The 57,671-nt window shown below is 44.6% G+C and carries 58 protein-coding genes (1 of these 58 running past the window's edge); 25 read left to right on the top strand and 33 right to left on the bottom strand.

Annotated features, from left to right (window positions below):
* The 13 genes from lpxA to rpsB form a co-directional block, all read right to left on the bottom strand.
* A protein-coding gene (gene lpxA / locus R7Q09_RS19965) for an acyl-ACP--UDP-N-acetylglucosamine O-acyltransferase (protein WP_005380357.1) crosses the window boundary here: on the bottom strand, positions 1–585 show its 5' portion. 204 nt of this gene lie to the left of the window's left edge; only the first 585 of its 789 coding nucleotides appear in the window; it begins with the start codon at positions 583–585; the stop codon falls past the left edge of the window.
* A 1-nt stretch (position 586) separates the two neighbouring features.
* Complete coding sequence (fabZ, locus tag R7Q09_RS19960) at positions 587–1,039, bottom strand: 3-hydroxyacyl-ACP dehydratase FabZ (protein ID WP_005380349.1); 453 nt, start codon at positions 1,037–1,039, stop codon at positions 587–589.
* Positions 1,040–1,271: 232 nt separating this feature from the next.
* On the bottom strand, positions 1,272–2,303 hold the full coding sequence (gene lpxD, locus R7Q09_RS19955; RefSeq protein ID WP_054577588.1) for a UDP-3-O-(3-hydroxymyristoyl)glucosamine N-acyltransferase: 1,032 nt from the start codon (positions 2,301–2,303) through the stop codon (positions 1,272–1,274).
* A gap of 6 nt (positions 2,304–2,309) precedes the next feature.
* Positions 2,310–2,819 (bottom strand): OmpH family outer membrane protein, encoded by a 510-nt coding sequence (locus R7Q09_RS19950; protein WP_005391804.1) that lies wholly within the window; start codon positions 2,817–2,819, stop codon positions 2,310–2,312.
* A 13-nt stretch (positions 2,820–2,832) separates the two neighbouring features.
* The gene (gene bamA / locus R7Q09_RS19945) at positions 2,833–5,247 is read right to left on the bottom strand and encodes an outer membrane protein assembly factor BamA (protein ID WP_005380335.1); all 2,415 of its coding nucleotides are present in this window, start codon (positions 5,245–5,247) and stop codon (positions 2,833–2,835) included.
* 44 nt (positions 5,248–5,291) lie between these two features.
* A complete protein-coding gene (rseP, locus tag R7Q09_RS19940; RefSeq protein ID WP_017820751.1) occupies positions 5,292–6,650 on the bottom strand; it encodes a sigma E protease regulator RseP in 1,359 nt (452 codons plus the stop codon).
* Positions 6,650–7,855, bottom strand: a complete 1,206-nt coding sequence (gene ispC / locus R7Q09_RS19935) for a 1-deoxy-D-xylulose-5-phosphate reductoisomerase (RefSeq protein WP_213906536.1) — start codon at positions 7,853–7,855, stop codon at positions 6,650–6,652. Before ispC ends, rseP begins: the two co-directional genes overlap by 1 nt.
* Positions 7,856–7,905: 50 nt before the next feature.
* On the bottom strand, positions 7,906–8,748 hold the full coding sequence (locus R7Q09_RS19930) for a phosphatidate cytidylyltransferase (protein WP_005385351.1): 843 nt from the start codon (positions 8,746–8,748) through the stop codon (positions 7,906–7,908).
* Between the two features lie 12 nt (positions 8,749–8,760).
* Entirely contained in the window at positions 8,761–9,516 is a 756-nt protein-coding gene (locus R7Q09_RS19925) for an isoprenyl transferase (RefSeq protein ID WP_318071102.1), read from the bottom strand.
* Positions 9,517–9,612: 96 nt separating this feature from the next.
* A complete protein-coding gene (gene frr, locus R7Q09_RS19920; protein WP_005380330.1) occupies positions 9,613–10,170 on the bottom strand; it encodes a ribosome recycling factor in 558 nt (185 codons plus the stop codon).
* 100 nt (positions 10,171–10,270) lie between these two features.
* On the bottom strand, positions 10,271–10,996 hold the full coding sequence (gene pyrH, locus R7Q09_RS19915) for a UMP kinase (RefSeq protein WP_005380329.1): 726 nt from the start codon (positions 10,994–10,996) through the stop codon (positions 10,271–10,273).
* Between the two features lie 147 nt (positions 10,997–11,143).
* Positions 11,144–11,989, bottom strand: a complete 846-nt coding sequence (gene tsf / locus R7Q09_RS19910; protein ID WP_005380328.1) for a translation elongation factor Ts — start codon at positions 11,987–11,989, stop codon at positions 11,144–11,146.
* Between the two features lie 132 nt (positions 11,990–12,121).
* Positions 12,122–12,850, bottom strand: a complete 729-nt coding sequence (gene rpsB / locus R7Q09_RS19905) for a 30S ribosomal protein S2 (protein WP_005380327.1) — start codon at positions 12,848–12,850, stop codon at positions 12,122–12,124.
* Between the two features lie 384 nt (positions 12,851–13,234).
* On the opposite strand from rpsB, the gene map reads away from it, so the two are divergent.
* The 3 genes from map (at position 13,235) to R7Q09_RS19890 (ending at position 17,372) form a co-directional block, all read left to right on the top strand.
* Positions 13,235–14,113, top strand: a complete 879-nt coding sequence (gene map, locus R7Q09_RS19900) for a type I methionyl aminopeptidase (protein WP_005380326.1) — start codon at positions 13,235–13,237, stop codon at positions 14,111–14,113.
* Between the two features lie 108 nt (positions 14,114–14,221).
* On the top strand, positions 14,222–16,846 hold the full coding sequence (gene glnD / locus R7Q09_RS19895; protein WP_017636037.1) for a bifunctional uridylyltransferase/uridylyl-removing protein GlnD: 2,625 nt from the start codon (positions 14,222–14,224) through the stop codon (positions 16,844–16,846).
* Positions 16,847–16,988: 142 nt separating this feature from the next.
* Complete coding sequence (locus tag R7Q09_RS19890; RefSeq protein WP_005380322.1) at positions 16,989–17,372, top strand: DUF3461 family protein; 384 nt, start codon at positions 16,989–16,991, stop codon at positions 17,370–17,372.
* A gap of 67 nt (positions 17,373–17,439) precedes the next feature.
* Here the strand turns inward: R7Q09_RS19890 and truC are convergent, their stop codons facing one another.
* Both truC and R7Q09_RS19880 read right to left on the bottom strand, forming a co-directional pair.
* Positions 17,440–18,222 (bottom strand): tRNA pseudouridine(65) synthase TruC, encoded by a 783-nt coding sequence (truC, locus tag R7Q09_RS19885; RefSeq protein ID WP_033905516.1) that lies wholly within the window; start codon positions 18,220–18,222, stop codon positions 17,440–17,442.
* A gap of 4 nt (positions 18,223–18,226) precedes the next feature.
* Positions 18,227–18,541, bottom strand: coding sequence for a YqcC family protein (locus tag R7Q09_RS19880; RefSeq protein WP_137282312.1), 315 nt, complete (start codon positions 18,539–18,541; stop codon positions 18,227–18,229).
* 76 nt (positions 18,542–18,617) lie between these two features.
* Between R7Q09_RS19880 and R7Q09_RS19875 the strand changes: the two genes are divergently transcribed.
* Positions 18,618–19,655, top strand: a complete 1,038-nt coding sequence (locus tag R7Q09_RS19875; RefSeq protein ID WP_318071104.1) for a DUF3549 family protein — start codon at positions 18,618–18,620, stop codon at positions 19,653–19,655.
* Between the two features lie 13 nt (positions 19,656–19,668).
* Positions 19,669–19,968: a DUF3301 domain-containing protein gene (locus R7Q09_RS19870; RefSeq protein WP_005380315.1), complete on the top strand. Its 300-nt coding sequence runs from the start codon at positions 19,669–19,671 to the stop codon at positions 19,966–19,968.
* On the opposite strand, the gene R7Q09_RS19865 is transcribed toward R7Q09_RS19870, so the two are convergent.
* Complete coding sequence (locus R7Q09_RS19865) at positions 19,928–20,413, bottom strand: GNAT family N-acetyltransferase (protein WP_005380314.1); 486 nt, start codon at positions 20,411–20,413, stop codon at positions 19,928–19,930. The genes R7Q09_RS19870 and R7Q09_RS19865 overlap by 41 nt on opposite strands.
* 932 nt (positions 20,414–21,345) lie before the next feature.
* Between R7Q09_RS19865 and R7Q09_RS19860 the strand changes: the two genes are divergently transcribed.
* The 8 genes from R7Q09_RS19860 (at position 21,346) to R7Q09_RS19825 (ending at position 28,510) form a co-directional block, all read left to right on the top strand.
* On the top strand, positions 21,346–21,639 hold the full coding sequence (locus tag R7Q09_RS19860; protein ID WP_005391777.1) for a hypothetical protein: 294 nt from the start codon (positions 21,346–21,348) through the stop codon (positions 21,637–21,639).
* The gene (locus tag R7Q09_RS19855; protein ID WP_005380310.1) at positions 21,636–22,085 is read left to right on the top strand and encodes a YaiI/YqxD family protein; all 450 of its coding nucleotides are present in this window, start codon (positions 21,636–21,638) and stop codon (positions 22,083–22,085) included. Before R7Q09_RS19860 ends, R7Q09_RS19855 begins: the two co-directional genes overlap by 4 nt.
* 194 nt (positions 22,086–22,279) lie before the next feature.
* Positions 22,280–23,269: a ketoacyl-ACP synthase III gene (locus tag R7Q09_RS19850; RefSeq protein WP_017636033.1), complete on the top strand. Its 990-nt coding sequence runs from the start codon at positions 22,280–22,282 to the stop codon at positions 23,267–23,269.
* Positions 23,266–24,252 (top strand): NAD-dependent epimerase/dehydratase family protein, encoded by a 987-nt coding sequence (locus tag R7Q09_RS19845; RefSeq protein ID WP_005380308.1) that lies wholly within the window; start codon positions 23,266–23,268, stop codon positions 24,250–24,252. Before R7Q09_RS19850 ends, R7Q09_RS19845 begins: the two co-directional genes overlap by 4 nt.
* On the top strand, positions 24,221–25,084 hold the full coding sequence (locus R7Q09_RS19840; protein ID WP_033905523.1) for an MBL fold metallo-hydrolase: 864 nt from the start codon (positions 24,221–24,223) through the stop codon (positions 25,082–25,084). The genes R7Q09_RS19845 and R7Q09_RS19840 overlap by 32 nt, the downstream gene beginning before the upstream one ends.
* Positions 25,072–26,340 (top strand): F390 synthetase-related protein, encoded by a 1,269-nt coding sequence (locus R7Q09_RS19835; RefSeq protein ID WP_411913109.1) that lies wholly within the window; start codon positions 25,072–25,074, stop codon positions 26,338–26,340. Before R7Q09_RS19840 ends, R7Q09_RS19835 begins: the two co-directional genes overlap by 13 nt.
* A complete protein-coding gene (locus R7Q09_RS19830; protein ID WP_318071106.1) occupies positions 26,328–27,437 on the top strand; it encodes an ATP-grasp domain-containing protein in 1,110 nt (369 codons plus the stop codon). The genes R7Q09_RS19835 and R7Q09_RS19830 overlap by 13 nt, the downstream gene beginning before the upstream one ends.
* Complete coding sequence (locus tag R7Q09_RS19825; RefSeq protein ID WP_258624897.1) at positions 27,437–28,510, top strand: hypothetical protein; 1,074 nt, start codon at positions 27,437–27,439, stop codon at positions 28,508–28,510. Before R7Q09_RS19830 ends, R7Q09_RS19825 begins: the two co-directional genes overlap by 1 nt.
* A 106-nt stretch (positions 28,511–28,616) precedes the next feature.
* Here R7Q09_RS19825 and R7Q09_RS19820 read toward each other — a convergent pair whose 3' ends face one another.
* From R7Q09_RS19820 to R7Q09_RS19810, 3 genes are all read right to left on the bottom strand, one after another.
* Positions 28,617–30,203, bottom strand: a complete 1,587-nt coding sequence (locus tag R7Q09_RS19820) for an AbgT family transporter (RefSeq protein ID WP_005380301.1) — start codon at positions 30,201–30,203, stop codon at positions 28,617–28,619.
* A gap of 229 nt (positions 30,204–30,432) precedes the next feature.
* The gene (ykgO, locus tag R7Q09_RS19815) at positions 30,433–30,558 is read right to left on the bottom strand and encodes a type B 50S ribosomal protein L36 (protein WP_005380299.1); all 126 of its coding nucleotides are present in this window, start codon (positions 30,556–30,558) and stop codon (positions 30,433–30,435) included.
* Positions 30,559–30,561: 3 nt separating this feature from the next.
* Positions 30,562–30,822: a type B 50S ribosomal protein L31 gene (locus R7Q09_RS19810; RefSeq protein WP_005380295.1), complete on the bottom strand. Its 261-nt coding sequence runs from the start codon at positions 30,820–30,822 to the stop codon at positions 30,562–30,564.
* Between the two features lie 123 nt (positions 30,823–30,945).
* Between R7Q09_RS19810 and tsaA the strand changes: the two genes are divergently transcribed.
* The 5 genes from tsaA (at position 30,946) to R7Q09_RS19785 (ending at position 34,824) form a co-directional block, all read left to right on the top strand.
* A complete protein-coding gene (gene tsaA / locus R7Q09_RS19805; protein WP_005380294.1) occupies positions 30,946–31,641 on the top strand; it encodes a tRNA (N6-threonylcarbamoyladenosine(37)-N6)-methyltransferase TrmO in 696 nt (231 codons plus the stop codon).
* Positions 31,642–31,752: 111 nt separating this feature from the next.
* Positions 31,753–33,468: a proline--tRNA ligase gene (locus tag R7Q09_RS19800; protein WP_213964426.1), complete on the top strand. Its 1,716-nt coding sequence runs from the start codon at positions 31,753–31,755 to the stop codon at positions 33,466–33,468.
* 178 nt (positions 33,469–33,646) lie between these two features.
* Positions 33,647–34,315 (top strand): tellurite resistance TerB family protein, encoded by a 669-nt coding sequence (locus R7Q09_RS19795; RefSeq protein WP_017820764.1) that lies wholly within the window; start codon positions 33,647–33,649, stop codon positions 34,313–34,315.
* Between the two features lie 111 nt (positions 34,316–34,426).
* On the top strand, positions 34,427–34,636 hold the full coding sequence (locus R7Q09_RS19790; protein ID WP_033905529.1) for a YaeP family protein: 210 nt from the start codon (positions 34,427–34,429) through the stop codon (positions 34,634–34,636).
* Complete coding sequence (locus tag R7Q09_RS19785) at positions 34,633–34,824, top strand: DUF4250 domain-containing protein (RefSeq protein WP_033905530.1); 192 nt, start codon at positions 34,633–34,635, stop codon at positions 34,822–34,824. The genes R7Q09_RS19790 and R7Q09_RS19785 overlap by 4 nt, the downstream gene beginning before the upstream one ends.
* A gap of 104 nt (positions 34,825–34,928) precedes the next feature.
* Here the strand turns inward: R7Q09_RS19785 and R7Q09_RS19780 are convergent, their stop codons facing one another.
* Positions 34,929–36,293 (bottom strand): sodium-dependent transporter, encoded by a 1,365-nt coding sequence (locus tag R7Q09_RS19780; RefSeq protein ID WP_213964425.1) that lies wholly within the window; start codon positions 36,291–36,293, stop codon positions 34,929–34,931.
* Between the two features lie 378 nt (positions 36,294–36,671).
* On the opposite strand from R7Q09_RS19780, the gene R7Q09_RS19775 reads away from it, so the two are divergent.
* Positions 36,672–39,218 (top strand): Ig-like domain-containing protein, encoded by a 2,547-nt coding sequence (locus tag R7Q09_RS19775; protein WP_318071107.1) that lies wholly within the window; start codon positions 36,672–36,674, stop codon positions 39,216–39,218.
* A 136-nt stretch (positions 39,219–39,354) separates the two neighbouring features.
* Here the strand turns inward: R7Q09_RS19775 and R7Q09_RS19770 are convergent, their stop codons facing one another.
* Both R7Q09_RS19770 and R7Q09_RS19765 read right to left on the bottom strand, forming a co-directional pair.
* Positions 39,355–40,098: a YggN family protein gene (locus R7Q09_RS19770; protein WP_017820767.1), complete on the bottom strand. Its 744-nt coding sequence runs from the start codon at positions 40,096–40,098 to the stop codon at positions 39,355–39,357.
* A gap of 61 nt (positions 40,099–40,159) precedes the next feature.
* Positions 40,160–40,639 (bottom strand): GreA/GreB family elongation factor, encoded by a 480-nt coding sequence (locus R7Q09_RS19765; protein WP_017820768.1) that lies wholly within the window; start codon positions 40,637–40,639, stop codon positions 40,160–40,162.
* Positions 40,640–40,715: 76 nt separating this feature from the next.
* Here R7Q09_RS19765 and R7Q09_RS19760 point away from each other — a divergent pair, with 76 nt between their 5' ends.
* Positions 40,716–42,641: an ATP-dependent DNA helicase RecQ gene (locus R7Q09_RS19760; RefSeq protein WP_256913658.1), complete on the top strand. Its 1,926-nt coding sequence runs from the start codon at positions 40,716–40,718 to the stop codon at positions 42,639–42,641.
* Here the strand turns inward: R7Q09_RS19760 and dinB are convergent.
* Together dinB and R7Q09_RS19750 are read right to left on the bottom strand one after the other, a co-directional pair.
* A complete protein-coding gene (dinB, locus tag R7Q09_RS19755; RefSeq protein ID WP_025998728.1) occupies positions 42,638–43,702 on the bottom strand; it encodes a DNA polymerase IV in 1,065 nt (354 codons plus the stop codon). The genes R7Q09_RS19760 and dinB overlap by 4 nt on opposite strands.
* Before the next feature lie 76 nt (positions 43,703–43,778).
* Positions 43,779–44,012, bottom strand: a complete 234-nt coding sequence (locus tag R7Q09_RS19750) for a DUF2789 domain-containing protein (RefSeq protein ID WP_005380277.1) — start codon at positions 44,010–44,012, stop codon at positions 43,779–43,781.
* A gap of 187 nt (positions 44,013–44,199) precedes the next feature.
* On the opposite strand from R7Q09_RS19750, the gene R7Q09_RS19745 reads away from it, so the two are divergent.
* Positions 44,200–45,417 (top strand): response regulator, encoded by a 1,218-nt coding sequence (locus tag R7Q09_RS19745; RefSeq protein ID WP_226083485.1) that lies wholly within the window; start codon positions 44,200–44,202, stop codon positions 45,415–45,417.
* Positions 45,418–45,575: 158 nt separating this feature from the next.
* Here the strand turns inward: R7Q09_RS19745 and nqrM are convergent, their stop codons facing one another.
* From nqrM to bolA, 9 genes are all read right to left on the bottom strand, one after another.
* Positions 45,576–45,809: a (Na+)-NQR maturation NqrM gene (nqrM, locus tag R7Q09_RS19740; RefSeq protein ID WP_005380273.1), complete on the bottom strand. Its 234-nt coding sequence runs from the start codon at positions 45,807–45,809 to the stop codon at positions 45,576–45,578.
* Between the two features lie 22 nt (positions 45,810–45,831).
* On the bottom strand, positions 45,832–46,836 hold the full coding sequence (locus R7Q09_RS19735; protein ID WP_005380272.1) for an FAD:protein FMN transferase: 1,005 nt from the start codon (positions 46,834–46,836) through the stop codon (positions 45,832–45,834).
* 155 nt (positions 46,837–46,991) lie between these two features.
* Positions 46,992–48,215 carry an NADH:ubiquinone reductase (Na(+)-transporting) subunit F gene (nqrF, locus tag R7Q09_RS19730; protein ID WP_005380271.1) on the bottom strand — a complete coding sequence of 408 codons (1,224 nt, stop codon included), beginning with the start codon at positions 48,213–48,215 and terminating at the stop codon, positions 46,992–46,994.
* A gap of 33 nt (positions 48,216–48,248) precedes the next feature.
* On the bottom strand, positions 48,249–48,845 hold the full coding sequence (gene nqrE / locus R7Q09_RS19725; protein WP_005380270.1) for an NADH:ubiquinone reductase (Na(+)-transporting) subunit E: 597 nt from the start codon (positions 48,843–48,845) through the stop codon (positions 48,249–48,251).
* A 7-nt stretch (positions 48,846–48,852) separates the two neighbouring features.
* Positions 48,853–49,485: an NADH:ubiquinone reductase (Na(+)-transporting) subunit D gene (locus R7Q09_RS19720; protein ID WP_005380269.1), complete on the bottom strand. Its 633-nt coding sequence runs from the start codon at positions 49,483–49,485 to the stop codon at positions 48,853–48,855.
* Positions 49,485–50,255, bottom strand: coding sequence for a Na(+)-translocating NADH-quinone reductase subunit C (locus R7Q09_RS19715; RefSeq protein WP_005380267.1), 771 nt, complete (start codon positions 50,253–50,255; stop codon positions 49,485–49,487). The genes R7Q09_RS19720 and R7Q09_RS19715 overlap by 1 nt, the downstream gene beginning before the upstream one ends.
* The gene (locus R7Q09_RS19710; protein WP_005380265.1) at positions 50,245–51,489 is read right to left on the bottom strand and encodes an NADH:ubiquinone reductase (Na(+)-transporting) subunit B; all 1,245 of its coding nucleotides are present in this window, start codon (positions 51,487–51,489) and stop codon (positions 50,245–50,247) included. The genes R7Q09_RS19715 and R7Q09_RS19710 overlap by 11 nt, the downstream gene beginning before the upstream one ends.
* A gap of 5 nt (positions 51,490–51,494) precedes the next feature.
* Positions 51,495–52,835, bottom strand: coding sequence for a Na(+)-translocating NADH-quinone reductase subunit A (locus tag R7Q09_RS19705; protein WP_005380264.1), 1,341 nt, complete (start codon positions 52,833–52,835; stop codon positions 51,495–51,497).
* Between the two features lie 473 nt (positions 52,836–53,308).
* Complete coding sequence (gene bolA / locus R7Q09_RS19700; RefSeq protein WP_005380262.1) at positions 53,309–53,617, bottom strand: transcriptional regulator BolA; 309 nt, start codon at positions 53,615–53,617, stop codon at positions 53,309–53,311.
* A 243-nt stretch (positions 53,618–53,860) separates the two neighbouring features.
* On the opposite strand from bolA, the gene R7Q09_RS19695 reads away from it, so the two are divergent.
* The 4 genes from R7Q09_RS19695 to R7Q09_RS19680 all read left to right on the top strand — a co-directional run bounded on the left by R7Q09_RS19695 (position 53,861) and on the right by R7Q09_RS19680 (position 57,586).
* Complete coding sequence (locus R7Q09_RS19695; RefSeq protein WP_005385302.1) at positions 53,861–55,015, top strand: methyltransferase; 1,155 nt, start codon at positions 53,861–53,863, stop codon at positions 55,013–55,015.
* Between the two features lie 32 nt (positions 55,016–55,047).
* On the top strand, positions 55,048–55,617 hold the full coding sequence (locus R7Q09_RS19690; RefSeq protein ID WP_005380259.1) for a YajG family lipoprotein: 570 nt from the start codon (positions 55,048–55,050) through the stop codon (positions 55,615–55,617).
* Positions 55,617–56,162 (top strand): peptidylprolyl isomerase, encoded by a 546-nt coding sequence (locus R7Q09_RS19685; RefSeq protein ID WP_005380258.1) that lies wholly within the window; start codon positions 55,617–55,619, stop codon positions 56,160–56,162. The genes R7Q09_RS19690 and R7Q09_RS19685 overlap by 1 nt, the downstream gene beginning before the upstream one ends.
* A 71-nt stretch (positions 56,163–56,233) precedes the next feature.
* Entirely contained in the window at positions 56,234–57,586 is a 1,353-nt protein-coding gene (locus R7Q09_RS19680) for an AmpG family muropeptide MFS transporter (RefSeq protein WP_005380257.1), read from the top strand.
* Positions 57,587–57,671: the final 85 nt, after the last annotated feature.

Below are 57,671 nucleotides of genomic sequence, written 5' to 3'. Positions count from 1 at the left end.
GAATGGAGTAGCGTGGTTACCTTGCGCGAGTACATAAGCTGGGACATCTTGCACCACAGCTGAACAGCCGCCAATGTAAGCGTAAGCGCCCACTGTACAAAACGGATGAATCGCAGACAGTGCCATCACACCGGCATAATCATCAACAGTAACGTGACCACCAAGAATCGAGTTATTACCGATATGAGTGTGGTTACCAATAACAACATCATGCGCAACGTGTGCATTCACACACAATAAGTTGTCATCACCAATGATCGTGGTTGCTTTGTCCTGCACTGTGCCGCGGTGAACTTGGACCGCTTCACGAATGACGTTACGGTCACCGATAACCACAGTTGTGTCTTCACCACCGTATTTTTTGTCTTGGTTTTCTTCGCCGATGACAGCATGTGGGAAAATACGGTTATCTTTGCCAATAGTCGTGTGACCTTTGATCACAACGTGAGACATCACTTCTGTGCCTTCACCAATTTCAACCGTAGAGGTGATGTACGTAAAAGGACCTACTGTTACGTTAGCACCAATTTTGGCGCCCTCTTCTACCACCGCTGCCGGGTGGATTTTAGCGGTTTCATGAATCATATTAAAACTCTCGACGAGCACACTTCAGTTCTGCAGAACATACCACTTCGCCGTCAACTTTTGCTACACCGCTAAATGCAGCAATGCCGCGACGTTCTTTCAGAAATTCTACCTCAATAACCAATTGGTCGCCCGGAACCACTGGTTTACGGAATTTCGCGCCGTCTACGCTTGCAAAGTAGTACAGTTCATTTTCTGTTGGTGCACCAAATGATTTAAATGCAAGTAAGCCTGTTGCCTGAGCCATTGCTTCTAAAATCAAAACACCTGGGAATACTGGTAGTTGAGGAAAGTGACCTGTGAACTGAGGTTCGTTAACCGACACGTTTTTAATCGCGTGAAGGTACTTCTCTTCTTGGAAGTCTATCACTCGGTCGATCAATAAGAATGGGTAGCGATGAGGTAGTAGCTCTTGAATTTCAGAGATGTTCATCGTTTTCTTTTCAGTAGTCAAAGTCGTCTTCCTATATCAATTTTTTGCCGCCAAGATGGCAAACGTGGCAACAGGTCGTAAAGCCGAATCGCTTTGCAATATACTAGCAAAATACGCACCATCTTGGAGTTAAATCTACTTAGAGCGCGTCATTATAGAAGAAAAAGACCCGCATTTCGCGAGTCTTCGTACAGAATATGGAACTAGATCCTGTTAGCTTTCACGTTAAATACAGAGCGAAAGATAACTTGTTCTAAATTTCTTCTTTCTGTTCCAGCTGTTTTTCAACCGCTTTCAGGCGCTTATTCATCTCATCAATACGGTGAACTCGAGTTGCAGTTTTACGCCACTCTCTGTTCGTTTGTAGTGGAATACCTGATGAGTAAAGGCCTTTTTCTTCGATACTGCGCATTACCATGCCCATACCTGTAATCGCCACACCATCTGCGATAGTGATATGGCCATTCAGAACAGACGCGCCGCCAATCTGGCAGTACTTACCAATTTTTGTACTGCCCGCGACAATAGTACCACCAGGCATCACGGTACCATATCCGATCTGCACGTTGTGCGCGATTTGAAGTTGGTTATCCAGAATGACATTGTCTTCAATGATAGTATCTTCGAGTGCACCGCGGTCAATCGTAGTACAAGCACCAATCTCAACGCGGTTACCGATACGCACTGAACCAAGCTGAGGGATTTTGATCCACTCGCCTTTGTCATTCGCATAACCGAAGCCATCAGAGCCAATGACGGTACCCGATTGAACGAGACAGTCATCACCCAATGACACTTCATGGTAGATAGTGACATTAGCCCAAAGCTTGGTGTTATTCCCTAGCTTGGCGTTCTTACCGATAAAACAACCAGCACCAACACTTACGTTGTCGCCGAGTTCCACGCCTGTTTCAATCACAGCATTAGCGCCGATTGTAACGTTCTCACCCATTTTAACGTCAGCGGCAATCACAGCACTTGGTGCAATATCGTCTGCCGGTTTTGGTGTGGTATCCATCGCTTGGACCACACGAGCAAATGCGACATAAGGGTCTGAAACCACTAGCGCATTTCCAACGCATTGATCTTTATGCTCAGCCTTTACCATAACAACGGTAGCTTGGCACTCAGAAAGGTGTTTTGCGTATTTTGGGTTAGACAAGAAGGTTACGTCACCTTCTCGTGCTTTATCCATTGGGGCAACACGGCTTACAACGAGAGACTCGTCACCAAACAGCTCACCCCCGGTAATTGTCGCCAATTCGGCTAATGTCAATGTCTTCATAACTTCTTATTTTAGAGCTTTAATTACGTCTTCAGAGATATTGTATTCTGGCTTGCCGTACTGCAAAGCAGAGATATCAATCACAAGATCGTAACCATTTTTGTCTGCGACTTTCTTAACTGCATCTTGAATCGTTTTGAAAAGCTTCGCTTTTTCTTCAGCTTCACGACGCGCACTTGCTTTTTCAAGTGCTTGTGCTTTCACTTTGTACTCGCTGTCTAGCTTCGCGATATCGATACGTAGCTTTTCAACTTCGTCTTGACCCAAAAGCTCGCCGTCACGTTGTAGCTTCTCAATCTTTGTTTTAGCTTGTGCTTGGATTGACTTCAGTTCATCAGCTTTGCTTTTGAAGTCTTTCTGCATTTTTTGTAGTACAACTTCACGTTGAGGAAGAGCTTGAAAAACTTGAGCTGTATTTACGTAAGCAATTTTCTGTGCAGCTTCTGCCGCATTTGCAAACATTGAAGAGCTCAGTACAAGAAGGCCAATCCCAGCCGCTTTGATCATTTTATTCAAAATATTTTCCTCTTTAGAAAGTTCTACCGATAGTGAATGTGAAGAACTCTTCATCATCGCCATCAAATTTCTTAATTGGTTTCGCTAGTGAGAATACTAGTGGCCCCATTGGAGACATCCACTGCAACGCCGCACCGTAAGAAGAGCGGTAGTTGGTTGGATCTGAGTAATCGTAGTAGTAGTTAGCACCCGAAATGTTGCTATTTTCTCGATAATCAAACTCGGTATCCCAAACACTTGCCATATCAAAGAAGATACTGGTACGAATTTGGTTTTGTACTTCCTCTGATGCGAACGGCGTTGGAACGATCAACTCAATACTTGCTAATGCGACTGCGTTACCACCCACTGAATCATCTGTCGCAATATCTGTACCATTGTTAGAGCCGGATGTATCGCGGTAAACCGCTTTAGGGCCAACAGAGTTTGAGCCAAAGCCACGAAGCGATGTAAAGCCACCGGCGTAGTAGTTTTCGTAGAATGGGAACAAGTTATCGTTACCATCCGTTTGACCGTAACCATTACCGTAACCTAAGCGGCCACGGAACAAGAGGGTAAACTCGTGCTTTTTAGTCAATGGCACATACTGGCGAACATCGTACTGCATTTTGAAGTATTGAACGTCAGAGCCAGGTACGGTCATTTTATAGAATGCACGCTGATGGTTACCTGCCGTAGGGAAATAGCCACGGTTTAAGTTATTACGTGTCCAAGAGATATTGAAGTCGAAGTCGTTCGTATTCAATGCCCCACTTGAATCTATATTATCTTTTTGCGCTTCTAAGAACTGCTCTACCTGCAAGTAAGGCGATAAGTTACCGATCTTGTTGTGCGTATAACCGACACCGAATTCAAAACGGTTCAACTCGTCGAATGGGAAGCCCCACGTTAAGCTCGCGCCATAGCTTTCGTTGGTATAGTCAACGATATTGGCTTCTTTAGCTTCAAATTCGTTATAGAAAACCTTACCACCTAAGCTTACACCGTCTAAGTTCCAGTACGGATCACGGTAATCAAGACTGATGTTTTTCTGGTAGTCATTCATCATCGCGTTGATACCAACACGGTTACCGCTACCAATAAAGTTATCTTGTTGCAGGCCAACCTGGAAGCTCACACCCGATTCTGTACCGTAGCCAACACCGAAGTTAACGCTACCAGAGTTCGCTTCTTTGACAGAGTAAACTAGGTCAACTTGATCATCACTACCAGGAACTCGAACCGTCTGTACTTCAACATTTTCAAAGTAGCCCAAACGATTTAGACGAGTTTTACCCGTTTCAATCGATTTCGAGTTCAACCAACTGCCTTCCATCTGACGCATTTCACGACGAAGGACTTCATCTTTGGTTGAGTTATTACCCGTGAAGCGAATATCACGAACATAAATTCGGTTACCCGGGTCTACGTTAACGACCAAAGAAACTTCTTGATTCTCGTCGTCAAACTCTGGAATGGTATTCACTTGAGGATAAGCATAGCCGGACTCACCAAGCACACGCTTAATTCCTTCTTCCATTGAAGTAACCAACGAGCCGTTGTATGTCTCATTGTCTTCAAATGGCACAAGTCTTTCGAACGTCGCTTCCTCGCCAATCAAATCGCCACGGAACTTCACGTCCTTAACGGTGTAAACCTCGCCCTCTTCTAGACCAAGAGTAATGTATACCCCTTTCTTGTCAGGAGAGATTGCAACTTGTGTCGAATCAACGTTAAATTTTAAGTAACCACGATCCAGGTAGAATGATTTGAGTGCTTCAATATCACCTGCAAGGACTTGCTTTTGATACTTTTCATCAGAAAGGAAATTCCACCACGGCACATCAACATTTAAGTTAAAGCGCGAAAGCAGCTCTTCATCACTGAACACTTCATTACCGATAAAGTTGATTTGCTGAATTTTTGCCGACACACCTTCAGTAAAGACAAACTTAAGGTCAGAACGATTACGTGGTAGTGGAGTAACCACCGCTTTTACTGTTGCGTTGTATTTACCTACGCTGTAGTAAAAGTCTTCTAAGCCTTTTTCAATGTTGCTTAGCGTGGTGCGGTCAAGCGCTTCACCTTCACGAACGCCAGACGCGTTCAGGTTTTCTTGTAGCTGCTCGTCCTTGATTGCTTTGTTACCTGAAAAAGAGATGCTTGCAATGGTAGGACGTTCTTTGACTTGAACCATCAGAACACCACCGTCACGCAACACTTTCACATCTTCAAAGTTACCAGATGCATACAGGGCGCGGATAATTTCTGCAACATCGCCTTGGCCAATGGTATCACCGACACGTACAGGCATTTTCAACAATGCAGCACCCAGTGCTACACGCTGCAATCCATCGATTTCAATATCTTGAACTACGAAGTTCTCTGCTCCATTTGCAGATACACTGGTCGCCAGTAAACTTGCAAATAGAATTCGCTTAATCGCCATACTTGTTCTAATTATTCCTTGCTACTGCTTTTGTCTCTGAACTATCACAGACGAGTAAAATCATTAAATAGCGCTAACGCCATGAGCGAGAAGATGATCGCACCACCAATTCTAAAGCCCATTTCCTGCACTTTCTCAGGAACAGGACGTCGAATGACTGCTTCAATTGCAAAAAACAACAAATGACCGCCATCCAACATTGGTAAAGGAACGAGATTAATAATACCTAGGTTAACACTAATTAGAGCGAGAAAACCTAAAAAGTAGACCAAACCATAATCTGCTGTCGCGCCTGCGCCTTTGGCTATTGATATTGGTCCACTCAGATTATTCAGACCAACGTCTCCAACAATAAGCTTCTTAAGCATGCTGATTGTCAAACCAATGACTTGGCCAGTTTTGTCTACTGCTTTACCTATTGACTCGAATACACCAAACTGAAGATCGAAGCGATAACTTTCTGGCCATTCTGCGACTTTAGGTGCAATACCTGCAAAACCAACGACTTCTTTGTTAGCTAGCTCACGGCTACCGGGCGTCAGCGTCAATGTTTGCTCATAACCCTGACGTAACACTGTCAATTCAAGCGGTGTATCAGGATTAGAACGAACCGCTTCAACCACTTGCTTCCATTCGGTTACGCGTTGTTGACCAATTGCGACAACCTCATCACCTGGAAGCACACCAGCTTTTTCCGCCGCTCCACCTTGCGAGACCTGCTCGATAACTCGATACACCTCCGGTGTATACGGAGTAAAACCTAACGACTGCATCGCTGACTGAGTTTCTGGGTCGAACTTCCACTCACGTAAATCGAGCGTTTTCGTTACTTCTGAACCAACTTCATTCGCTGACGTTAGTGTTACCGTCATCAAATCATCGCCAATATGAGAAATCAATCCCATATTTACTGATTCCCAATCCGGAGTTTTGATACCAGATATCGATTTAAGTTCCATTCCAGATTCAATTCCAGCTTCCGCAACAATCGAATTGGGCGTAACTTCACCAATTACAGGCTTAACAGCCGGGATACCAATTAGAAATACCAGCCAATAGGCAAAAATTGCGAAAAGAAAATTAAAGATGGGGCCAGCCGCAACAATAGAGGTTCGCTTCCATAACGGCTTCTTATCAAACGCTAGGTGCTTCTCATGTTCTGGCACCTCATCGACACGGCTATCAACCATTTTCACATAGCCGCCGAGAGGGATCATTGAGATGCTGTACTCCGTTCCGTCTTTGCCTACTTTACTCCAAATAGACTTGCCGAAACCGATTGAAAACTTTTCAACTTTAACGCCGCAACGGCGAGCAACCCAAAAATGCCCAAATTCGTGCACGGCAACAAGAATGCCCAGTGCGACGATAAAAGAAATGAGATTCCACAATATACCAGTCATCAGCTACGCTCGCGTATGGTTTCTAGGGCAATAGTTCGTGCCATTCTATCTAGCTCGAGCAAGCTTTCCAAGCTATTCGCATTCTCAGCTTTGCAGCTTGCGTTGATTTTACTCAACACAGACTCATTGATGCGAGCAATATCGGTAAAACCTAGTCTGTTATTTAAAAATGCATCAACAGCGACTTCATTAGCTGCATTCAATGCTGTTGTTGCGTGTTGACCTTCATAACAGGCATCAATTGCGAGTTTTAAACATGGGTAACGAGCAAAATCAGGCTGCAAAAACGTCAGCTCACCAACTTTCGTGAAGTCTAGCGGCTTAACCCCAGCTTCCACTCTTGACGGGTATGACATGGTGAGCGCAATTGGCGTCGCCATATCCGCTTCTCCCATTTGTGCCAAGACCGAACCATCACGATACTGAACCATAGAATGAATTACCGATTGAGGATGAATAACCACCTTCAGTTGTTCGCGAGCAGCATTAAATAGCCACTTAGCTTCGATATACTCAAGGCCTTTGTTCATCATCGTGGCAGAATCAACAGAAATTTTTGGCCCCATCGACCAGTTTGGATGAGCAATCGCCTGCGCGGGTGTCACCTGCTCCAGTTCTGCGATGTCAGTGTAACGGAAAGGACCACCAGATCCAGTCAACAAAATATGAGAAATGCCATGTTCTTGTAAATTGCAACGACCTAGATTGGTTTGTACTTGCTGTGGTAAACATTGGAAAATGGCGTTGTGTTCACTGTCGACGGGAAGTAGCTCTGCGCCAAATTCTTCTACAGCATCAATAAATAGCTGGCCTGACATTACAAGTGCTTCTTTATTTGCCAACAAGACTCGCTTACCTGCTTTCACGGCAGCCATAGTAGGCAATAAGCCGGCTGCTCCTACAATAGCAGCCATTACACTGTCGACCTCGTCCAGCGAAGCAATATGGCATAGCGCATCAACACCACCTAGCACTTCGGTACTTGGTGAAACCGAGTGTAGCTCAGCTTGAAGTTGAGATGCCGCAGCTTTATCTGCCATGACCGCATACTTAGGTTGCCACTGACGACATAGACCGATCATCTTTTCAACGTTAGTGCTTGCCGCTAAGGCAACGACAGAAAACAGATCTGGGTTTTGTTCGACCACTTTAAGCGTGCTTGCACCAATTGATCCAGTAGCACCAAGAATCGTTAACTTTTGCATGTTGTAAGACCGTTAGAAAGCTCAGGAGCGACGACGCCGCTCCTGATAAATTAGAATACGTAGTAAAGAAGAGCAAAAACTGGGAATGCTGCGGTTAGGCTGTCGATACGATCTAGCACACCACCGTGCCCTGGGATAATGTTACTGCTGTCTTTAATGCCTGAGACACGTTTGAACATACTTTCAACCAGATCACCAAGCACTGAAATAACGACAGTCACTAGCGTAATCAGCACCATATGGACAGGGCTAGTGAACTGGATGTCGAACCAATCAGCAAATGCCCACGCTACGATTAATGCCGTGATAATGCCGCCAATTAGCCCTTCAATAGTTTTATTGGGGCTTACATGAGGAGCCATCTTACGTTTGCCTAAGCTTTTGCCTGCAAAGTAGGCGCCGCTATCTGCAGCCCATACCAAGAAACAAACGTACAACACAAGCTTTGCGCCGTGGTATGGATCTACAGTGATGTCATACGCTCTGAGAATAATCACACTCCAAAGGAATGGGATTAATGTCAGAAAACCAAATACATGACGTAAAACAAAATTACTTTGCCAAGATTTCGTCGTTTTGGGGTAAGTAATCGCCATTAAGCTAGCAATAATCCACCAAACAAAACCAATACCCAAGACGACATAATGAGGTGTCGTTAAGTGATTGAGGCTATATGCATCAGGCGAGATGTATAGAAAACTAAGTCCGGTAATAATGATTGCCGGCACAAGGGCAGCAATGCGAGAGTTGCTTCCTGTAAACTGAGTCCACTCCCAAAAACCTAATAGCGTTATTGCAGTTAAAGCGGCAATAAAGCCCATTAGCGGTAATTTAAAAATGCCTAAAATAACCAGGGGAGCTAAAATTAGTGCTGTTATTATTCTCTGTTTCAAACTAACTAGTCCTTATTGAGCTGCCATCAATGCCTTTATTTGTTCACCTGTACAGCCAAAACGACGTTCTCGGTTGATAAACCAAGTCACAGCTTCTACCAAACTGTCTTCATCGAATTCTGGCCAGTACTCTGGTGTAAAGTACATTTCTGCATAAGCCATTTGCCACAACATAAAGTTGCTGATGCGGCACTCTCCACTGGTGCGAATTAAAAGATCCACTTCCGGTAGGTCTGCCATGGTCAAATGCTCAGTGATTAGCTGCTCATTGATATCCTCTACACGAATTTCACCGTTACGTGCTTTTAGCGCTAACGTTTTAGCAGCTTCTGTGATGTCCCATTTACCGCCATAGTTGGCTGCAATGTTGAGCACCATACCCGTGTTATCTGCCGTTAGGTTTTCTGCTTCTACAATTTTCTTTTGTAGACGCTCACTAAATCGACTGGTATCACCGATCACGCGCAACCGTAAGTTATTTTTGTGTAGTTTTTTTACTTCACTAGACAGGACCGTGATAAACAGTTCCATCAAAAGACCCACTTCTTCCTCCGGACGACGCCAGTTTTCACTACTAAAAGCAAACAGCGTCATGGCTCTAATGCCTAGTTTTGAAGCAGTAGCCACGGTCTTACGAACGGCACTAACGCCTTTTTTATGACCAAATACGCGAGGTTTTCCTTTGGACTTAGCCCAACGGCCATTACCGTCCATAATGATGGCAATATGCTTAGGAAGGGAATCAGAGAAGGCTTGAGAATTTTGCATAGGGAGTTAATTGAGTTCCATCAGTTGGATAGACTAACATAAAAAAACGCTGAGCTGTGAGCACAGCGTTTTCCAACAGTGATGTGTGTGGGAGTATTAAACTTCCATCAACTCTTTTTCTTTTGCAGCAAGAACTTCATCGATCTTCTTAACTGCAACGTCAGTTAGCTTTTGAATTTCGTCTTGTGCTTTACGGTCTTCATCTTCAGAGATTTCTTTATCTTTTAGAAGCGCTTTAAGATCGTTGTTTGCGTCACGACGGATGTTACGAACAGCAACACGACCACCTTCAGCTTCACCACGAACGATCTTAACTAGGTCTTTACGACGCTCTTCCGTTAGCGGTGGAAGTGGAACGCGGATGATAGTGCCAGCTGACATAGGGTTTAGACCAAGGTCAGACGTCATGATCGCTTTTTCTACTTTCGGCGTCAGCTCTTTATCAAAAACCGTGATTGCAAGTGTACGCGCATCTTCAGCAATAACGTTTGCTACTTGGTTTAGAGGTGTTGCTGCACCGTAGTATTCTACAGAAATACCAGATAGTAGGCTTGGGTGTGCACGACCTGTACGAATTTTAGAAAGGTTGTTCTTAAGCGCTTCAACGCTTTTATCCATGCGCTCTTGCGCGTCTTTTTTGATTTCGTTAATCACAGTTTCACCTTAAAAATGTCATCTTTCCTGAAGAAAGCCTAAAACGGTTGAGCAAAGCAAGCACCACCCTAACGCTTTGGAGTGGCACCTTAAGCCAAGCTTATTCGTTGATGAGCGTGCCTTCTGCTTCGCCCATAACCACGCGACGTAGTGCGCCTGGCTTGTTCATATTAAATACGCGGATTGGCATTTTGTGGTCACGAGCTAGCGTAAACGCCGCCAAGTCCATAACTTTCAGCTCTTTATCCAGAACTTCTGCATAAGATAGCTTATCATACAGCTCTGCGTCTGGGTTTGCTACAGGGTCAGCAGTAAATACACCATCAACTTTCGTCGCTTTTAGTACAACATCCGCTTCAATTTCGATACCACGTAAACAAGCAGCAGAATCCGTTGTAAAGAACGGGTTACCAGTACCAGCAGAGAAGATGACAACTCGGCCTTGGCGAAGCTCACGGATCGCATCAGCCCAATTATAGTCGTCACATACGCCTTTTAGAGGGATTGCAGACATAACGCGCGCATTTACGTATGCACGGTGAAGAGCATCACGCATCGCTAGGCCATTCATTACTGTAGCAAGCATACCCATGTGGTCACCAACTACGCGGTTCATACCAGCTTCAGCTAGGCCTGCACCACGGAACAAGTTACCGCCACCGATAACTACACCAACCTGAACACCCAGTTCAACCAGTTCTTTAACTTCTTGTGCCATACGATCAAGGACCGCAGGATCAATACCAAAACCGTCTTCACCTTGAAGAGCTTCACCACTCAGTTTTAATAGAATACGTTGATACGCTGGTTTAGGGTTCGTAGTCATGGAGTTTACCTTCCAAAGAGAGTTGTTGATTAACAGTCATGAATAGACACAACTTCAGTTATGGCTATTCATCACGGCTAATCGTTCACTGCTCATAAAAAGACCGTAGCCTTGGCTACGGTCTAATCTTTATACAGTCTCTAAGGATTAACCTTTTTGAGCTGCTGCAACTTCTTCAGCGAAGCTCATTTCTTCTTTCTTCTCGATACCTTCACCTACTTCTAGGCGAACGAACGTAGAAACTGAAGCGCCTTTTTCTTTCAGCATTTCGCCTACAGTTTTCTTAGGCTCCATGATGAAAGCTTGACCTGTTAGAGAGATCTCGCCAGTGAATTTCTTCATGCGGCCAACAACCATCTTCTCAGCGATTTCAGCAGGCTTGCCTTCGTTCATTGCGATTTCAACTTGAACCGCTTTCTCTTTTTCTACTACGTCAGCTGGTACGTCTTCTGGGTTAACGAACTCTGGCTTAGAAGCAGCAACGTGCATTGCAACGTGCTTAAGAGTTTCTGCGTCGCCTTCACCAGCAACAACAACACCGATTTTCTCACCGTGACGGTAAGAAGCGATTGCAGTGCCTTGAACGTATTCTACGCGACGGATAGTGATGTTTTCACCAATTTTAGCTACTAGAGCTACACGTGCGTCTTCGAATTGTGCTTGTAGTTCTTCAACAGAAGCTTTTGAAGCTAGAGCTGCAGCTGCAACTTCTTCTGCGAATGCAGTGAAGTTACCGTCTTTAGCAACGAAGTCAGTTTGGCAGTTAACTTCAAGAAGAACAGCAACGCCGTTTTCTTCTTTGATGATGATTGCGCCTTCAGCTGCAACGTTACCAGCTTTCTTAGCTGCTTTCGCTGCGCCAGATTTACGCATGTTTTCAATTGCTAGTTCGATGTCAGCGTTTGCTTCTACAAGCGCTTTCTTACATTCCATCATGCCAGCGCCAGTACGCTCGCGAAGTTCTTTAACTAGAGCAGCAGTTACAGTTGCCATTCTGTCTTCCTCGTTTGATTCGAAATAAGGTAAAAAACAGGGGCCTAACATTGTCGGCCCCCATTGCTAACTATAACTTAGTTTATGCTACACAAAGGTTTCACATAGACCAAGTGTGACACAGAGCCGCTATTATTCAGCTTCTACGAAACCGTCTTTTTCAGCAACTGCAGCTACGTCTTTGTTACGACCTTCAGATACTGCTGAAGCAGCAGCGTTCAGGTATAGCTGTACAGCGCGGATCGCGTCGTCGTTACCTGGGATTACGTAGTCAACGCCGTCTGGGTTAGAGTTAGTATCTACCACAGCGTATACTGGAATACCTAGGTTGTTAGCTTCTTTAATTGCAATGTGTTCGTGATCAGCGTCGATTACGAATAGAGCGTCTGGTAGGCCGCCCATGTCTTTGATACCACCAAGAGATTTCTCTAGCTTCTCCATTTCGCGAGTACGCATTAGAGCTTCTTTCTTAGTTAGTTTGTCAAAAGTACCGTCTTGAGATTGAGTCTCTAGTTCTTTTAGACGCTTGATAGACTGACGAACTGTTTTGTAGTTTGTAAGCATACCGCCTAACCAGCGGTTGTTTACGTAAAACTGGTTGCTTGCGATTGCAGCTTCTTTAACAGCTTCAGATGCAGCGCGCTTAGTACCTACGAATAGAACCTTACCTTTTTTCTCGCCAACTTTAGCTAGTTCAGCTAGAGCGTCGTTGAACATTGGTACAGTTTTTTCTAGGTTGATGATATGAACTTTGTTACGAGCGCCAAAGATGAATGGCTTCATTTTTGGGTTCCAGTAACGAGTCTGGTGACCGAAGTGAACACCAGCTTTTAGCATATCGCGCATTGATACAGTTGCCATTTTAAAATCCTCTATGGGGTTAGGCCTCCACATTCCCCATAACTCCGACCAAGCTTCTGCTCAGCACCCCGGAATATGTGACGGAATGTGTGTGATTTAAAGATAAAAGGTTATTCGGATGAAGCTTGCTTCGCCGCTTAACTTTGCTAAACGAAGAGAACAGTCCTCTATTCCGGCGCGCTTTATACCATATTTTAGCTCACTGTGGCTAGTAAAAATTATTTCTTCACCGAGCCACTTTCTCCTATTTATAAGCAAAACTTAAAACATATGATCGAATTAAGAATGATGCATATTCCTATCTAACTTGGGTTAACGCCCCGATGTCTGATAGAATGCGGCCATTCGCACGTTTACGTGCTTAGGAATAAGTAGAGAAAGCCAATGTCAATCAAGATTAAAACTGCTGAAGAAATAGAACGCATGCGCATTGCGGGCAAGCTAGCCGCAGAGATTCTAGAAATGATCGAACCACACATCAAAGTTGGTGTGACGACAGAAGAGTTAAACAAAATCTGTCATGAGTACGCTCTAGAAAAAGGTGCATACTCTGCTCCGCTTGATTACCATGGTTTCCCTAAGTCGATCTGTACTTCAATCAACCATATCGTATGCCACGGTATTCCAGCGGAAAAAGACGAAATCGGTAGTAACGGCCAAATGAAGCCGGCGGTACTAAAAGATGGTGACATCTTAAACGTTGATATTACCGTAATCGTTCCAAATGATGAGAATGCCGATCTGAGCGTGCGTCCTCAGGGGTACCATGGTGACACTTCTAAGATGTTCCTAGTCGGTGATGTTTCGCCTGCAAACAAACGTCTGTGCATGGTAGCTCAAGAAGCACTGTATGTTGGTATGCGTACCGTTAAGCCAGGTTCAACGGTTGGTGACATCGGTACAGCTATCGAGAAGTACATCAAAGAGAACAACAAGAACAATCCTCGCAACAAGTTTTCTATTGTGAAAGACTTCTGTGGTCACGGTATCGGCGATGAGTTCCATGAAGAACCACAAGTGGTTCATTACAAGAACAAAGACCGCCGCGTATTAAAAGAAGGCATGTGCTTTACTATTGAGCCGATGATTAACGCTGGTAAATTTGGTTGCTCTGTTGATGCACAAGATGACTGGACTGTTTACACGGGCGACGGCAAGAACTCTGCGCAATGGGAACATACCATTGTAGTAACAAAAGAAGGTTGTGAAGTACTGACGCTTCGTAGCGACGATACGATTCCTCGCCTAATGAAAAACGCGTAAAGCTGACGACCACTCGTTGTTTACTATATCCCTGCTTCGGCGGGGATATTTTTTATCTGCCGCAAATTTGTTAGATTGTTATTAGATTAGCTTGCACGGATGGCAAATATGACACTTCAGTCCCCTCTTACCTTTTCCGATGAACAAATCAATATCGGTGAACTCAAACAAGAATTAGAGAAGTTTAGCTCTAATCAAAACCAAGAGTTTCTCAATCATCATCCGGTAACAAGCTTGGTTTTAGCCAGAGCTGAATATATGGATCTGCTTCTCAATCGTTTGTGGCAACATTTTGGTTTCAAGGATATTTACAACATTTCCCTAGTTGCCGTTGGTGGCTACGGACGAGGCGAGCTGCATCCGCTCTCCGATATCGATATTTTGATTCTGTCGAACAATAAACTGCCAACCGCGTTAGAAGCAAAAATCAGCGAATTCATTACGCTGTTGTGGGATTTAAAACTCGAGGTCGGACACGCTGTTCGCACCGTTACTGAATGTGCTGAAATTGGTAAAGCCGATCTAACGGTCGCGACAAACCTGCAAGAAGCGCGACTGCTGTGTGGAAGCGAGGACACCTTTCAGGCACTGAAGAAAGTCGTGTTATCAGACTCCTTCTGGCCAAGTGAGACGTTTTACCGCGCTAAAATTCAAGAGCAGCGCGAACGCCATGCGCGTTACCACGACACGACCTACAACTTAGAACCGGACATTAAATCAACCCCTGGCGGGCTGCGCGATATTCATACATTAAGCTGGGTCGCTCGACGTCACTTTGGTGCGACTTCATTGTTAGAAATGAGCCGATACGGATTTTTAACTGACGCAGAATACCGAGAATTGGTTGAATGTCAGGACTTCCTTTGGCGAGTACGTTTCGCTCTGCACATGGAGCTTCGCCGCTATGACAACCGCTTGACCTTTGCTCATCAAGCACAAGTTGCGGAAAATCTAGGCTACGTCGGAGAAGGCAACCGAGGCGTAGAAATGATGATGAAAGAGTTCTACCGCACGCTTCGTCGTGTGGCAGAGCTCAATAAAATGCTACTCAAACTCTTTGACCAAGCGATCATTAATGGTGGGGCGACAGAAAGTGCCGAGATTCTCGATACGGACTTTCAACGTCGCGGTTCTTTAATTGAAGCGCGGAAACCCGCATTGTTCCAAGCTCGCCCAGAAACTATTCTGGATATGTTCTTACATATTGCTAACGACTCAACTATTGAAGGGGTGAGCCCACCAACGCTGCGTCAACTGCGCACCGCTCGCCGTCGGCTCAACAAGTTTTTGCACACCATTCCTGCTGCGCGTGAAAAGTTCATGGCGTTATGTCGTCACCCTAATGCTCTGCACAAAGCATTCAGTCTCATGCACCGATTAGGGGTTATGGCGGCCTATTTGCCGCAATGGAGTCAGATTGTTGGTCAAATGCAGTTTGACTTATTCCATGCCTACACAGTTGATGAACACAGTATTCGCTTACTTAAACACATCAACACTTTTAGTGACCCAGAAAATCATGCGAAGCACCCAATTTGCTGTGACGTCTACCCACGGATGCAAAAGAAAGAGCTGCTGATTATTGCCGCTATTTTCCACGATATCGGGAAAGGTCGTGGCGGCGATCACTCAATTATCGGTGAAGGAGAAGCGTACGACTTCTGCATTGAGCATGGTTTATCGAAGCCCGAAGCGAAACTTGTCGCTTGGTTGGTAAGACATCATCTATTAATGTCTGTCACCGCACAGCGCCGAGATATTTATGATCCTGATGTCATTACCGAGTTTGCCAAAAAAGTCAGAGACGAAGAATCTCTCGATTATCTTGTATGCCTGACAGTTGCAGATATTTGTGCAACCAACCCAGAACTTTGGAATGCTTGGAAACGAACTTTACTTGCGGAGCTGTATTACTCCACACAACGTGCTTTACGCAGAGGGCTAGAGAACCCTGTCGATGTGCGTGAGCGAATTCGCCACAATCAACAAATGGCCTCCGCAATGCTGCGCAAAGAGGGGTTTGCCGCGCGCGAAATTGAAGTATTGTGGCAACGCTTCAAAGCTGACTACTTCCTTCGTCATACCCATACGCAAATCGCGTGGCACTGCGAACACTTACTTCGCATGGAAGATCCGACTAAGCCTTTGGTGTTGATCAGTAAAAAAGCCACTCGTGGCGGCACTGAGGTGTTTGTATATACGAAAGACCAGCCTGCTTTATTTGCGACAGTCGTGGCGGAGTTAGATAGGCGTAATTTTAATGTACACGACGCGCAAATCATGACCAGCAAAGATGGGCACGTGATTGATACCTTTATGGTACTCGATCAACATGGCGAAGCGATCGATGAGTCTCGTCACGCCGCGGTGATTAAACACCTCACTCATGTACTGGAGGCAGGCCGACCAACCAAGATTAAAACGCGCCGTACTCCGAACAAACTTCAGCACTTTAACGTGAAAACCAAAGTCGACTTCTTACCAACCAAAGGTAAAAAACACACTTTAATGGAGTTTGTCGCGCTAGACACACCAGGGCTGTTGGCCAAAGTAGGCCGTACGTTTGCTGATTTAAATATCAACCTTCATGGTGCAAAAATCACCACCATTGGTGAGCGAGCAGAAGACTTGTTTATTTTAACCAGTGATGCAGGGGGAAGATTAAGTGAAGAACAACAGGATGAGCTAAGAGAGAGATTGATCGAAAAGTTATCTGATGAGGTCGCAGCTTAGATCAAACCTGCCAATCTTTTCGGTTCAGGGTGAGAGCGATCTTGCCCACAAGTTAAGCATTTTGGCTAAATATCAGCTATCTAGCTCATACATAGGCTGCTACAGTTATATCAATATCAATTCGATGTAATAGAGGTAGCCTATGTATCCCCACCTCACTGGTTTGGGTATTCACGACCCTAAGCAGATTGAACGTTATTCCCTACGCCAAGAAGCACACAAAGACGTACTCAAGATCTATTTCCACAAGCAAAAAGGCGAACTATTCGCTAAAAGCGTTAAATTCAAATACCCACGCCAAATCAAAAATGTTCTTGTTGATAGTGGCAGTCACAAATATAAAGAAGTAACGGAAATCAACCGTAACCTCACATTAGTCATTGATGAACTGAATAAAATCACTAAGCCAACGAAACAACCTGAGGTTGATGTAAAAGAGAAAATTCTTTCAGACCTTCGTCATTTAGAAAAAGTCGTTTCGAGCAAGATCGCAGAGATCGAAGCGGATCTTGAAAAACTAAAGTAAAACGTTAAGTCTTAAATATTAAAAAGGGTTAGCATTGATGCTAACCCTTTTTATTTGTACTCAATCATTATCTAGATCTAACTGCGCCGATTATCGGTTCATCCCACTCAAATCGAGTAAACAATTGCTGCCAAGTTTCATCAAGATTGGCCGTCATGACAATCTCTTGATCGGTAAATGGATGGACAAACCGTAACTCTGAAGCATGCAGTAGCAAACGATGAGAATCAAACTCTGTGCGATACAGCTTGTTGTGCTTTCCATCCCCGTGCGTTGTATCACCCACGATCGGATGGCGTAGATGTGCCATATGACGACGAAGTTGGTGCTTACGCCCCGTTTTAGGTTTCATCTCAACTAAGCAATAACGCGTTGTAGGAAATTTACCCGTCGAATAGGGAACCTCCACTTTAGCCAACGGCTTATATTCCGTCACCGCTTCTTGCGCTTCTTTTTCTTGTGAAGCGAACTTATCAGCAATCTTGTCTAACTCCACTTTGAGTGCGTAATCCAAAACGCCCTCTTCCTCAATCCAACCGCGTACTATCGCGTGGTATGTCTTTTCCATTTTATGTTCAGCAAACATCGGCATGACTTGTGATGCGACTTCACTCGACAACGCAAACACGAGCACACCAGATGTTGGACGATCCAGACGATGCAATGGGAACACATGCTGACCAATTTGGTCGCGCAAAGTTTGCATGACAAACTGAGTTTCGTGTTTATCTAACCAACTGCGATGCACTAACATGCCTGCAGGCTTGTTGACCGCTACAAAATATTCATCCTGATAAACGATCTCCAGCTCAACTGGTTCTGAAGATCGCGTTAGTTCTTGTTCTAGCATTCGTTTACTTACACAGTTCGTCAATGGTTCGGATTGTAACGAGCAGCTCGGCGAACTGCGGTTCCTGCTTCCACGCTTCTGAAAAATAGGGCTCGAGAGAAAACCCTCTTGGCAGTGGTTGGTTATTTTTCACTAGTGCGTGCATTCTGGCTATAAAAATCCACTGCAACCACTCATGAGGGTGCAACGTATCAATCGCAAATGGCTCCGCACTTTGTAAGGCTTGCTCTGAAGGCATAGTGTGTTGCCACAACTTATGTTCTTTAAGCTGCGTTTCAAGTTGGTGAAGTAAGTCGACCAATTGAGTATTTGTTACCATTAATTCTATCTCGAACCTTGAATTAGCCGAGAATGATACCATTTCTTGTGAAAAGAACGTTAGGACGTCGTATTTAATGGAAAACATTCAAACCCTCACTCAACTGTTGAACAACAGCCACTGTGATTATCAAATCTTCGATCTTGGTCGTCGTATCAAAACCATCGCTAAGAAAGAGTTTGCCGATGTAGAAAAAGGTCAAGCACCGTACCCATTCCCAATGCAGCGTAGAGCACACCTTGCCATCGCTTATTGGAATGAACAAAAGCAACCTTGGATTTGGTTTCTTAAGTTTGAATTGGACGAGCGCGGTTTGTTAAAGCAAGCGGATATCGGCAATTTCATTAAATACGTAGTGGAGGCTATGGGAACACGCCTCAATGATGATATCACTGAAGAGCAACAGCAAAAGCTGTCTAACAACCCATACACTTTCAAACCTTCCGAAGATAAAATGGCCGTGTTTCATAGCCAGGTCCGCGCAAACCTCAATCTTCCTACCAGCCAATATTACGAGCATACCCAGCATTACTTCTCTGGAGGTTTAGGCTGGGATAATTGGCAAACTGTAGGTCTGCAAGGTATCACAGACATAGCCGCTCGCCTGAACAAAGAACAAAACGGAGTAATGATACGCAAAGCGTTGAACCATCTACCAAATGAGCCACTTTATGCACTATTAGGTGCGCTTGAGCATGTAGAGCTTCAAGAGCGTTTAGCAGAACGTATCGCGGAAAAGGCACAGCAAGAAATCGCAAGTAGCGAACCTGATCTCTTCCTACTTTCAGCACTTATCCGAGCCCTTGCCGGTGCACCAACAGAAGTCGCCTCTCCAGTATTAGATGCGATATTGCATAGCCCTCGTTTAAGCCATCAGGAGGTATTGATTGGTGTGGCGGGTCGCGCTTGGCACTTACTCGTCAATGAAAAGGTAGCAGAACAGTTTTTGCTGCGTTTAGCTCAAACCGGTAATCAAGCCCTATTTAATCAGTTATTTGCCGATTTAGTGATGCTGCCAGAGTTAAGGATGGTGTTATTGCCTTTACTGCATTCAAATCCATCAGAGGAACTAGCAAATGCGCTAGTAAGCTTACAACAAACAACAAAAAGCTAAGAAAGGTTCAGGAATGATTGGTGATCTTTTAGCAATTTTAGGGCTCTGCTTTTTCTGTTACCTGTTTTGGCAACAGCGTCGCCAAGCCGAACTCGCAAAAGCGGCCATCACGCGTAAATGTGAGCAATTGGATCTCCAATTAATCAGCATCGCCTTTGGTGCCCATAAACTAAAAACGCCAGACGGAGTCTGGCGTTGGCATACGGTGTATCAATTTGAGTTTTCATCTCTTGGTGACGATTGCTACCAAGGAGAGTTAACCATGGTCGGTTTCAGGCCGCAGAACTTTCACCTACCACCGCATCGCTTGTAAATTCCATTTCAAAGTAAGGACCATATATATCCTTACTTTCTTTTGTTTCAACAAATCCCAGCTTTTTCAGTACTGCCATAGAAGCTTGATGATTGCTATTCACGTTAGCTTTCACCTTATTCAAGCCCAATTCACGGCACGCTTTGGGGAAAAATGCTTTTAGTGCTTCTGTTGCTAACCCTTTACCCCAATATGATTTATCAAAAATAAACCCTAATTCAGGTTCGGAATCGAGATTAGCAATGAACACGTGCCCCATATAGTCACGACTGGTGCTCTCTAGCACTGCCATACTATAAATGTTCTCATCATCCAGTATTTTCTCAAACATCTGTTTGGCAGACGCAACTGTATACGGACCATTCAATTCAGCACGGTTTTTCGCACAGCAATTCAGCATGACGAATTCTAGTTGCAACGACTCATTGTAGGGTAGAAGAAGCATTCTTCTGGTTACTATGGCCACATCTGTTCCTTGATTACAACAAACTTAATCTATCCGCAGATCACAAACTCGATGAGCTGAACATGCTCAATGATTGCGGGCATAACACCTTGTAGAGAAGCCGAAAGTTAAACCAACTGGTTGGAAAGGATATTGATCTGAGTTGTTTTTTATTAAGTGTTATTAGGAATTTATATATTTTGTGATATTGATATCCCCAAGTAACATCGAGATGCTTAATTCAATGAGAACACTGGATATCGTTTTTATATAAGAAAGACCCCGACACATAAGTATCGGGGTCATGGTCTTACTCGCAGCAGTCCGGCTACTAAAAGTGCTCCATGCATCATCCATAATAGTGGCTGATTCCGTCAGCTTATTCCTTACGTCGCCGTCCTAGCGGTGTCCTTATCATCCTGACTGCTAACATTCCTCGTTAGCACACGTCACTTGTTCCTTGAGCGGTGTCCCTTGCATCTTCCTGATGCTGTCCATAGCCTCAATCCTAGAGGGGTCCATTGTCTATCCTTAGTCATCAACATCCTATTGATGATCGTATCCTTACAATGTCCTACGCTCCATGCTTGATTAATCATCCTGACCAACCAAATCGTCTTCCTGACGATAACCAAATCCTTGGTGCTTTCCTGTTCCATGTCTGCTTCCTGCTGACAACTCTCAATTTACGCCTTTTCCAAAAATAGACAATCTATCTAAGATAAATATTTGGCTCTCACATTGGTTAACAAGTTGTTAAATCATTATTTATCAGAAACTTAAGCTCTTCAGCTTCTCTTTTTCCGCTTACGAAATCGTTTTCTCTCACAACCTATGTAAGAGATCTCTCACACTACACTCTCCAAAATGCCATTCGCCAAATTAGCGCACTCAACGTATGATGATAGATATATCGTTGTTAAGGATTAAAAATGTTAACTCAAGACGTTACTAAAGAATTAGAAGCGGCAATGGAACAGTTGCAACAACAAGGAAAAGAGCCAACCGTAGCGTTAGTGAAAGCACGCTTGAAAACGCCAGTTCCAATGCCAGCATTAATCACCGCAATAAAAAGTTGGAAGAGTGCTCAACGCGTACCCAAGGTTGAAATCGCAGCACAACACCACACCGATAATGATCGTCTTGAAGCCCTAGAGCGCACCGTAAAAATGCTAGCCATTCGTATTGAAGAGTTAGAAGCGAAACTCAGTGAGAAATCATCATGAAGTTATGGGTAGATGCAGACGCGTGTCCGAAAGTTATTCGCGAAACCATTGTGCGTGCCGCCGAGCGTACAGGGATTGAATGTACGTTTGTCGCTAACCACGTTGTCCCTGTGCCGAAAAGAGACAACATCCACTCGCTGCAAGTCCCTGCGGGATTTGACATCGCAGACAACGAAATCGTCAAGCGTGTGGAAGCCAACGATTTGGTGATCACGTCAGATATTCCGCTTGCAGATGAGGTTATCTCTAAAGGCGCTCAAGCCCTCAGTTCTCGTGGCGAGCTCTATACAAAAGACACCATCAAAGCTCGCCTAAATATCCGCGACTTTATGGAAACCATGCGTTCAAGCGGAATTCAGACTGGTGGGCCCGCCGCGCTTTCTCAAACCGATCGACGCGAATTTGCAAACCATTTGGATCGTATTTTGGCGAAATTTAAGAAGTAACCCTCACTCTATTCAAATTGAGCCAGCAAATCAAAGCCTGGCTCATTCCTGAAAATTCATTCTCAGCATTGCACCCAAAGCGTGCTCTTACTCCCATTTGTTTTGTTCTGTTTGTTTTTCATCTCGCTCGCCATAGCTTCAATATGCAACGTGGTTTATTTTGAACGACGTTTTTAATAAGTGTATAGAGAATAATGGGCTTTAACATCGTTTCCAGTGGAAGCTACCTGCCAACGAATCAATGGTCTGATCGAGAGATGGATCGCTTCCTAAAATTAGCGCCAGGGACCTGCCGAAATAAATTCGACGTTGAATATCGTCATGTAGCCAATACAAAAGAGACCGCTATTTACATGGCAATGCAGGCAATAGAGCAGTGCTTAGGAAACACACATACCTTAAGCTCCGTTGATCTTCTTATCTACGCTAGCGGCACACACCACCAGTCTCTACCCTACGACGCCTCAGCGGTTCTCGCCGCGTTAGACGCTCCAACATGGCTAGAAAGCTTTGATTTGAACAGCACCTGTTTATCCTTTCTCTCTGCGCTTGATCTTGCTCAGAGTCTATTCTTAGCAAAACGGTACCGTCGGATTCTTATTGTCACCAGCGAACTCGCCACTGGCATCACACTGAATCGAAATTTTACGCTCAAACCAGAAGTTGCAACCTTATTCGCGGACGGTGCCGCCGCATTTTTGCTCGAAGAACACGACGATGATGGATTGCTCACCAGTCACTTTGAAACGCATCATACCGGGTATTCATTTTGTCAAATTAAGGGCGGAGGTAGTCATATCAACCCGCATACCTCCGAGCATCAAGCCTATTTAAAAAGTTGCCAGTTTGAAATGGAGGGCAAAGCACTCTTTAAACATGTGCGTAAAGCCTTACCAGCGTTTCTAAAAAAAGGGTTTGACGCCTCTCCGGTAACACTCGGCGATATTGATTATTTTCTTCCTCATCAAGCCAGCGCGCATGGATTAAAAAAACTGCCTTCACTCACCGGGCTACCAACAGAGAAAACCGTTAATCACTTTTCGACTTTGGGAAACCAAGTCGCCGCCTCACTCCCAATTAACTTACACTGGCTGCGTAATCAGCCAGAAACCGCAGGAAAACATGTGTTATTAGCTGGCACCGCCGCAGGGTTGTCGCTAGGGATGGGAGTGCTAAAACTATGAAGATATTGGTCACTGGTGGCAGCGGGATGTTGGGTAGCGCAATTCTGAGAATGTTTCACCAGCAGCATGAACTGCATTTTATAGCACGAAATACAGTCATCGCTAAACAACTCGCCGAGCAATTCGATGTTATCCCCCATATAGTCGATTTAAGAGACCACTCAGCAGTTCATGCGGTATGCCAAGGTATGGATGCAGTCATCCATTGTGCCGCTCTCTCAAGCCCATGGGGAAAGTGGCAGGCGTTTTATCAAGCCAATGTAGATGCCACCAAAAACCTCGTCAATGCGGCTAATACGCATCAAATCTCGCGTTTTATCCATATTTCGTCCACCAGCGTCTACTTTGACCATCAAGACCGTTGGAATATTCGAGAAACCGACGCCATAGCTTCATACTGGTGTAATGATTACGCACACACAAAATATCTATCAGAAATTGAAGCCGTAAAAGGTCGAAGTAAAGCGATCATTTTAAGACCGCGTGGCATTTTTGGACCCAATGATCGCGCGATTATCCCAAGAGTGCTTAAGGCGATAAAAAACAACACTCTGCTTCTGCCATCGGGTAGAAATCCTGTGGTTGATCTGACCTATGTCGACAACGTTGCCCATGCAGCGATGCTCGCTTGCACTCAGGCAGACCGACTTCAGCATGGTGATGTGTTCAACATTTCCAACAACGAACCAATGCCAATTGAGACTGTTCTGCAAGCTTTATGTGAGGGGTTAAACCTAAAAGTAACGTTACAATCATTACCATACGGTGTGGTATCACCATTATTAAAGCTCAGTGAGCAAATACGAAGGCACTTACCACATCAGCCAGAACCAAGGCTCACCTCATACAGCGCAGGATTGTTTAACTATCATCAAACTCTGGATATCAGCAAGGCGAAACAAACACTGAATTACCAACCGCTTTTTTCAATTCAAGAAGGAATACAGCAGTATGCAAACTGGTCTAAAAATAAAAATCTTTGAGGCTGGACACTGCGTACACCCAGGCTTTGTTGTCAAACCAGGTTCTGGTATCAAGCCTAGAGCATTTCCGGCAGCCGTTGCGTTAATTCAGCACCCAACGCAAGGCAACATCCTGTTCGACACGGGATATCACGAGCATTTTTTTAGCGCGACTCGTCCCTTCCCTGAACGTTTTTATGCTTGGACAACACCTTGTCGCTATAAAAAAGAACACGGAATTGTTGCGCAGTTAGCAAAAGAAAGTCTCAAACCTCATGATATTGAACACTTAGTGCTCTCCCACTTCCATGCTGATCACATTGCTGCCGTGTCTGAGTTTTCCCACTCTCAATTGCATTGCCAACAAAAAGGGGTAGATGCAATTACTAAAAGTGGTCGAATTGGAGGCGTAAGAAAAGGATACCTAAAAGCTCTACTTCCTCCACAGCTTGAACCTAACTTATTCATTCATAGTGATTTTTCTGTACCAATCAGCCAAATTCTTCCTCAGTGCCAAGGTGTTAATTTGCTCTGTAAAGACATGTTCGACGACGGATTCATTTATATGGTTAGCTTGCCAGGCCATGCAGCTGGCCAAGTGGGCTTGCTGGTTAAAAGAGACCAAGGTTGGCTATTCTTACTCGCCGATGCATGCTGGTTAATCGAGAGCTTGAGTGAAAATATCGATCAGCATTGGCTGGCGAACATGCTTTGCGATGACACAAATGCCTATAAAAACACCCTCTCCGAATTGAGAAGTTGCTACCAACAAACCCACCACTTTGTTCGCTTCGTGCCTTCACATTGTCAGGAAACTATCCGGCAGCTAATCAAAGAAGGGTGGATGAAGTGATAACGCTTATCTCAGAATTCTGGCGAACCCGCTACCGCCCTTTCGGTTCAAGGGAACAAGTCGAAGCGTGGCAGCAACAACATTTAACGCAGCACCTGGATTGGGTATGCTGTCATTCACCGTATTACCGCTCACTTCAAGGTGCAGCACTCAGTGATTTCCCTATCATGAATAAGCAAACCATGATGGAGAACCTCTCGGAGTTGAATACGAAAGGCTTAGATGCTGAACAGCTAATGCAACAAGCACTCGAAGCAGAACAGTCACGCAACTTCGCCGCTTCGAAAGTTGGCGATGTTACTGTTGGGCTTTCTTCGGGCACATCAGGCATGCGCGGGTTGTTTCTTGCTGACAAACAGGAAACGCGACTGTGGGCTGGCAATATATTGGCTCGCCTGTTGCCCAACCTATGGCAAAAGCACCGAATTGCGCTAGCCTTGCGCGCCAACAGCCCACTGTATAAATCCGTCGCGAAAGGGCCTGTAACATTTTTTTATGCCGATTTAACCAAACCTTACCAAGAATGGATAAAAGAGCTAGATGAGTTCCAACCCACGCTTTTGGTTGGTAGTGCGCAAGCTCTTCAGCTCTGCGCCCAGTTCAGCGGTCAATTTGGTCAACCCGCAATTCAACCACAGCGGATCATTTCTGGGGCAGAGGTTCTAACCGAGAGTGACCGTCACTTTATTTCTCAACGGTTCGACAGCGAACTCCATGAAGTCTATCAATGTACTGAAGGTTTTCTTGCATGTACTGATCAGCATGGACAAATGCGCTGGAATCAGGATGTTATTTACATCGAAAAACATTGGCTGAATACCGAACGTACTCATTACAGCCCAATTATCACCGATTTTCGTCGTAAAACTCAGCCCATTATTCGTTATCAGCTCGACGATATTATTGAGAATAAACAGGATAATGGCGTATTTGAACCTCTTGGCGCGATTGCCGGACGATGTGGTGATCGCCTCACGCTAAACGCAAACCACGTCCCAGTGACGGTGTTACCAGATCTCATCTACCGCGCTATAACACTATCTGCCAAAGGTCGCGTGGATTACCGAATCACCCAAACAGGGTCACAAGCCATTCAAATTGAAGCGGATGTTCACCACCATCGGGTTATACACCAAGCCTTGATAAAGTTGTTTGACCAATTGCGGCTTGATCCTGTCAGATTTAGTTACCGCCCTGCGCCTATTTGGACGCCAATGAATAAACAACGACGTGTGGTGAACATATGCGGGTCTTAATCACCGGAGCCCGAGCACCAGTTGCACTAGAGTGGGCAACCATGTGTATGCATCATGGGCATGAAGTAATTCTCACCGATTCGCTAAAAAAGCCTCTGGGATCGTTTTTGCGAGGTATCGAGTCTTATATACCCACCGCTTCACCTCGATTTACGTTTCCCACCTATCAACAGCAGATCCTAAAAATCATTACTCAGATGCGTATTGATATAGTGATACCCACTTGTGAAGAAGTGTATTACTTGGCTCATGTTGCCAAACAATGCCCAGAAGTAGATTTTTTTCTGCCCAATGTGGGACTACTCAATGCCCTGCACAACAAGTTGACCGTCTTTGAACAGCTTCAAGGTTTGCCAGAAATCACACTTCCAAAAACTCGTTTGGTCGCTGATAAAAGTGAGATTGAAATTAATAAGAGAACCGTTCTAAAGCCCGTTTACTCTCGGTTTGGCGGGCAAGTCATAAGAGATGTGACGACTCAGTCTATTTCTGCCGCCACGATATCGCCCCTTTTCCCTTGGGTTCAGCAACAAAAAATCCATGGGACTCCAGTGTGTAACTATGCCATTTTTGAACATGGTGACCTTAAAGCACACCAAGCTTATGTGCCGAAATACTGTGTAAACGGCTCGGCCGCCAGTGCTTTTCAGCCGATCTCGTGCGAACGACTAGATAGATTTATCGCAGCTTTTGGTAAACGTCATACTTATCATGGGCAAGTGTCGTTTGACTTCATCAAATCACAAGATGAACTCTACGTGATTGAATGTAACCCAAGAGCCACCAGTGGTTTGCACCTACTCTCGTCTCGATGCAACCAACTGCTTCCTAATATGGAGTTTACCAGTCCTTCCAAGCAGCGATTGCATCATTTAGGTCCAATAACACTCATCGCGGAAGGTGGATTATCCCTGTTCAAGGCTCGAACTTGGCAAGATTGGTGGTCTGGAGTGAATGTGATGCAACAGCATAACTTACCGGCCGGGAGCCAAATCCGGAGTATGTTTGAATTACTCCGGTTAGCTAGGCAGAACAAGACGAAGTGGAGCGACGCTTCTACCGTTGATATTGAGTGGAATGGAGAGGCATTGAACTAATGACGCTTTCCTCTCAAGAATGGCATAAAACTTTTTTCACTCTTATGCAGTCGAATCCCATTGATGAATGCACAGCAAGCTTTGGTTGCTACTATATCGATGATGTTGCCATTCCCTACTCCGTAACACCAAAAATACCAAACAACTGTTATGCAGTCTCCCCTATGACACTGCTTAGTGGCTACGCCGAAGAAGAGCTTCACAAAGTCAAAAATGTGGCTGTTCGATGGGTATGTAAGTTACTTATTAATATGACTAAACCAATCTTATCACTGGCTGGATTGGATCAAGTCCAAACGCTCAACAATCAGTGCTTGTCCACCAATATGTATAGCGAACAATGGGCAGCCTTAAATCTCGATGAACTGCGTCGCGTCGCACTCGATCAATACCCCACCTTTCCCTTGGTGCTTCGCTCCCTCAACCAGCGTCAGCATTTACACTTAATTCAGCGATTGAAGCAGCCAAAATGGCAAAGCTTGGTAACACGACAAGTGTATTTACTTGATGATTGGCAAGCGTTCAGCTTCAACCGAGATTTAACGAAAGACTTCAAACTGCTTAATGATAAAGATTGGCAGTTTAGGCCACTGACCACTGATGAAGAATTTCAGCGTGCCAAAGAGTTATATGACATGCTTTACCTTGATAAATACAGCATCAATAACATCCAGTTTTCAAGCCAATATTTAAAACAGGCGAGCCAGAACAAATTAGTACATTTAGTGGGACTGTTTTATCAAGAAGAGATGCTGGCTACGTTAGGCATTGTAGAAATTGATAATGATATGACTTGCCCAATTTTTGGCTACGATACCAATAAGCCACAACGCCTCGCATTGTATCGTCGAATATCAGCCTATACCATCCACCATGCCATGATATACCAGCGTCGCTTTAATATGAGCTCAGGCGCTCCGGCTTTTAAACGCAACAGAAAAGCCCGGCCAGAAATTGAATTTAGCTATGTGTATATTGCGCACTTACCTTGGTACAAACGCATAATTTGGAAAAGCTTGTGCTGGCTCACTCAGCATTTTTATCGCCCTTTGTTGATACGTTTTCAGCTATAAACCGACATCTATAATCAGGTAAGCCTGCGTACACAGTCTCAATCGATAAAAAAGCCTGCGACGTTCGCAGGCTTTTTATAATGGAGCTGTGTGAGGTAACCGTTTTCTACGGTGTGTAGTATGTTGCTGCGCCAGGGCCTACTGGTAAACCAAATACGAATACCCATAGGTAGAAGAGCACACTCCAACCTACAATGAAGCAGATTGAGTAAGGTAGCATGGTCGCGATCAGCGTACCGATACCTAAGTTCTTCATGTAACGAGTCGCTACGGCAAGAATCAAACCAAAGTAGCTCATCATTGGAGTAATGATGTTTGTCGTCGAGTCACCAATTCGGTAAGCAGCCTGAATCGTTTCCGGTGCATAACCAACAAGCATCAACATAGGAACAAAAATCGGAGCCGTTACTGCCCACTGTGCCGATGCCGAACCAATCATTAGGTTGATAAAGCCACACATCAGGATGAAGGCAAAGAACAACATTGGACCAGTTAAGCCAATTTCTTGCAGGAAGCTAGCGCCAGCAACCGCGAATACCTGACCGAAGTTAGTCCATTTAAAGAAAGCAACGAACTGAGCCGCAAAGAAAACTAATACAATGTACATGCCCATAGAAGACATAGATTTCGCCATTGCATCAATTACATCGCGATCCGTCTTCATCGTGCCAACAACTTTACCAAACACAAAGCCTGGAATAGCAAAGAACACAAAGATGAATGCCACGATACTTTTCAGGAATGGTGAACCTGCAATTGTACCTGCATCAGAACGTAGAATGCCGTCTTCTGGAACAACCGTCCAAGCAAGCAGCGCTGAAACAACCAGTACAGCAACACCTGCTAGTTTTAGGCCTTTCTTCTCAATGTCTGTTAAGCCACCCATTTTGTCGTTCGACAAATCTTCTGAGGCTTCTTCTTCACTGTATTTGCCAAGCTTTGGCTCAACAATTTTTTCAGTAACAAACGCACCTGTGATTGCAATGAAGAATGTCGACACAAACATGAAGTACCAGTTAACTTCTGGACCAACAGTGTAAGTTGGGTCAATCATTTGCGCCGCCGTTTCAGTAATGCCTGACAACAGCGGGTCAACCGTACCAATAAGTAGGTTTGCTGAGTAACCACCAGATACACCAGCGAACGCCGCAGCAAGACCGGCAAGTGGATGACGACCTAAAGAATGGAACAGCATTGCAGCCAGTGGAATAAGTACCACATAGCCAAGCTCTGATGCCGTATTTGAAATGATACCCGCGAAAACGACCGTCACTGTTACCATGCGTTGAGATGCACCCATGACTAAGCCACGCATTGCTGCAGATAGCAAGCCTGAGTATTCAGCAATAGCAACACCCAACATCGCAACCAATACCGTACCCAAAGGTGCAAAGCCGACAAAGTTTTTCACTAGATTGGTAACGATTAGTTCAAGGCCATCAGCGTTAAGCAAGCTAACGACATGAATCATGCCATCCGCGGCACGACCTTTTGCACCCTCAGGACGAGGATCAACTACGGAAACTTCGAAGTATCCTGCAATACCCGACATCACCAGAATGGCTAAACAGAAAATGGCAAATAGTGTGATCGGGTGGGGTAATAAGTTCCCCAAATATTCGACAGTATCCAAAAAGCGCGTAAACAGCGGCTTCTTAGGCGAGTTTTGTTTAATTGAATCAGATGAACTCATCTGTTCCCTCCTTGTTTTTATTCCTATGCAAATGTGACAAAAATGTCAAAAAGCGTGCGAAGGGTACTTGAGTAGAAGGTCAAATAAAAGCCCTAAATGTTACAAACTGTGACGAACAGAGGCATTTATAACCAACATTGAATAAAAATGTAGATATTTCATCCATGTAAGATAATTAACTCAACATTATCAATTAAACAAAACCATAAGTTAGATATATGCAGGCTGATTACTTTTGCACAGCTTTGAATCTCGGGTTCGTTTTACAAATGACATAAAGACGCCCTCTCCGTTTTACAATCTGACAATCCGGATGACGACTTTTTGCACTTTTTAATGATTTTACTACCTTCATGATTTATTCCTTTTCGCTCTTAAATTGACCAAAACGACGGTTGAAGTTCGCAATGCGACCTTCGGTTTGTACAACGCGCTGTTTACCGGTGTAGTACGGGTGAGAAGCTGACGACACATCTAACGTAAAGTAAGGGTAAGTTTTGCCATCTTTCCATTCGATGGTTCTCTCCGTTTTCAACGTAGAACCAACGACAAAGTACTTATCTACACTGGTGTCGTGGAACACCACAGGACGATATTCAGGGTGGATTCCTGGTTTCATAATACTTTTCCTTTTAATTAAATTGTTATGTTATAACATTTTAATTAATAATCATTATCAACAAGAAAAGCAAGAGAAATTTGTGATACTTTTCATCTCAATGAATTCTTAAAGATGTCCACCATGTATTCCATCGAACCCATCGGCGTCATTGAGACACCGTACAAAGAAAAGTTTGCAGTTCCGCGCCAACCACGCTTAGTACCAGAGGCTAAAGCACGCGTAAAACTGTTAGGTGCAGCAAATAGCCCTGAAGCAGTGCGTGGGCTAGAACAGTTCTCTCACGTTTGGTTGTTGTTTCTATTTGATCAGAATCTGGAAGCTGGTTGGAAACCAACTGTACGTCCGCCACGATTAGGCGGCAATGAACGAATTGGTGTCTTTGCCTCGCGCTCGACTTTCCGTCCAAACGGAATCGGAATGTCAGCCGTTGAAGTGAAAGGAGTCACTAAGCAAGGCGATCAAATCTATCTTGATTTAGGCAGTGTAGATCTCGTGGATGGGACACCGATTGTGGATATTAAGCCTTATATTCCCTATTCGGATTCTATTTCGGAAGCACAAGGCGGATACGCAGACCAAGAACCAGAAAAGTCACAAGTCACCTTTTCTGCTCAAGCATTAGCAACGATAGAAAATCGATCCGATACTGACTATGTAAGATCAGTCATTGAACAAGTTCTGGCACAAGATCCTCGCCCTGCATATAAGAAAAACAAGCCGGACGACAAAGAATATGCGGTAAATTTGTTCGACTTGAACGTAAAGTTCACAGCAACAAGCAACTTAATAACGGTTACCGCTATTGAAAGCTTTTGACAAACGCAATTGGCTGATATTATAGACGGCTAACAAATTTCCCTTTAGGGAACTCCCATACTCCTGCTTATTCAAGCTTGAGTATCTAACTTAAATAAACGGATAAATTTAATGCGTACCAGTAATTATCTTCTTTCTACTCTGAAGGAGACTCCAAACGACGCAGAAGTAGTGAGCCACCAGCTCATGCTACGTGCAGGTATGATCCGTAAGCTGGCTTCAGGTTTATACACCTGGCTACCTACTGGTCTACGTGTACTGCGTAAAGTCGAAAACATCGTTCGTCAAGAAATCGACAATGCAGGCGCAGTCGAAACTTTGATGCCCGTTGTTCAGCCGTTTGAACTATGGGAAGAGACAGGCCGCAGCGAAAAGATGGGCCCTGAGCTACTTCGCTTTACTGACCGTCATGTTCGTCCGTTTGTACTTAGCCCAACCGCTGAAGAAGTGATCACTAGCCTTGTTCGCAATGAAGTGAGCTCTTACAAACAGCTTCCGCTAAACCTGTACCAAATCCAAACCAAATTCCGTGACGAACGTCGTCCACGCTTCGGTGTAATGCGTTCACGTGAATTCTCAATGATGGATGCGTACAGCTTTGACATTGATAAAGACGGCCTACAAAAGTCATACGACGCAATGCACGATGCTTACTGTAAAGCATTCGATCGCATGGGTCTGGATTACCGTCCTGTACTTGCAGATAGCGGTGCTATCGGTGGTAGCGGCTCTCAAGAGTTCCACGTACTGGCTGAAAGCGGCGAGGATATCATCGCATTTTCTAGCGAGTCAGATTACGCGGCAAACATTGAAAAAGCAGAAGCACTAGCTCCAGCCTCTGAGGCTGCGGCACCAACACAAGAAATGACGTTGGTTGATACGCCAAACGCGAAAACAATCGCTGAATTGGTTGAGCAGTTCGAACTACCAATTGAAAAAACAGTGAAAACACTGTTTGTGAAAGCATCTGACGAAGTTGATGCGCCAATCATCGCGCTTATTATTCGTGGTGATCATGAACTGAACGAAGTGAAAGCAGAAAACCTTCCTCAGGTTGCAGCTCCACTGGAAATGGCATCTGAAGAAGAAATTCGTGCGCTTATCGGTGCAGGCCCAGGTTCACTTGGCCCTGTTGGCCTTAAACTGCCGTTCATTGTTGACCGCAGCGTTGCGGTAATGAGCGACTTCGGTGCGGGCGCGAACATCGATGGTAAACACTACTTCGGTATTAACTGGAGTCGTGATGTAGAGCTTGGCCAAGTTGAAGACCTACGTAACGTTGTGGAAGGTGACCCAAGCCCATGTGGCAAGGGCATTATCCAGCTTAAGCGTGGTATCGAAGTTGGCCATATCTTCCAACTAGGTAACGCTTACTCCGCAGCGATGAACTGTGGTGTACTGGGTCCTGATGGTAAGAACGTCATCCTAGAAATGGGTTGTTACGGTATCGGTATCACTCGCGTAGTAGCGGCTGCTATTGAACAAAACCACGACAAATACGGCATCATCTGGCCAGATGCAATCGCACCATTCCAGGTAGCGATCGTTCCAATGAACATGCACAAGTCAGAAGAAGTGAAAGAAGCCGCTGAGAAATTGTACGCTGAGCTAACGGCAATGGGCATCGAAGTGCTATTTGACGACCGAAAAGAACGCCCAGGCGTAATGTTCTCTGACATGGAGCTTATTGGTGTACCGCATACCATTATTATCGGTGACCGCTCAATGAAAGAAGGCAACTTCGAATACAAGAACCGTGCTACTGGTGAGAAAACAGCAGTCGCAATGACTGACATTGTTGAGCACGTAAAAGCTCAACTAAAGTAAGCACTCGACGAGTTCGCATTTGAAGTAGTTTCAAATAGTTAAAAAGGGTTGGCTTCGGTCAGCCCTTTTTATTACAGCTCAACGCCCTCCCTCGACCTTTTTCGAACTATTCACTTTGTTAATCTTTGGTTCAGCTTCTTGCTATTAAACTGATTTCATCATCTAAAGGAGGTCAGTTATGGATTTAAAAAGTCTTCTAAACCAAGCACTCAAATCAGACTTACTTAAGCAAGGTGCAGATGCATTGGGCAAACAAACCAACAACATCAAATCCTCATCAAATTCAAGTAGCCTAAAAACGCTAGGAGCAGGTGCTGTAGGCGGAGGCCTCATCGGTATGCTGATGGGCTCAAAGAAAAGTAAAAAAATGACTAAAAAAGTAGGGTCAAGCGCATTAAAAGTCGGTGGCGCAGCTGCGCTTGGAGCCTTGGCCTACAAAGTGTATAACGACTGGCAAGCCAAGCAATCCGGTCAAGGTGTTCAAGAAACCTTTGACCCCGATGACAGTAAACACAGTGTCTTAATTTTAAAAGCAATGATTGGAGCTGCAAAAGCTGATGGTCACGTTGATGAAGAGGAAATGGCTCGCATTGAACAAGCTCTCGCGGATATGGGCGCAGATGAGCACGTTCGTCACCTCGTTCAGCAAGAGTTAAACAAACCGCTTGATCCTGCTGAAATTGCTAATCAGGCGACCTCTCCTCAACAAGCGTCAGAAATTTACCTGGCGTCTTTGATCGTCGCTGATGAACAAAACTTTATGGAAAAAGCGTATCTGCAAGAACTAGCAAAACAACTTCAACTTTCACCAGAAGTCACCCAGCAGTTAGAAGCACAAATGCAGTGATTAAATCTCGCTCAAGCAAACCTTCAACTTGAGCCAAAACAACTCTGTACTTTGAGTTTCAAATCCGCTGTGTGTATATTGAGATAAGTTATCATTTAGTGGAAAGAAAACATGCAAGTATACGGCTGTTGTGAACTGGTTCGTGAGCTTTATGCTCAGATTGGTAGTGGCGATCAAGCTTATATTCCCCAAGCAATTTCATGTGCAGTTAAAGCACTGAACGATGTTGCAGCGGATGAGTCCCTGCCTAAAGAAGTGCGTGAAAAAGCGGCATTTGCTGCGGCAAACCTACTGATTTCAGATTTTGAGGATAAGTCATGAATCTAACGAACTTTGAATCCATGGATCCTGTCATGCTGATGAGCATTGTGAATATGAAGCTACGCGACGACTTCGGTGGTGACTTAGATAAACTGGTAGCTTTCTTCGATATCGAACGCACAGCACTGGAGACAAAACTGGCTTCTGCTGGTTTTGACTTTCTTCCAGAAGCAGGACAATTCCGTTAATCAACACCATTCTTGGCGGATAACCGAAACGAGAATAACCAATATGAAAAAGGGCTTGATGAGTTACCATCAAGCCCTTTTCTTTTATTCGATAGGCGTCTCGGTTAGCCAAATGAAGCCCAGATGACTGTCGCCACAAGAATTGGGCATACAAACTTCACATACGCAGGCCATAACTTACCAAACCAACCTTGCGTAAACTCCGGGCAACCTTGCTCAAGCTCTTTGATTTTTGAGTTGCGATTCCATACCCAACCACCAAATAAGCAGAATAAGAGCGCAGCGGTTGGTTGTAGATACTGAGTAGCAACCGTCGCGACCATACCAAACAGAGCGCCAAAGTTATAAACAATCATCACACTGAACAAGGCAATGAGACCACCTAAAACCCAGCTCGTTGCGCTACGCTTGGTGTTGAAACGCTCACTCACTAAAGCCACTGGACACTCTAACATTGAAATGGAGGACGTTAGCGCCGCAATCGTCAGCAATAAGAAGAACACAATAGAGAACAATTGACCAAGCAAACCTAAGCTATCAAACATCAATGGCAATACCGTAAACACTAACGTATCAGAGCTTAATAGAGAGCCATCTTCTGCATAGATCTGAACGCCCTTTTGCATAGCCACAAACATCGCTGGCATCACCACTAATCCTGCAATGAAAGCAACGGCAGTATCTACCATGGTCACGTTCATCGCCATCTTTGGTAGGTTCTCTTTCTTACTCAAGTAAGAGCCATAAATCAGCATTGAACAGCCACCGATCGTAAGCGAGAAGAAGCCCTGTCCCATTGCAGCAAGAATCAACTTGCGGTCCCATACCTTTTCAAAATCCGGCACTAGGTAATGTTTCAGACCTTCCATCGCACCGTTTTGCGTCATGATGTAAGCAAATAGTAGAGCAAACAGAACAAACAATGCTGGCATCAAACGTGTGGACCACTTTTCAATACCTTGTTTTACGCCACCTTGTACGATGAGAATCGTCAGTACATAAAAAGTAATGGTTCCGAACAAGTTACGTTCAACACTAAAGCCCTTTAGCCATTGAGTTGCAGCTTCTAACCCCATTAGATCTGTGATTGCACCCAGTAAAAAGCAGATCAACCAACCACCAACAATTGAATAAAACGCTAAGACAGCGCTTGGTACGCTTAAACCAATCCAACCCACAATGCCGCCGAGTTTTTTACCGGTAGGGTTATCTGTGATTGCACGCATACTGTCTACAGGGTTGGCTTGACCATGGCGACCAATCGCCATTTCAACCACCAGCATCGGAAATGCGACGATAAGAATCATCACCAAATAAACTAATAGGAAAGCACCGCCACCATTACTGGCTGCTTGAGTTGGGAAGCCCCAAATATTGCCAAGGCCAACTGCGGCACCTGCGGCAGCTAAGATGAACCCGAGACGAGAGCCAAAATGCTCGCGAGGCTGAGAAGAGGTTTGCTGTGTCATACTACTCACACAAAAATATCATTGAACTAGCTAACTAGTACACTATAGCAATATTCACTATTCAACAAGAGTACCTCGGTTAAATCCTCGACAGTTGAAATAATTTATAGTCATTCAGCTTGTAAATTTTAACGTACATCTCATATTCATCGCTCAAAAGCCTCGTGACTGTTGCTCGTTTTACGTGGCTGAATTTTACCAATCCTTCTGCCGTGAAGTGAGCCGAAAAATAATGAGCTCTGGTGTAAGGGACGAACTGTTCCTCGTGATACTGTGTCGAAAAGCAGAATATTGTGCTTCGCTTTTTCCCCCTAATGTCTATTTATCAGCTAGTTATTACTCTGTTCTCATTTATACCCATGATTCAAGGAGAGGAAAATGAAGGTCACCCTACTTCACGGAGCGATGGTTGTAGCACTCAGCGCCAGCTACCAAGCTCAAGCCTATAACTGTCAAAGTCTACCCGACTGGGACAGCACTGCGACTTATACATCGGGCGCTTTAGTAAAAACGCAAGGAGCCGCTTATGAGGCTGCATATTGGACGCAAGGCAATGATCCCGTGACCAACTCAGGATCTTGGGAAGCATGGAAAGCGTTAGGGCAATGTGATGGTGGAAGCAACAATTTATCACCAACGGTGTCGTTCTCCTCTCCAATAAACAACGCACAAATTCCCGAAGGCAGTGCGATCACTTTGTTAGCCAACGCGGCAGACGAAGATGGCCAAATCACACAAGTTGAGTTTGTCGCAAGCAACCAAACGGTTGCTGTGGTAACTCAAGCACCATTCGAAGCTTCTTGGACAGCTATTGAAGGGATCTCGCAATTGACCGCAATTGCGACCGATAATGAGGGAGCTGTTAGCACCACGACGATTTCTATCCAAGTTCAACCACAAGTCGAATTACCACCACCAAGCATTTCATTGACCAGCCCAGTAGGCACAGAAGTGCTTAATGCAGGTGATAGCCTAACCGTAGCCGCTCAAGCTGACGATATTGATGGTGTGGTCACACAAGTTGAGTTCTTCGTAAACAATCAATCTGTCGCCATTGATACTAGTGCACCTTACGAATATCAATGGACCGCGAGTTCAGGTACATACTCGTTCAAAGCACAAGCGACTGATGATACAAACCTCGCAACGATGAGCCAAGAAGTAGCGCTGGTTATTAGTAATTCAGAAACCGGAACGGGCGGATGTGCAGATGCAGTACCTTATGTGGCAGGCACAAGTTATCAAGCTGGCGACCTGGTTTCTCACTTCAACCAAAAATATCGTTGTGATGTTGCTGGTTGGTGCTCCTCGGATGCGACATGGGCTTACGAGCCTGGTGAAGGGCTATACTGGCAAGATGCTTGGAGTGGCCTAGGTGCTTGTTCGACACCACCGCAAGTTACCATTACGGCACCAACGGATGGACAAGTCGTGCTCGCTGGCAGCAATAACGAAATCACGGCAAACGCAAGCGATGCTGATGGCACAGTCACACAAGTTGAGTTTTTTGCGAACAACACCAGCTTAGGGGTCACCACTCAAGCGCCATATTCCGTTACTTGGAACGCCACACTTATTGGCGCTAACCAGCTTAAAGCTGTCGCAACCGATAATGATAACAACACGTCAGAGTCCCTGGTTGGTGTGGAAGTCAGCGATAAAGATTTGGTCGTCTCTCTGACTTCACCAAGCAGCGGTCAGACCGCCGGATTAGGCAAAAGCCTCGCATTAAGCGCCGATGCAACGTCTTTAACTTCAGGCATTAAACACGTTGATTTCATGATCAACGGCTCTATTGTTGCAACCGATACCACGGCACCTTACACAGCCAACTGGACACCAACTGCACTTGGTAATTTTACAGTTAGCGCCCAAGCTGTGGATTTGTCAGGAAGCAATGCATTGTCTGACGCCGCAGCAATAACGGTGGTTGAGCAAATAGATAAACGCCATAAACTCATCGGTTACTGGCACAATTTTGTAAATGGAGCGGGCTGTCCAATTCGTCTAGCGGATATGGCAGATGCTTGGGATGTGATTGATATTGCCTTTGCTGAAAATGATCGCAACAGTGATGGCACCGTGCACTTTAATCTATATTCAGGCGATATTTACAGCGATTGTCCAGCACTCGATCCAACACAATTCAAGCAGGACATGGCAGCGCTTCAAGCTAAAGGTAAGAAGTTTGTTCTCTCTCTTGGCGGCGCAGAAGGCACGATTACGCTGAATACCGACCAAGATGAAGCCAACTTTGTCTCTAGCCTAACAGGTCTTATCGCTGAGTGGGGCTTTGATGGTCTAGATGTGGATTTAGAGAGTGGTTCTAACTTAGTTCATGGCTCGCAAATTCAAGCTCGCCTTGGTCGTGCTTTGCTTCAAATAGAGCAAAACATGGGTGGCGATATGTACCTAACCATGGCGCCTGAGCACCCTTATGTTCAAGGCGGCTATGTGGCTTACAGCGGTATTTGGGGAGCTTACATTCCTGTGATAAACGAGACACGCAGCACGCTCGACTTGCTTCACGTCCAGTTATATAACAACGGCGGTTTGCCAAACCCATACCTGCCAGGCAGTGCACCAGAAGGCTCTGTGGATATGATGGTAGCGCAATCTAAAATGCTTATCGAAGGTTTTGAGTTGGCCGACGGCACTCAATTTGCACCATTGCGCGATGATCAAGTCGCAATCGGTTTACCTTCAGGTCCTAGCTCGGCAAATTCAGGGCAGGCTCCAACACAGAATATTATCAACGCACTAGATTGTTTAACCAAAGGCACTTCATGTGGCACCGTTAAACCAGCGTACCATTACCCGAATTATGCAGGGGTAATGACATGGTCTATCAACTGGGATCAGCATGATGGCTTTAACTTCTCAAAACCTGTCGGCGATAAACTCACCGAGATGAATACGCAATAAGCTATCAAAGAACAAGCGAGTAAAACGCAAATATCGTCTTGTTTCCATTACTTATTCAAGTATGTAAAAACGAAAAGAGAGCACAATCGTGCTCTCTTTCTTTATCTCATTGAGTTTTTTACTTTTTAATGAGTAATTAAATCGTAAATACTCGGTAATCTTTTAGCTCAGGGATTTTCTTCAACAGGTCGTCTTCTTGCCCTGCCATGTCATCCAGCGAATCGCACAAGTCTTCTGCTTGTTGTTCTACCTCTTTCGAATGCTCGGCTAAACGCTCTTCTACTTTCGCGCTGAGCTCAGCCATACTCTCTGATAATGCAGTGAGGTTTATTCCTCCCTCTTCCTTCATTTTTTTCGATAAAGCATCCAACGAACTGGCTAAAAACTCTTTATTGAAGATCTCTTGTGCTTTTGCAAAGTCTTCAGTCCACCCTTGTGTCATAGACTCAAAACTCTCCGCCGGCAGGATGAAATCACCATCTTTGTAGTAACGTGATTCAACATCAGCGAAAAAGTCCTTTACTGCGACTTTTACATTATCAAACGCACCAGGTGCATCGAGGCTTTCCGCAACATCATCAATAATATCATTCGCAAGCGCTAAACCATCACTCGCCAATTGCTTTGCTTGTGGAATATACGCGTTCATTTTTTCGCGATAGTCTTCAATTGCCGCTTTCTGGTCAGAATTGAGTTCAATTAGCTCACCTTTGATGAAAAGGTTGTTATCCTCATCCACGACAGCTTTATCACCTGTCGTTTGGCGAATTTCCAAGCTTTGCCCATCCATACGGACTTCATTATTGATGTCCACACGACACTGCGCTGCATAACCAGTAGCACTGACCATCAGCAATGAGAGTGTAAAAAGCTTTTTCATGTCATTCTCTTTTATTTAACATTACTCGTGTTAAACATAACACTGAGTGATACATGAGATGTCAGCAAACCGTCACGACTTCGTAACAAGTTGTTTTTTCTCCTATTTTCACATCAATCTCATCGCCTTCTTCTTTCCCGAATAACGCTCGACCAAGAGGAGATTTTGCTGTTAAGACAAAGACTTCCTGAGCCTGATATTTAACAGTCAGACCACCAGAGCAAGGGCCTACAAAGAAGTGCTTTTCAAGCAAATTCTCATCTGCGAGAACAACGTAAGCACCAACACCAACAGGCGCATTCTTAAAGTTGCGAGTCACTAAAGAACGATATTGACGCAATTCCTCTTCACTATCTTGAATTCGCATGGCTTGTCCATGAGCAAGATACGCGGCTTCAAGTGCCAATGTATCGTACTTGTGCTCGGGAACAGTTTCTTCATCTGTCGCGGCATCGATAGCTCGCTGAGCCGATGCATGGGCAACTTGAAGTTTTTCTTCCAGATGTTGGATGATAATTGGGACTAAGTCAGCTTTGTTCATACTTTTAGGACGCGCGTTTAGTATTCGGGGTGTGTTAATGTAGCCAAGTTTACCATCAAAGAAAGGTTTCCCTATTATGCAAAGTGACTCGCTGCATCAAACACTTCAATCTGTATTTGGTTTTGACTCATTACGCCAAGGTCAGCAACCCGTTATTGAAGCCGTTATGAATGGTTACTCTGCTGCGGCAATCTTTCCTACAGGCTCGGGGAAGTCACTCTGTTATCAACTACCTGCAACCATATTACCCAACCTTACGTTGGTGATCTCTCCGTTGTTGGCGTTAATGAAGGATCAACTGAGCTTTTTACAAAGTAAAGGAATCGCGGCCGCTTCTATCGATAGCAGTCAAAGTAGAGAAGAAGCACAAAAGGTCATGGCTGGCGTGAAGAATGGACAAATCAAAATCTTGATGATTTCTGTTGAGCGGCTAAAAAACGAGCGTTTTCGTGAATTCATTCGCCAAGTACCGATTTCTTTGATGGTCATTGATGAAGCGCACTGTATTTCCGAATGGGGGCATAACTTTCGTCCAGATTATCTCAAACTACCGCAATATCAACGTGAACTGAACATCCCACAGTCTTTACTTCTCACCGCAACGGCAACGCCTGCAGTTATTGAAGACATGCAAAAAAAGTTCGATATTGCCAGTGAACATATTACCGTTACAGGCTTCTACCGCCCCAATCTGGATATATCGGTGATCCCGTGTGAGGAAACAAAGAAACAAGAACAGCTCAGTGAGATCATCGCCTCTTCACCTAAGCTTCCGACCATCATATACGTGACGCAACAGCAAACAGCAGAACGAGTAGCAAAGTCATTAATCCATATTGGCATTAACGCTCACGCATACCACGCTGGCATGAAAAGCGACGTTCGTGCACAAATCCAACAGCAGTTCATGGATGGCCAAATTGACTGTATTGTTGCAACGATTGCATTTGGTATGGGGGTCGATAAATCTGATATTCGACGCGTCATTCACTTCGACTTACCCAAATCAATCGAGAACTACGCACAAGAGATTGGACGTGCAGGCAGGGACGGGCAACGCTCTGAGTGCATTCTGCTAGGCAATACGTCCGGCTTAACGGTGTTGGAGAATTTTGTCTATGGTGACACACCAGAATTTGCGTCAATTAACTATGTAGTCGAGCAAGCGAAAGAACATGCTCCACAATGGGAGGTAGTGCCACTGCGTTTGTCGCGTGAAAGTAATATCCGCCAATTGCCACTCAAAACCTTGTTGGTTTATTTGGAGCTACATAACGTCATTGAAGCAAAGTACAGTTACTTTGCAGAATATCGGTTTAAGTTTTTGCACGATCAGCAATTTATTGTGAATCAATTTCAAGGCGAGCGACGTCAATTTGTGGAGGCTATTTTTTCCTGCTCACAAAAAGCCAAAGTGTGGTGCCAAGTTGATCTAGAAGCGCTATGGATGAACTATCAATCGGAACGCAGCCGAGTTGTCGCAGCGCTCGACTATTTTCACCAGAACGGCTGGATAGAACTAGAGAGCAAACAACTGACGGACGTGTACTCAGTTATGCCAACCAAACAGAGCTCGGATGTTTTAATCCAACAACTGTCTGAACTGTTCCAATCCAAAGAAAGCAAAGATATCGAAAGAATCCACACCATGCTGCACTTGTTCCAGTCCGAGCACTGTTTGAGCTCACAATTGGCGAACTACTTTGCGGATCACGATGCACCAAAGCAATGTGGTCACTGCTCCGTGTGTCGTGGTCACGTCGCCACATTCACAGCACCAGAACCTGAAGATATTGAACAATCTCAAGTATCGATATGGGCGCAGGAGTTTATTCAGCTTTCCCCATCGGCCATCAGTAATGATGCCGTTGCTCGCTTCTTGTGCGGAATCAGCACTCCTTTGATTAGCCAGCTAAAAGCCTCAAAGCTAGCAGGTTATGGTGCAATGGCAAACGTAAGTTTTGAGCAGGTATTAACGCAGGTAGAAACGGTAAGGGCCTAAAAAAAGCTCAATTGACGCGCTTGGTCTTCGGGCTTGAGCATCACGTTTAAGCCTAAAAGGCGAATTTCCCGTCCATTTTGGCGTTTAAGAATATCTCTTAGCAAGATCTTGAAGTCCTCAAGCTCTAATTGCGGATGGATGTGCTCAATTGTTGTCAGTTGAAAATCGGCAAATTTGACTTTAATACCTTGTTTAATAATCGACTTATCTGGGCTTGCACGCTCTAAACGTTTCTCGAGTTCAGGATAAAGTTTCTCCTCAATCACTTGCCAACATTCACCATAGGTTGCGATGTTCTGGCTGAATGTCCTTTCCACACCGACGGACTTTCTCTCGCGCTCAACAACGACTTCTCGATTATCAATTCCATGGCTTCGCTGCCATAAGGAGGCACCCTGACGACCAAACTGCCTCAACAACTCTCGATAGTCACTGTTTTTAATGTCCTCACATCGATAAAAACCGGCTTGGTGGAGCTTCTCAAGACTCACCTTCCCCACGCCAGGAATATTCTCTAACGGAAGACTATCGATAACCTCTTGGACTTTCTCTGGCGGAATCACAAACTGACCGTTGGGCTTGTTCATGTCTGACGCGACCTTGGCAAGAAACTTAATCGGAGCAATGCCCGCCGATGCCGTCAACCCAAGTTCACTCCAGATATCACGGCGAATTGACTCTGCGATCAACGTTGCGGAGCCACGGCAAGCTGTCGAGTCCGTGACATCGAGGTATGCTTCATCCAATGAGAGAGGTTCAATGATAGGCGTATAACGCTCAAAAATAGCACGAATCTGCTGAGAGACTTGCTTATATACATGCATTCTACCGGGCACAACCAACAAATGAGGACAGAGTTGCAGCGCGCGCGCCGTTGACATTGCACTGCGAACACCATATTTACGCGCATCATAATTACAGGTGCTAATCACTCCACGCTGCTTTTCATGTCCGCCAACAGCGAGTGCAATGCCACGGTAACTGGGGTTATCTCTCATCTCTACGGCAGCATAAAAACAATCCATATCGACATGAATAATTTTTCTAATTCGATCTGACATAGCCATCAAAGCACTGTTCAAAAAAACAGTATAAATCAAATCTACCTGAAGAGAAATGGGCGTGTTTAAACGAACGTCAATCTCGAAGCATTACGTCCAATTGATCGACCAATTCGGCCCAATCTGCATCTTCTTCGATGGCTTGTTTTAGAAAGTTCGCCTGTGACATCGTCCAAAAGCTAGCTTCATGTAAAGGCGCAGAATCTCTTTTGTGTCGATGTTGATTAATAAAATCTTTCATTTCTTGAGGAGAGCTACCGAGGCCCAGTTGTTGAAATAGCTCAGCCATACCATGTTGATGCATTTCCATACTACTTTCTCCCTACGTTAGCTAAACATAATTATATAACTAAGACAGGAATAATGATGTGATGTTAACGGATGCGTGTCAAACATTTGAGTAGTTGTTCTACTTTTGGTTGACATGTGTTTTTTGATGGCGATAAGTTTAATTTTAGTTATCATTGATTTTAAACAATTAATTTTGGGGACTGCGCTTGAGTAATAAGATTCTGGTTGTTGAAGATAGTCGTGCATTTAAAAACTTTCTTTGCCAAACAATAAGCCAAGCTGGTTATGAGGTCATCGCAGCGGAAAGCTACGCGGAGGCAAAGAACTTGTTATCTTCAGCACAGGACCTCTTCTGTGCGGTTTTAGACTATTGTTTACCGGATGCTCAAGATGGCGAGATTATTGATCTCGTTTTGGAACATGGTCATCGTGTCATTGTTTTAACGGCTCGATTTCAAGAAGACACTCGCGAAAAGATGCTTGCAAAAGGTGTCCTCGACTATATTTTGAAAGACAACATGGCGTCCGTTTCCTATCTATTACCACTCCTCAAGCGACTAACCAACAATCAACAACACAAATGCTTAGTCGTTGATGATTCTCACACCGTAAGAAGACACATCGCCCAACTTTTGGAACATCAATATATTCAAACGTTGGAAGCTGACAATGGGCAAAAAGCCCTAGAGCTTGTCGAGCAAAATCCAGATATCACTCTCGTTTTAACCGACCATGACATGCCCGTTAAAGATGGCATTACTATGGTGCGTGAATTACGTCGGAAGTGGGATAAAAATCAATTAGCCATTCTCGGCTTGTCGGGTAGTAACTCTAAGACCATGACGGCTAGGTTTCTAAAAGCAGGGGCCAATGACTTTTTATACAAGCCATTTAATCAAGAAGAATTTTTTTGCCGTATTCACCAACTGTTAGATATCAAAGACGCAACATCTGAACTGTTTAAAATGGCAAATCAAGATGCGCTAACGGGCTTATGGAACCGCCGCTTTCTGTTTGAGCAGCCCCATGTAGAAAACGCTCAAAGAAACATCGCGATGCTTGATATCGATTTCTTTAAGCAAGTAAATGATACACACGGACATGAGGGCGGCGATGCAGTGCTAGTCATGATAGCGAATATTCTAAAAATCTATTTTCCAAATGATATTGTCGCTAGGCTTGGTGGCGAGGAGTTTTGTATTCAAGCCAGTGGCGACTATGACGGCTTTCTAACACGCTTAGAACAAATGCGACAGCGCATAGAAAAAACGCCAATAACTTATTTGGACAAAAACATTCTTGTGACCGCGAGTATTGGTGTAAGCAACATCGTGGGGGAGCTAGAACAACAAATAAAAGCGGCGGATGAGCGACTTTACATGGCCAAAGAGAACGGACGTAACCAAATCATTGCTTCGTCCTAATGATTATCGATGTAGTCTTGCTCTTTAACATGAGAGAAAGAAACAACAAAACACGGTATTAGGCTCTTTCTCGGATATCTGAGTTTTGGTTAGCTGCCTAAAAATAAAGCTCAGCAGAACGCTGAGCTTTATCACTTTCTTAGTACGATTAACCAATACTAAGCAATTCTATCTTTTTCCCACGCCGCCAATTTCTCAGCACGCGCAGCCTCGCGCGCTTCACGTTTTTTACGCGCATCGCAGGGTTCTGGACAATTACACACTTTTTCGATGCCAACTGCCCCTAGGCCACCGCAGCTACCTTTCACGACTTTCTTTTGGAAAATGTATCCGACAGCCATTGCAGTGATTACCGCGACAAACACAGCAAAGGTAATTAGAAATGTATTCATAAAAACATGCTCACTTCTGTTGTTATTTCTTCATGAATGGCTTGTATGCTTCCGAAGCCAACTCTTTAAAACCATCTTCCGTTTTCACAATCATGAAAACAGGAATATTATTTTCGTTCGCAATTGCCATGCCTTTGTCTTCACCTAGCACCATAAGACCAGTTGCAAGACCATCAGCAGTCATCGACGATTTATCTAATACCGTTACAGACACCACTTTATGATGAATTGGTTTGCCTGTTCGTGGATTAATAATATGAGAGTATCTCACACCATTACTCTCAAAGTAATTACGATAGTCACCACTTGTTGCAATTGCCATGTCGCCTGGTTCAATAATTTCTTGAATTGAACGTTCATCAACGGTCGGTTTTTCAATTGCGATACGCCAAGGCACACCTTCACGATTGACACCTTTGAGACGCATTTCACCGCCAACTTCGACCATAAAGTTCTGTACCCCTTCAGATTGAAGGTAGTCAGCAACCACGTCAACCCCCCAACCTTTCGCAATCGTCGATAGGTCGACGTACAAGTTAGGAAGATCTTTGGACAGTGTATTACCATCAACAGATAGGTGGTGAATACCGGTATTTGCTTTGCGAGCAGCGAGTTCTTCATCGGTTGGAACTACATCTGGACGAGCTTCTGGACCAAACCCCCACAGGTTAACTAGAGGGCCGACCGTCACATCCAATGCACCTAAAGTAAGACCGTTAAGGCGAATTGCTTCTTTCACTACCGTCGCAGTTTGTGTCGAAACTGTAAATGGCTCGCTCGTTTGATGCTGATTAAAACGACTTAACTCTGAGTCGTCACGATAGGTCGACATTTGGTCATTAACCTCTTCCAATAAGCGATCAATTTCTGTCTGCATCGCTTTTGGCGTTGGAATACCATCTTGCTCGATATACTTGATGTTGTAAGAAGTCCCCATGGTAGGGCCACTTAAATGAATTTGATCTGCAGGCTGCTCACAGCCAGCCAAAATCAATAGAGAAGCGAATGCAACAAGCCACTTTTTCACTTGTTAACTCCCAATGTTGTTGAATTGATATGGGAAATAGGACCAATCATTTCAATCCGATTACCTATATCAACTGTTGAATATCAGTTTTATGTCTATAAAAAATAATGGCTAGCTCTTGGAGAGCTAGCCATAGATTCAATCACTTGGAGGAATTAACCACCGAAGTCATCTAGTAGGATGTTTTCATCCTCTACACCTAGATCTTTCAGCATGCCGATTACAGCAGCGTTCATCATAGGTGGACCACACATGTAGTATTCACAGTCTTCTGGCGCTTCGTGATCACGTAGGTAGTTCTCGTAAAGAACGTTGTGAATAAAGCCAGTGTAACCATCCCAGTTATCTTCTGGAAGTGGATCAGACAGTGCACAGTGCCATACGAAGTTGTCATTCTCAGCTTGTAGCATATCGAAATCTTCTACGTAGAACATTTCACGCTTAGAACGTGCGCCGTACCAGAAAGACATCTTACGCTTAGAGTGCAGACGCTTAAGTTGGTCGAAGATGTGTGAGCGCATTGGAGCCATACCAGCACCACCACCAACGAATACCATTTCTGCATCTGTATCTTTCGCAAAGAACTCACCAAATGGACCAGAAATAGTACACTTGTCGCCTTCTTTTAGAGACCAGATGTACGAAGACATGATGCCTGGTGGTACGTCTGGGTTGTTCGGCGGCGGAGTTGCGATACGAACGTTAAGCATGATGATACCGTGCTCTTCTGGGTAGTTAGCCATAGAGTATGCACGAATGGTCTCTTCATTAACTTTAGACTCGTAACGGAAAAGGTTGAACTTCTCCCAGTCTTCACGGTATTCCTCAGGAATATCGTAGTCTGCGTATTTCACGTGGTGAGCAGGAGCTTCAATCTGGATGTAACCACCAGCACGGAAAGGTACTGATTCGCCATCTGGAATTTGTAGCTTAAGCTCTTTGATGAATGTCGCTTTGTTATCGTTAGAGATAACAGTACATTCCCACTTCTTAACGCCGAAGATTTCTTCAGGAAGCTCGATATCCATGTCAGTTTTCATTGCAACCTGACACGCTAGACGCTCACCTTCACGCGCTTCACCTTTAGTAATATGGTCAAGCTCGGTTGGTAGGATGTCGCCACCACCTGATTTAACTTTTACGCGACACTGACCACATGAGCCACCGCCACCACAAGCAGAAGATACGAATACGCCAGCACCTGCTAGAGCACTCAGTAGCTTACCACCTGGTTGTGTAACGATCGCCAGAGAAGGGTCATCGTTCACAGAAATTGTAATGTCACCTGTTGGTACAAGCTTAGACTTAGCGAAAAGAATCACTAGTACTAGTGCAAGTACGATCAGAGTAAACATCACTACACCAAGAATAATGTCCATTGACTATTCCTTAATTGTTGCGGTTTACCCGACTTACAGTTGAACACCAGAGAAAGACATAAAGCCTAACGCCATAAGACCTACAGTGATAAATGTGATACCAAGACCACGTAGACCTGGAGGTACGTCAGAGTACTTCATCTTCTCACGGATACCTGCAAGAGCAACGATTGCTAGCATCCAGCCCACACCAGAGCCGAAACCGTAAACGATCGATTCAGCAAAGTTGTAGTCACGTTGTACCATGAAAGATACACCACCGAAGATTGCACAGTTTACTGTGATCAGCGGTAGGAAGATGCCTAGCGCGTTGTACAAAGGTGGGAAGAAACGGTCTAGGACCATCTCTAGAATCTGTACAAGTGCTGCAATTACACCGATAAAGGTGATGAAGTTTAGGAAGCTAAGGTCCACGCCCTCAACTAACGCGTTCTCTCTCAGAACTAGGTTGTATACCAGGTTATTCACAGGAACAGCGATAGTCAGAACTACCACAACTGCAACACCTAGGCCGAAAGAGGTCTTAACCTTCTTAGATACGGCAAGAAAAGTACACATACCTAGGAAGAAAGACAGAGCCATGTTTTCGATGAAAATCGATTTAACTAACAGACTAATGTAATGTTCCATGACGTCCTTACTCCTTCGCTTCTACTTGTTCTGGTTTCAGAATACGGATTACCCAGATAAGGAAGCCGATTAGGAAGAATGCTGATGGTGCTAGTAGCATTAGGCCGTTAGGCTGGTACCAACCACCGTTGCTCACTAGAGGTAGAACTTCTAGACCAAATAGTTTGCCTGAGCCAAATAGCTCACGGAAGAAACCTACAGTGATAAGAACGAAGCCGTAACCTAGACCGTTACCAATACCGTCAATAAGAGATGGTACTGGCGCAGACTTCATTGCGAATGCTTCAGCACGACCCATTACGATACAGTTAGTGATAATCAGACCAACGAATACAGATAACTGTTTAGAGATATCGTATAGGTAAGCTTTTAGCACTTGGTCTACCACGATTACTAACGATGCGATGATTGCCATCTGAACGATGATACGCACACTGTTAGGAATGTGGTTACGGATCAATGAAACAGAGAAGTTAGACAACGCAGTTACAAATGTTACCGCTAGTGTCATTACAAAAGCTGTTTCTAGTTTAGTTGTTACTGCAAGAGCAGAACATACACCAAGAACTTGTAGCGCGATTGGGTTGTTATCCAATACTGGCGCTAGAATGCTCTTTTTAACGTTTTGTGCACTAGACATTAGTTAAGTTCTCCGTCACGAACTTTTGCTAGGAAAGGACCAAAGCCCATATCACCTAACCAGAAGTCAAATGTGTGTTGAACACCATTACTAGTGAGCGTTGCTCCTGATAAGCCATCAACACCGTGCTCAGAACCTTGCGGTGCGCCGCCTTTCACGACCTTAATCGCTGGCTGGTGATCTTCATTGTACAATTTCTTGCCAATGAATTGATCGCGCCATGAAGGATTCTCTACTTCACCACCAAGTCCAGGAGTTTCACCTTGCTCGTAGTAAGTAATAGCAGACACAGTGTTACCATCAGTTTCAACGGCTACAAAGGCATACATCATCGACCATAGTCCTTTACCGTGCATAGGCAGGATAACTTTTTGGACTTCATCTTGATCTTTTACAAGGTACACCACTGCTGTATTCGCGCGACGACGGATATCAGCTACGTCTTCTTCTGGTGTCAATGCGATTGAACGTTCTGCATCTTTTGATGCTTCACGTTGATCGTACGTAGATGCATTACCCTCAGTAAAGTTACCTGTTTCAAGGTCTACTAGACGAGGTTCAATGTACTCAGCAAATAGCTCTGGTACTTTCTTACCGTTTGCGTCAATGCCTGCAACTTCAACGATCTTTGATTGCTTATCTAGGACAGCGTTAGCTTTTTGCTTATCACGCAGACCTACTGCTGCTGTTGATACGATGATTGAACAAACAAGGCTCAACCCGATAACAACACCCAGCGTCTTTTTAATGCTGTCGTTATTACTTGCCATAGCGTGCTAGTCTCCGCTTGATGTTCTTCTCAATCACTACATGGTCGAACAGAGGTGCGAATAGGTTCGCGAATAGAATCGCCAGCATCATACCTTCTGGGTACGCTGGGTTAACTACACGGATCATCACACACATTGCACCAATCAGGATGCCGTACCACCATTTACCTTTGCTAGTAAATGACGCTGATACTGGGTCCGTTGCCATGAAGAACATACCGAATGCAAAACCACCTAGAACTAGGTGCCAGTGCCATGGCATATTAAACATTGGATTAGTGTCAGAACCGATCACGTTAAACAGAGTCGATACTGCGATCATACCGATCATTACACCCGCAATGATGCGCCATGAAGCGATTCGCATGTAAACGATCATCGCTGCACCGATCATTAGAGCTAGAGTCGATACTTCACCAATTGAACCAGGGATGTTACCGATGAACGCATCCATCCAAGTGATAGGAGCGCCAGTTACTGTGTTAACTAGAGCACCGTTACCACCTTGAGCCCATTGGCTAAGAGCAGTTGCACCAGAGAAGCCGTCAGCTGCAGTCCATACTACGTCACCCGAAATTTGTGCTGGGTAAGCGAAGAATAGAAATGCACGACCTGCAAGTGCAGGGTTAAGGAAGTTACGACCTGTACCACCGAAGATCTCTTTTGCTACAACAACACCAAATGTGATACCTAGCGCCGCTTGCCATAGAGGTAGCGTTGGTGGAACGATAAGTGCGAATAAGATAGAAGTTACAAAGAAACCTTCGTTAACTTCGTGCTTACGCACCATACAGAACAACACTTCCCAGAAACCACCAACAATAAATACTGTTGCGTAGATTGGCAGGAAGTAAGTCGCACCTAGTAGCATCTTACTGCCAACACCCGCTTCCGCACCGATAGTGCCGCCAAGCATTTCTGTTAGCCAGTAGTGCCAGTTACCTGCGATAACTGTCGCTAGTTGGTCACCAGCGTACATGTGGTTAAGTGCTGCAATAGCTTGGCCACCTGCGTTGTACATACCCCAGAACATTGCTGGGAATACCGCAAACCAAACCATGATCATGATACGTTTTAGGTCAACGCTATCACGAACGTGCGAGCTTTTATTTGTTACGATACCTGGCGTGTAAAAAACTGTTGCTACAGCTTCGTACAGGGCAAACCATTTTTCGTGTTTGCCACCAGGCTCAAAATGATGCTCGATGTCTTCAAGAAACTTTTTAAGAGCCATGAAAATTACCCTTCCTTCTCGATAGTATCTAGGCATTCACGAAGTAACGTACCGTACTCGTACTTACCTGGACATACAAAGGTACACAATGCTAGATCTTCTTCATCCAGTTCAAGCGCACCCAGTGCTTGAGCACTGTCTGTGTCGCCGGCACATAGATCACGAAGCAGCAAAGTAGGCTCCATATCTAGAGGCATTACGCGTTCGTAGTTGCCAATTGGAACCATTGAACGATCACTACCATTGGTCGTCGTTGTCATATTGAACAACTGACCTTTGAATACGTGACCAAGGAAAGAGCGAGTTACCGAGAACTTATTCTTACCAGGCATTGCCCAGCCAAATAGTTCTTTTTCACGGCCTTCACGTAATACAGAAACCTGTTGATGGTAACGGCCAAGGTATGCGTGTGGACCAGTTGCATGTGTACCTGTTAGTACTGAACCAGAGATCACACGAACTTCGCCAGGCATCAGCTCGTTATCTGTTAGGTCATCTAAGCTTGCACCCATTACGGTACGAACTAGACGAGGGTTATTCACAACTGGGCCAGCTAGAGACACAACACGATCTGTGCATAGCTCACCAGTTAGGAACAGCTTACCGAACGCGATAACGTCTTGGTAGTTGATGCTCCATGCCACATTCTCTGCATTTACTGGGTATAGGAAATGCATGTGGGTGCCAGCAAGACCTGCTGGGTGAGGGCCATCGAAGACGTGTTCTTCTACGTTAGACTGTGAAGAGCGTGGCAAGCTAGTGCCAGATTTACATACGTAAACCTTGCCTTCTGTCAGGGCTGAAAGAATGTCTAGACCAGCAATGAATGCTTCTTGTTGCTCATTAATGATCAACTCAGGCTTAGCTGCTAGTGGATTAGTATCCATTGCAGTTACGAAAATAGCCTTAGTAGAAGACTCGATTGCAGGAACCTTGCTAAACGGACGAGTACGTAAAGCGGTCCATAAGCCAGAGTCAACCAACTGAGTCTTGATCACTTCACGATCTAGACCTGAAAGTTGAGCGGCTTCGAACTTATCAAATGTCACCTGCTCTTCACCTGCCACTTCAATCACTACAGATTGAAGGACACGTTTAGCGCCACGGTTAACTTCGATCACTTTACCGGCTGCTGGTGCAGTAAATTTCACGCCTGGGTTCTTTTTATCTTCAAAAAGAACTTGCGCTTTTTTCACTTCATCACCAACGCGGACATGCATGGTAGGTCGCATGCCAACGTACTCTTCGCCAAGCAAGGCGACTTTTTTGATGGTCTTACCATCATTAATCACCTGGGATGGAGTTCCTGCGATAGGAAGATCCAAGCCCTTCTTTATTGTAATCATACGCACTTGCACTACTTTTATCGGGAAAAAGATTCTTTTGATTGCGTAACTTTTAGACACGACATCAGTGTCCGGTTTTGATGTTGTTTTAAACATCAAAATCGCAACATCCTATTAAAAATCTCGTCACAAGGAATACGCGAGATTTATCAGGTGCCGTAGTCTAGCATTTTTTAGGAACTTGATGCCATGATCAATCATTAGAATAGAGGGGTTATTTCGGTAGAATCAGGTCTAAAAGGTCAAAGAATAGTCATAACTTTGACCCATCGCACAAATGCCATATTCCATACATATCTTATGGAAAAGTGATATTCATCGCCTGAAATATTCTGCAATTTCCATTCATTTGTTGAAACACTGTTAACACATTTTTTAACCAAAATTTGTGCCACGTTAACGTCCCTAAAGAATGTAAAACGAAAAAAGATGGCCTTAAGCCACCTTTCTCTGCACCTTTATATCTTGCGTTTTTAGTGACCGCCACCCATACACATCGGGCTATCAGGGGCGCCATCTTGTTCACGCTTCCACTCTTCATCAGTGTATGTATGAATAGCTAATGCATGAATGTGGTTATCCAGTTCATCTGCCAAAATTTGATGAACTTGACGATGGCGCCCAATCAAACGCTGTCCCGCGAACGAATCACTCACAACAATCACTTTGAAATGACTCTCTGAGCCTGGTGGCACATTATGCATGTAGCTCTCATTAATGACTTTGAGATAGCTGGGTTGCAGCTCACTGTGTAGTTTCTTCTCTATGATTTCTTGGATCATATTCGTTCCTCATTGATGCGAATTCCATAAGTATATACCTAAGTAAAGCAGACATGCATCACTCAAACGTCACTCTCATTATTGACGCACTTTGTAGACATATTGTCTCAAGGCGCTCGACTCCATGAACATGCCTAGAGAGCAGCCATCACTGAACTCGTAAAATTTGACAGCTTTTTGTATCTCGACACGTCATCATTTGCGACAATAACACTTAATTTCTAAATCAACTTACATTTAGCTATGAAAACCGAACTGAACCTTCACGAGCGAAGCTTAACACTTCATCGTTTCCCAAAACGAAGTAACGAAACGCTACAAGCGTGGGATGCCGGTGATGAGTATCTTATTAATCATGTTGAAGAGCTTGCTTTGCCAGACAATCAAAACATCCTCGTGATTAATGACAGCTTTGGTGCCCTCTCCTGCTGGTTTTCGGAAAAGCACCATGTAACGCTAATGAGTGATTCATTCATCTCACATAAAGGTGCACAGCAAAATCTCGAGCAAAACCAGTGCAATAAAGTAGCGTTTGCCACCACGATGGACCTCGTTCCTGCCAATATTGATCTCGTCTTGCTGCAACTGCCCAAAAGTAACCGCCATCTAGTGTGGATACTAAGCCAATTAAGAAAGGCGCTACCGGCTTCCTGCCCCGTCATTGCAGTCAATAAAGCGAAAGACATTCATACTTCGACGCTAAAACTGTTTGAAAAATACTTAGGCGAAACAAAAACATCTTTGGCCTGGAAAAAGCACAGATTGGTGTTTTCTCAAGCAACAGTTGAGCCTCCGATTGAAGTAATGCCTTTCACGACTTGGCGCGTTGATGGCGAAGATATCGAACTCAAGAACATGCCAAATGTCTATTCAGGAGAAAGTTTAGATTTAGGTGCACGCTTTATGCTGCAGCACCTGCCTCAAGACCCTTCGATAGACAATGTCATCGACCTCGGCTGCGGCAATGGTGTTCTGTCTGTTAAATTTGGTCAGTTGAATCCAAATGCTCGGCTAACATGTGTTGATGAAAGTTTTATGGCGCTTGAATCAGCAAAACAGAACCTACGCGACAACCTTGGTGAAAATAGAGACATACAGTGCATAGCGAACAATTGCTTGGACGGTTTTAAACACAGCAGCAGCTCTATGGTTATGTGTAATCCACCGTTTCATCAACAACAGGCAATCACCGATCATATTGCTTGGCAAATGTTCTGCGATGCTAAACAAGTATTAAGTGAAAATGGCCGTTTACTGGTTATCGGAAATCGTCACCTCGGGTACGACGCAAAACTCAAACGTCTGTTTGGCGATAAAAATGTGAAACTTATCGCTTCCAACAATAAGTTTGTGATTTTACAGGCTACAAAAAATCCTGCTAAATTAAGCGCAAAATAAGCTTTAGCAAAATAGTTAAAAGGAATAATAAAATGAGAAAATTGGTACTTGCGGCTTCGGTTGCGTTGCTTGCTGCGTGTTCAGCCCCTCAACAACCTCAGCTGAACCTGATGCCAGAAAGCACATTGAGCACCAATCCAATTGTTCAAGGCAAGACTTACAGTTTGACCAGCAAAGATGTACGTGCAGCGCAGTACGTGGCGTTGGTGGATAACGGCCGTTCGAACATTCTTCCTCTTCATGCTAAACAGAATTTACGTATTGCGTTAGAAGAAGCATTAGAGAAGCAATTCTCATCTCAAGGTTTCCATGCGGATCTAAACAGCAACAACGCGATTGAATTGAGCGTTCAAGAAGCGTTGGTCAACGTGAAGCATTCGGTGATGGAAAATGAGATGGATGCTAAAGTTGTGCTGGAAATCACAGCAGAGACACCTGAGGGCAAGCTAGTCAAAACTTATACAGGTACAGCAAAGCGATCTGGCACATTGAGTGCTTCTGATGCCGATATTGAAGAGACATTGAATGATGTGGTGACATTGACGCTTAAAGAGATTGCCAATGACCCTGAGCTTCGTCAATACATGCAGGAGCGTTTCTAATGTTACGCAAAGCGATTCTGTCTTTAGCACTACTCAGCTGCAGCGTTTGGGCTGGACCAAAAGTAGCGTTTGAAACGACACTTGGTTCATTTACGGTTGAGTTAAACGAAGAGAAAGCACCTATCACTGTCGCTAATTTTCTAAAATATGTAGAAGATGGGAGCTACGAGGGTACTATTTTTCATCGTATTATCCCAGGCTTCATGGCACAAGGTGGCGGCTTTAACCAAGATATGCAGATGGTGAAAACATACGCGCCAATCAAAAACGAAGGAAATAATGGTCTAAACAATGACCGTGCTACCATCGCCATGGCACGAACCAATGCACCAAACTCTGCAACTCGTCAGTTTTTCGTCAACTTAGTCGACAATGACTTTCTCAACTATGGCGCTCGACCACCAGGTTATGCTGTATTTGGTGAGGTTACTGAGGGGTTCGACGTTATCCAGAAAATGGCTCAGCAGCCGACCACGACGGTAGGCCGAATGCGTGATGTACCAGAGACGCAAATCGTCATCACCAAAGCTACACTACTTAAATAGCCAAAACGATAAGCCCTTTGAATAATCGAAGGGCTTTCTCTTTCAACGGCTTCATTTTATTGGATTGATTTATGTCTTCATTACCTTCCATCACTTGGTTGGAAACGGTAAAAAGTTACCTCGATAAACGACTCATGTGGGTTTTCATGCTGGGCTGCTCTAGCGGCTTTCCGTGGGTTCTTATCGGTTCAAACATGTCAGGTTGGCTAAAAGATGCCGGCTTGACCCTCTCCGCAATTGGCTATTTTGGTAGCGTTTTTGCGGTCTATGCGATCAACTTTCTGTGGGCACCTCTGGTTGACCGCGTGAAGCTGCCAGTCCTCTTTAGACTGCTGGGGCAAAGACGTAGCTGGATTTTCTTTTGCCAAAGTATCGTACTCGTCGCTACCCTATTTATTGCCGGCGTTAATCCAGCGGAAAACTTGGTATTTGCGTCACTACTCGCCTTGTGCATTGCAACGGCTTCAGCGACACAAGACATCGCAATTGATGCTTTTCGTATTGATACTTTCCCAAAGTCAGAAGAGTCTAAACTGCCTCAAGCTTCTGCAATGGCGGTCATTGGCTGGTGGACAGGTTATTCACTACCGGGTTATTTAGCGTTTGTTAATGCTGACAGTGTCGGTTGGAATGGTGTGTACTACGGGATGGCGGTGATAGTCGGCATTCTAATGGTCTTTACGATTTTAGTCGGTGAACCGAAGACTCAACGCGAACAACTTCAGTCTGCCGCTGAACAACGCCACAAAGAAGTGGTTGGTTCAAAAGTCGTAGCTTGGTTTACCGTGACTGTTGTAGAACCTTTCCTTGATTTCTTTAATCGCAATGGCGTCCGTGTCGCGATTACTCTGTTGCTGTTCGTTTTCCTATTTAAAATTGGCGAAGCGTTTTTGGGCAGGATGTCGATCGCGTTCTATAAAGATATTGGTTTTAGCAATGAACAAATTGGCTATTACTCCAAACTGATCGGTTGGGGAGCCACCATCTTCTTTACTTTTGTCGGAAGCATGTTCAACGTTAGGTTTGGTATTGTACGTGGATTAATGATCGGCGGTATTGCGATGTCTGCCAGTAACTTGATGTTTGCTTGGATTGCTTCGGTAGGCCCAAACGAGCACTTGTACTTAGCCACGATTATTGTCGATAACTTTACGACTGCTTTCTCAACTGTCGCTTTTGTTTCATTTTTGACGATTCTAACCGGGCAAGCATTTTCGGCAACTCAGTATGCGTTGCTTGCCTCTCTAGGAAACTTCGGACGGACGACTCTTGCTTCTTTCAGTGGCGAGCTAGTGGATTATCTTAATGATTGGAGCACATTCTTCGTGCTTACCGCTGTCATGGTCGTGCCAAGCTTGATTATGTTGTACTCGCTACGACATTACTTTGATGCTCTATTGGAAAAAGCACGTCACAAGCATTAACGAAACATGTAAATTACCACCTTCTAAAGAAGGTGGCTTTGTGTGAGCCCCCTAAAAGGGGGCCTTTGTTTAGTCCAGCGCCAAT

This window comes from Vibrio sp. 2130-1, from assembly GCF_033339515.1.
The sequence above is the reverse complement of the archived record's forward strand: the minus strand, read 5'-3'. Positions and strand labels throughout refer to the sequence as shown.

Excerpts from the sequence above, each read along its gene's own strand:
- R7Q09_RS19855 (WP_005380310.1), top strand. The coding sequence starts at position 21,636 with ATGAAGTTATGGGTAGATGCAGACGCGTGTCCGAAAGTTATTCGCGAA.
- R7Q09_RS19810 (WP_005380295.1), bottom strand. The coding sequence starts at position 30,822 with ATGAAACCAGGAATCCACCCTGAATATCGTCCTGTGGTGTTCCACGAC.
- R7Q09_RS19785 (WP_033905530.1), top strand. The coding sequence starts at position 34,633 with ATGAATCTAACGAACTTTGAATCCATGGATCCTGTCATGCTGATGAGC.
- R7Q09_RS19760 (WP_256913658.1), top strand. The coding sequence starts at position 40,716 with ATGCAAAGTGACTCGCTGCATCAAACACTTCAATCTGTATTTGGTTTT.
- R7Q09_RS19680 (WP_005380257.1), top strand. The coding sequence starts at position 56,234 with ATGTCTTCATTACCTTCCATCACTTGGTTGGAAACGGTAAAAAGTTAC.
- rpsB (WP_005380327.1), bottom strand. The coding sequence starts at position 12,850 with ATGGCAACTGTATCAATGCGCGATATGCTAAAAGCTGGTGTTCACTTC.
- ykgO (WP_005380299.1), bottom strand. The coding sequence starts at position 30,558 with ATGAAGGTAGTAAAATCATTAAAAAGTGCAAAAAGTCGTCATCCGGAT.
- R7Q09_RS19875 (WP_318071104.1), top strand. The coding sequence starts at position 18,618 with ATGGAAAACATTCAAACCCTCACTCAACTGTTGAACAACAGCCACTGT.
- R7Q09_RS19925 (WP_318071102.1), bottom strand. The coding sequence starts at position 9,516 with ATGCAAAATTCTCAAGCCTTCTCTGATTCCCTTCCTAAGCATATTGCC.
- R7Q09_RS19890 (WP_005380322.1), top strand. The coding sequence starts at position 16,989 with ATGTATCCCCACCTCACTGGTTTGGGTATTCACGACCCTAAGCAGATT.
- rseP (WP_017820751.1), bottom strand. The coding sequence starts at position 6,650 with ATGACTGGTATATTGTGGAATCTCATTTCTTTTATCGTCGCACTGGGC.
- R7Q09_RS19880 (WP_137282312.1), bottom strand. The coding sequence starts at position 18,541 with ATGGTAACAAATACTCAATTGGTCGACTTACTTCACCAACTTGAAACG.
- R7Q09_RS19845 (WP_005380308.1), top strand. The coding sequence starts at position 23,266 with ATGAAGATATTGGTCACTGGTGGCAGCGGGATGTTGGGTAGCGCAATT.
- R7Q09_RS19690 (WP_005380259.1), top strand. The coding sequence starts at position 55,048 with ATGAGAAAATTGGTACTTGCGGCTTCGGTTGCGTTGCTTGCTGCGTGT.
- R7Q09_RS19750 (WP_005380277.1), bottom strand. The coding sequence starts at position 44,012 with ATGGAAATGCATCAACATGGTATGGCTGAGCTATTTCAACAACTGGGC.
- R7Q09_RS19865 (WP_005380314.1), bottom strand. The coding sequence starts at position 20,413 with ATGCTTCTTCTACCCTACAATGAGTCGTTGCAACTAGAATTCGTCATG.
- R7Q09_RS19820 (WP_005380301.1), bottom strand. The coding sequence starts at position 30,203 with ATGAGTTCATCTGATTCAATTAAACAAAACTCGCCTAAGAAGCCGCTG.
- nqrE (WP_005380270.1), bottom strand. The coding sequence starts at position 48,845 with ATGGAACATTACATTAGTCTGTTAGTTAAATCGATTTTCATCGAAAAC.
- ispC (WP_213906536.1), bottom strand. The coding sequence starts at position 7,855 with ATGCAAAAGTTAACGATTCTTGGTGCTACTGGATCAATTGGTGCAAGC.
- dinB (WP_025998728.1), bottom strand. The coding sequence starts at position 43,702 with ATGTCAGATCGAATTAGAAAAATTATTCATGTCGATATGGATTGTTTT.
- tsf (WP_005380328.1), bottom strand. The coding sequence starts at position 11,989 with ATGGCAACTGTAACTGCTGCTCTAGTTAAAGAACTTCGCGAGCGTACT.
- R7Q09_RS19770 (WP_017820767.1), bottom strand. The coding sequence starts at position 40,098 with ATGAAAAAGCTTTTTACACTCTCATTGCTGATGGTCAGTGCTACTGGT.
- R7Q09_RS19790 (WP_033905529.1), top strand. The coding sequence starts at position 34,427 with ATGCAAGTATACGGCTGTTGTGAACTGGTTCGTGAGCTTTATGCTCAG.
- map (WP_005380326.1), top strand. The coding sequence starts at position 13,235 with ATGTCAATCAAGATTAAAACTGCTGAAGAAATAGAACGCATGCGCATT.
- R7Q09_RS19870 (WP_005380315.1), top strand. The coding sequence starts at position 19,669 with ATGATTGGTGATCTTTTAGCAATTTTAGGGCTCTGCTTTTTCTGTTAC.
- glnD (WP_017636037.1), top strand. The coding sequence starts at position 14,222 with ATGACACTTCAGTCCCCTCTTACCTTTTCCGATGAACAAATCAATATC.
- pyrH (WP_005380329.1), bottom strand. The coding sequence starts at position 10,996 with ATGACTACGAACCCTAAACCAGCGTATCAACGTATTCTATTAAAACTG.
- nqrM (WP_005380273.1), bottom strand. The coding sequence starts at position 45,809 with ATGAATACATTTCTAATTACCTTTGCTGTGTTTGTCGCGGTAATCACT.
- R7Q09_RS19720 (WP_005380269.1), bottom strand. The coding sequence starts at position 49,485 with ATGTCTAGTGCACAAAACGTTAAAAAGAGCATTCTAGCGCCAGTATTG.
- nqrF (WP_005380271.1), bottom strand. The coding sequence starts at position 48,215 with ATGGACATTATTCTTGGTGTAGTGATGTTTACTCTGATCGTACTTGCA.
- R7Q09_RS19710 (WP_005380265.1), bottom strand. The coding sequence starts at position 51,489 with ATGGCTCTTAAAAAGTTTCTTGAAGACATCGAGCATCATTTTGAGCCT.
- R7Q09_RS19685 (WP_005380258.1), top strand. The coding sequence starts at position 55,617 with ATGTTACGCAAAGCGATTCTGTCTTTAGCACTACTCAGCTGCAGCGTT.
- R7Q09_RS19840 (WP_033905523.1), top strand. The coding sequence starts at position 24,221 with ATGCAAACTGGTCTAAAAATAAAAATCTTTGAGGCTGGACACTGCGTA.
- bamA (WP_005380335.1), bottom strand. The coding sequence starts at position 5,247 with ATGGCGATTAAGCGAATTCTATTTGCAAGTTTACTGGCGACCAGTGTA.
- truC (WP_033905516.1), bottom strand. The coding sequence starts at position 18,222 with ATGCTAGAACAAGAACTAACGCGATCTTCAGAACCAGTTGAGCTGGAG.
- tsaA (WP_005380294.1), top strand. The coding sequence starts at position 30,946 with ATGTATTCCATCGAACCCATCGGCGTCATTGAGACACCGTACAAAGAA.
- R7Q09_RS19695 (WP_005385302.1), top strand. The coding sequence starts at position 53,861 with ATGAAAACCGAACTGAACCTTCACGAGCGAAGCTTAACACTTCATCGT.
- R7Q09_RS19775 (WP_318071107.1), top strand. The coding sequence starts at position 36,672 with ATGAAGGTCACCCTACTTCACGGAGCGATGGTTGTAGCACTCAGCGCC.
- R7Q09_RS19860 (WP_005391777.1), top strand. The coding sequence starts at position 21,346 with ATGTTAACTCAAGACGTTACTAAAGAATTAGAAGCGGCAATGGAACAG.
- R7Q09_RS19800 (WP_213964426.1), top strand. The coding sequence starts at position 31,753 with ATGCGTACCAGTAATTATCTTCTTTCTACTCTGAAGGAGACTCCAAAC.
- R7Q09_RS19780 (WP_213964425.1), bottom strand. The coding sequence starts at position 36,293 with ATGACACAGCAAACCTCTTCTCAGCCTCGCGAGCATTTTGGCTCTCGT.
- lpxD (WP_054577588.1), bottom strand. The coding sequence starts at position 2,303 with ATGAAGACATTGACATTAGCCGAATTGGCGACAATTACCGGGGGTGAG.
- R7Q09_RS19795 (WP_017820764.1), top strand. The coding sequence starts at position 33,647 with ATGGATTTAAAAAGTCTTCTAAACCAAGCACTCAAATCAGACTTACTT.
- R7Q09_RS19715 (WP_005380267.1), bottom strand. The coding sequence starts at position 50,255 with ATGGCAAGTAATAACGACAGCATTAAAAAGACGCTGGGTGTTGTTATC.
- R7Q09_RS19825 (WP_258624897.1), top strand. The coding sequence starts at position 27,437 with ATGACGCTTTCCTCTCAAGAATGGCATAAAACTTTTTTCACTCTTATG.
- R7Q09_RS19705 (WP_005380264.1), bottom strand. The coding sequence starts at position 52,835 with ATGATTACAATAAAGAAGGGCTTGGATCTTCCTATCGCAGGAACTCCA.
- bolA (WP_005380262.1), bottom strand. The coding sequence starts at position 53,617 with ATGATCCAAGAAATCATAGAGAAGAAACTACACAGTGAGCTGCAACCC.
- R7Q09_RS19850 (WP_017636033.1), top strand. The coding sequence starts at position 22,280 with ATGGGCTTTAACATCGTTTCCAGTGGAAGCTACCTGCCAACGAATCAA.
- R7Q09_RS19765 (WP_017820768.1), bottom strand. The coding sequence starts at position 40,639 with ATGAACAAAGCTGACTTAGTCCCAATTATCATCCAACATCTGGAAGAA.
- R7Q09_RS19830 (WP_318071106.1), top strand. The coding sequence starts at position 26,328 with ATGCGGGTCTTAATCACCGGAGCCCGAGCACCAGTTGCACTAGAGTGG.